31 protein-coding genes, 14 rRNA genes, 1 pseudogene and 2 riboswitches (1 of these 48 running past the window's edge) are annotated in these 57,671 nt (G+C 41.3%); of the genes and pseudogenes, 17 read left to right on the top strand and 29 right to left on the bottom strand.

The features are described 5' to 3' along the window. Both NSQ08_RS00225 and NSQ08_RS00220 read right to left on the bottom strand, forming a co-directional pair. Window positions 1–1,676: ribosomal RNA gene (locus NSQ08_RS00225) — 23S ribosomal RNA — on the bottom strand; it reaches 1,246 nt to the left of the window's first position. 146 nt (window positions 1,677–1,822) lie between these two features. Beyond that, window positions 1,823–3,374: ribosomal RNA gene (locus tag NSQ08_RS00220) — 16S ribosomal RNA — on the bottom strand. The 16S and 23S rRNA genes sit together here, the layout of an rRNA operon. 315 nt (window positions 3,375–3,689) lie before the next feature. On the opposite strand from NSQ08_RS00220, the gene NSQ08_RS00215 reads away from it, so the two are divergent. Further along, complete coding sequence (locus NSQ08_RS00215) at window positions 3,690–4,481, top strand: sulfotransferase family 2 domain-containing protein (RefSeq protein ID WP_340780018.1); 792 nt, start codon at window positions 3,690–3,692, stop codon at window positions 4,479–4,481. A 93-nt stretch (window positions 4,482–4,574) separates the two neighbouring features. Here the strand turns inward: NSQ08_RS00215 and NSQ08_RS00210 are convergent, their stop codons facing one another. From NSQ08_RS00210 to NSQ08_RS00195, 4 genes are all read right to left on the bottom strand, one after another. Next, complete coding sequence (locus tag NSQ08_RS00210) at window positions 4,575–5,495, bottom strand: DMT family transporter (RefSeq protein ID WP_137077080.1); 921 nt, start codon at window positions 5,493–5,495, stop codon at window positions 4,575–4,577. Between the two features lie 359 nt (window positions 5,496–5,854). Next, a 5S ribosomal RNA gene (gene rrf / locus NSQ08_RS00205) occupies window positions 5,855–5,970 on the bottom strand. A gap of 49 nt (window positions 5,971–6,019) precedes the next feature. Then, window positions 6,020–8,941, bottom strand: a 23S ribosomal RNA gene (locus NSQ08_RS00200). Window positions 8,942–9,087: 146 nt separating this feature from the next. After that, window positions 9,088–10,639, bottom strand: a 16S ribosomal RNA gene (locus NSQ08_RS00195). A gap of 558 nt (window positions 10,640–11,197) precedes the next feature. Here NSQ08_RS00195 and NSQ08_RS00190 point away from each other — a divergent pair. From NSQ08_RS00190 to NSQ08_RS00165, 7 genes and pseudogenes are all read left to right on the top strand, one after another. Then, window positions 11,198–11,911 (top strand): response regulator transcription factor, encoded by a 714-nt coding sequence (locus NSQ08_RS00190; RefSeq protein ID WP_137077039.1) that lies wholly within the window; start codon window positions 11,198–11,200, stop codon window positions 11,909–11,911. Beyond that, complete coding sequence (locus tag NSQ08_RS00185) at window positions 11,901–12,914, top strand: sensor histidine kinase (protein WP_137077040.1); 1,014 nt, start codon at window positions 11,901–11,903, stop codon at window positions 12,912–12,914. Before NSQ08_RS00190 ends, NSQ08_RS00185 begins: the two co-directional genes overlap by 11 nt. 68 nt (window positions 12,915–12,982) lie before the next feature. Beyond that, complete coding sequence (locus NSQ08_RS00180; protein WP_137077041.1) at window positions 12,983–13,912, top strand: ABC transporter ATP-binding protein; 930 nt, start codon at window positions 12,983–12,985, stop codon at window positions 13,910–13,912. Continuing rightward, entirely contained in the window at window positions 13,905–14,642 is a 738-nt protein-coding gene (locus tag NSQ08_RS00175) for an ABC transporter permease (RefSeq protein WP_002124852.1), read from the top strand. Before NSQ08_RS00180 ends, NSQ08_RS00175 begins: the two co-directional genes overlap by 8 nt. Before the next feature lie 17 nt (window positions 14,643–14,659). Then, window positions 14,660–15,457, top strand: coding sequence for an undecaprenyl-diphosphate phosphatase (gene bacA / locus NSQ08_RS00170; RefSeq protein ID WP_137077042.1), 798 nt, complete (start codon window positions 14,660–14,662; stop codon window positions 15,455–15,457). 424 nt (window positions 15,458–15,881) lie between these two features. Further along, a pseudogene (locus NSQ08_RS29835) lies at window positions 15,882–16,081 on the top strand (peptidase M20); the annotation flags it as partial. 27 nt (window positions 16,082–16,108) lie between these two features. After that, a complete protein-coding gene (locus tag NSQ08_RS00165) occupies window positions 16,109–16,567 on the top strand; it encodes an ASCH domain-containing protein (protein WP_340770098.1) in 459 nt (152 codons plus the stop codon). 151 nt (window positions 16,568–16,718) lie between these two features. Here NSQ08_RS00165 and rrf (NSQ08_RS00160) read toward each other — a convergent pair. From rrf (NSQ08_RS00160) to NSQ08_RS00150, 3 genes are all read right to left on the bottom strand, one after another. Next, window positions 16,719–16,834, bottom strand: a 5S ribosomal RNA gene (gene rrf / locus NSQ08_RS00160). 49 nt (window positions 16,835–16,883) lie between these two features. Then, a 23S ribosomal RNA gene (locus NSQ08_RS00155) occupies window positions 16,884–19,805 on the bottom strand. Between the two features lie 146 nt (window positions 19,806–19,951). Beyond that, window positions 19,952–21,503 (bottom strand): 16S ribosomal RNA (locus NSQ08_RS00150). A gap of 516 nt (window positions 21,504–22,019) precedes the next feature. Between NSQ08_RS00150 and NSQ08_RS00145 the strand changes: the two genes are divergently transcribed. Together NSQ08_RS00145 and NSQ08_RS00140 are read left to right on the top strand one after the other, a co-directional pair. Next, entirely contained in the window at window positions 22,020–23,951 is a 1,932-nt protein-coding gene (locus NSQ08_RS00145) for a glycosyltransferase (RefSeq protein ID WP_340770095.1), read from the top strand. Between the two features lie 66 nt (window positions 23,952–24,017). After that, window positions 24,018–24,794: a class I SAM-dependent methyltransferase gene (locus tag NSQ08_RS00140; RefSeq protein WP_340770093.1), complete on the top strand. Its 777-nt coding sequence runs from the start codon at window positions 24,018–24,020 to the stop codon at window positions 24,792–24,794. A gap of 40 nt (window positions 24,795–24,834) precedes the next feature. Here NSQ08_RS00140 and NSQ08_RS00135 read toward each other — a convergent pair whose 3' ends face one another. Further along, a complete protein-coding gene (locus NSQ08_RS00135) occupies window positions 24,835–25,779 on the bottom strand; it encodes an NAD-dependent epimerase/dehydratase family protein (protein ID WP_033708635.1) in 945 nt (314 codons plus the stop codon). 302 nt (window positions 25,780–26,081) lie between these two features. Between NSQ08_RS00135 and NSQ08_RS00130 the strand changes: the two genes are divergently transcribed. The 4 genes from NSQ08_RS00130 to NSQ08_RS00115 all read left to right on the top strand — a co-directional run bounded on the left by NSQ08_RS00130 (window position 26,082) and on the right by NSQ08_RS00115 (window position 29,994). Continuing rightward, complete coding sequence (locus NSQ08_RS00130; protein ID WP_113710488.1) at window positions 26,082–26,876, top strand: sulfotransferase family 2 domain-containing protein; 795 nt, start codon at window positions 26,082–26,084, stop codon at window positions 26,874–26,876. Between the two features lie 204 nt (window positions 26,877–27,080). Continuing rightward, window positions 27,081–27,803, top strand: a complete 723-nt coding sequence (locus NSQ08_RS00125) for a class I SAM-dependent methyltransferase (RefSeq protein ID WP_012260218.1) — start codon at window positions 27,081–27,083, stop codon at window positions 27,801–27,803. A gap of 26 nt (window positions 27,804–27,829) precedes the next feature. Further along, the gene (locus NSQ08_RS00120; protein WP_088038215.1) at window positions 27,830–28,702 is read left to right on the top strand and encodes a class I SAM-dependent methyltransferase; all 873 of its coding nucleotides are present in this window, start codon (window positions 27,830–27,832) and stop codon (window positions 28,700–28,702) included. Between the two features lie 215 nt (window positions 28,703–28,917). Then, window positions 28,918–29,994, top strand: coding sequence for a glycosyltransferase WbsX family protein (locus tag NSQ08_RS00115; protein ID WP_002140175.1), 1,077 nt, complete (start codon window positions 28,918–28,920; stop codon window positions 29,992–29,994). 14 nt (window positions 29,995–30,008) lie between these two features. Here NSQ08_RS00115 and rrf (NSQ08_RS00110) read toward each other — a convergent pair. The 14 genes from rrf (NSQ08_RS00110) to groES form a co-directional block, all read right to left on the bottom strand. Continuing rightward, window positions 30,009–30,124, bottom strand: a 5S ribosomal RNA gene (rrf, locus tag NSQ08_RS00110). 49 nt (window positions 30,125–30,173) lie between these two features. Continuing rightward, a 23S ribosomal RNA gene (locus NSQ08_RS00105) occupies window positions 30,174–33,095 on the bottom strand. A gap of 146 nt (window positions 33,096–33,241) precedes the next feature. Further along, a 16S ribosomal RNA gene (locus tag NSQ08_RS00100) occupies window positions 33,242–34,793 on the bottom strand. A gap of 350 nt (window positions 34,794–35,143) precedes the next feature. After that, window positions 35,144–35,875, bottom strand: a complete 732-nt coding sequence (locus tag NSQ08_RS00095) for a DsbA family oxidoreductase (protein WP_002035454.1) — start codon at window positions 35,873–35,875, stop codon at window positions 35,144–35,146. A gap of 191 nt (window positions 35,876–36,066) precedes the next feature. Continuing rightward, entirely contained in the window at window positions 36,067–37,026 is a 960-nt protein-coding gene (locus NSQ08_RS00090) for an alpha/beta hydrolase (RefSeq protein ID WP_033709745.1), read from the bottom strand. Window positions 37,027–37,267: 241 nt separating this feature from the next. Next, window positions 37,268–37,383 (bottom strand): 5S ribosomal RNA (gene rrf, locus NSQ08_RS00085). Window positions 37,384–37,432: 49 nt separating this feature from the next. Further along, window positions 37,433–40,354 (bottom strand): 23S ribosomal RNA (locus NSQ08_RS00080). A 146-nt stretch (window positions 40,355–40,500) separates the two neighbouring features. After that, window positions 40,501–42,052: ribosomal RNA gene (locus tag NSQ08_RS00075) — 16S ribosomal RNA — on the bottom strand. A gap of 295 nt (window positions 42,053–42,347) precedes the next feature. Then, complete coding sequence (locus NSQ08_RS00070) at window positions 42,348–43,853, bottom strand: sensor histidine kinase (RefSeq protein WP_002140173.1); 1,506 nt, start codon at window positions 43,851–43,853, stop codon at window positions 42,348–42,350. Further along, window positions 43,837–44,538 carry a response regulator transcription factor gene (locus NSQ08_RS00065; RefSeq protein ID WP_002029454.1) on the bottom strand — a complete coding sequence of 234 codons (702 nt, stop codon included), beginning with the start codon at window positions 44,536–44,538 and terminating at the stop codon, window positions 43,837–43,839. Before NSQ08_RS00065 ends, NSQ08_RS00070 begins: the two co-directional genes overlap by 17 nt. Before the next feature lie 145 nt (window positions 44,539–44,683). Then, the gene (locus tag NSQ08_RS00060) at window positions 44,684–46,009 is read right to left on the bottom strand and encodes an NCS2 family permease (protein WP_002029453.1); all 1,326 of its coding nucleotides are present in this window, start codon (window positions 46,007–46,009) and stop codon (window positions 44,684–44,686) included. A gap of 128 nt (window positions 46,010–46,137) precedes the next feature. Beyond that, a riboswitch (purine riboswitch) is annotated at window positions 46,138–46,239 on the bottom strand. A 155-nt stretch (window positions 46,240–46,394) separates the two neighbouring features. After that, a complete protein-coding gene (guaA, locus tag NSQ08_RS00055; protein ID WP_445685251.1) occupies window positions 46,395–47,933 on the bottom strand; it encodes a glutamine-hydrolyzing GMP synthase in 1,539 nt (512 codons plus the stop codon). Window positions 47,934–48,098: 165 nt separating this feature from the next. Then, a riboswitch (purine riboswitch) is annotated at window positions 48,099–48,200 on the bottom strand. Between the two features lie 139 nt (window positions 48,201–48,339). Further along, entirely contained in the window at window positions 48,340–49,974 is a 1,635-nt protein-coding gene (groL, locus tag NSQ08_RS00050) for a chaperonin GroEL (RefSeq protein ID WP_002029451.1), read from the bottom strand. Between the two features lie 37 nt (window positions 49,975–50,011). Further along, on the bottom strand, window positions 50,012–50,296 hold the full coding sequence (groES, locus tag NSQ08_RS00045; RefSeq protein WP_002009985.1) for a co-chaperone GroES: 285 nt from the start codon (window positions 50,294–50,296) through the stop codon (window positions 50,012–50,014). Window positions 50,297–50,698: 402 nt separating this feature from the next. Here groES and NSQ08_RS00040 point away from each other — a divergent pair, with 402 nt between their 5' ends. Together NSQ08_RS00040 and NSQ08_RS00035 are read left to right on the top strand one after the other, a co-directional pair. Further along, entirely contained in the window at window positions 50,699–51,448 is a 750-nt protein-coding gene (locus NSQ08_RS00040; protein WP_002063533.1) for a CPBP family intramembrane glutamic endopeptidase, read from the top strand. Beyond that, window positions 51,445–51,636 (top strand): YdiK family protein, encoded by a 192-nt coding sequence (locus tag NSQ08_RS00035; protein ID WP_001246201.1) that lies wholly within the window; start codon window positions 51,445–51,447, stop codon window positions 51,634–51,636. The genes NSQ08_RS00040 and NSQ08_RS00035 overlap by 4 nt, the downstream gene beginning before the upstream one ends. 29 nt (window positions 51,637–51,665) lie before the next feature. On the opposite strand, the gene NSQ08_RS00030 is transcribed toward NSQ08_RS00035, so the two are convergent. Beyond that, on the bottom strand, window positions 51,666–52,295 hold the full coding sequence (locus NSQ08_RS00030) for a redox-sensing transcriptional repressor Rex (protein ID WP_000372704.1): 630 nt from the start codon (window positions 52,293–52,295) through the stop codon (window positions 51,666–51,668). 187 nt (window positions 52,296–52,482) lie between these two features. On the opposite strand from NSQ08_RS00030, the gene NSQ08_RS00025 reads away from it, so the two are divergent. After that, window positions 52,483–54,405 (top strand): ABC-F family ATP-binding cassette domain-containing protein, encoded by a 1,923-nt coding sequence (locus tag NSQ08_RS00025; protein WP_106389216.1) that lies wholly within the window; start codon window positions 52,483–52,485, stop codon window positions 54,403–54,405. Window positions 54,406–54,818: 413 nt separating this feature from the next. On the opposite strand, the gene tsaD is transcribed toward NSQ08_RS00025, so the two are convergent. The 4 genes from tsaD to tsaE are packed head-to-tail and all read right to left on the bottom strand — an operon-like array spanning window position 54,819 to window position 57,438. Beyond that, a complete protein-coding gene (tsaD, locus tag NSQ08_RS00020) occupies window positions 54,819–55,835 on the bottom strand; it encodes a tRNA (adenosine(37)-N6)-threonylcarbamoyltransferase complex transferase subunit TsaD (protein ID WP_340770041.1) in 1,017 nt (338 codons plus the stop codon). Further along, window positions 55,835–56,278, bottom strand: coding sequence for a ribosomal protein S18-alanine N-acetyltransferase (rimI, locus tag NSQ08_RS00015; RefSeq protein ID WP_002063534.1), 444 nt, complete (start codon window positions 56,276–56,278; stop codon window positions 55,835–55,837). Before rimI ends, tsaD begins: the two co-directional genes overlap by 1 nt. A gap of 13 nt (window positions 56,279–56,291) precedes the next feature. Further along, complete coding sequence (gene tsaB / locus NSQ08_RS00010; RefSeq protein ID WP_002091610.1) at window positions 56,292–56,984, bottom strand: tRNA (adenosine(37)-N6)-threonylcarbamoyltransferase complex dimerization subunit type 1 TsaB; 693 nt, start codon at window positions 56,982–56,984, stop codon at window positions 56,292–56,294. Continuing rightward, window positions 56,965–57,438 carry a tRNA (adenosine(37)-N6)-threonylcarbamoyltransferase complex ATPase subunit type 1 TsaE gene (gene tsaE, locus NSQ08_RS00005; protein WP_002009995.1) on the bottom strand — a complete coding sequence of 158 codons (474 nt, stop codon included), beginning with the start codon at window positions 57,436–57,438 and terminating at the stop codon, window positions 56,965–56,967. Before tsaE ends, tsaB begins: the two co-directional genes overlap by 20 nt. Window positions 57,439–57,671 lie beyond the last annotated feature (233 nt).

The following is a 57,671-nucleotide window of genomic DNA, read 5'->3' as shown; positions in this document are numbered from 1 at the left end:
CGCCTACCTGTGTCGGTTTGCGGTACAGGCACCTTTTATCTCGCTAGAAGCTTTTCTTGGCAGCGGGGAATCAAAGACTTCGCTCCATAAGGAGCTTCCCCATCACAGCTCAGCCTTCACGATAAGCGGATTTGCCTACTTATCAGCCTAACTGCTTGGACGTGCACAACCAATCGCACGCTTCTTCTATCCTTCTGCGTCCCTCCATTGCTCAAACGATAAAGAGGTGGTACAGGAATATCAACCTGTTGTCCATCGCCTACGCCTGTCGGCCTCGGCTTAGGTCCTGACTAACCCTGAGCGGACGAGCCTTCCTCAGGAAACCTTAGGCATTCGGTGGACGGGATTCTCACCCGTCTTTCGCTACTCATACCGGCATTCTCACTTCTAAGCGCTCCACCAGTCCTTCCGGTCTGACTTCACTGCACTTAGAACGCTCCCCTACCACTGATACCATTGGTATCAATTCGCAGCTTCGGTGGTGTATTTAGCCCCGGTACATTTTCGGCGCAGAGTCACTCGACTAGTGAGCTATTACGCACTCTTTAAATGGTGGCTGCTTCTGAGCCAACATCCTAGTTGTCTAAGCAACTCCACATCCTTTTCCACTTAATACACACTTTGGGACCTTAGCTGGCGATCTGGGCTGTTTCCCTCTTGACTACGGATCTTATCACTCGCAGTCTGACTCCTAAGGATAAGTCATTGGCATTCGGAGTTTGACTGAATTCGGTAATCCGATGAGGACCCCTAGTTCAATCAGTGCTCTACCTCCAAGACTCTTACACTTAAGGCTAGCCCTAAAGCTATTTCGGGGAGAACCAGCTATCTCCAGGTTCGATTGGAATTTCTCCGCTACCCACACCTCATCCCCGCACTTTTCAACGTGCGTGGGTTCGGGCCTCCATTCAGTGTTACCTGAACTTCACCCTGGACATGGGTAGATCACCTGGTTTCGGGTCTACGACCACGTACTAAACGCCCTATTCAGACTCGCTTTCGCTGCGGCTCCGCCTCTTCAGCTTAACCTCGCACGGGATCGTAACTCGCCGGTTCATTCTACAAAAGGCACGCCATCACCCATTAACGGGCTCTGACTATTTGTAGGCACACGGTTTCAGGATCTCTTTCACTCCCCTTCCGGGGTGCTTTTCACCTTTCCCTCACGGTACTGGTTCACTATCGATCACTAGGGAGTATTTAGCCTTGGGAGATGGTCCTCCCAGATTCCGACGGAATTTCACGTGTTCCGCCGTACTCAGGATACATTCAAGAGAGAACGAAGTTTCGACTACGGGGTTATTACCCTCTGTGACGGACCTTTCCAGGTCGCTTCGTCTACCTCGTTCCTTTGTAACTCCGTATAGAATGTCCTACAACCCCAAGAGGCAAGCCTCTTGGTTTGGGCTAGATTCCGTTTCGCTCGCCGCTACTCAGGAAATCGCATTTGCTTTCTCTTCCTCCAGGTACTTAGATGTTTCAGTTCCCTGGGTCTGTCTTCCATACCCTATGTATTCAGGTAAGGATACCATACCATTACGTATAGTGGGTTTCCCCATTCGGAAATCTTCGGATCAAAGCTTACTTACAGCTCCCCGAAGCATATCGGCGTTAGTCCCGTCCTTCATCGACTCCTAGTGTCAAGGCATCCACCGTGCGCCCTTTCTAACTTAACCAAACTAAAATTAAAAAAATATGAGCTACACTGTTATCTAGTTTTCAAAGAACATACATTTAAACTTGAGAGATAGTTCTCTCAAAACTGAACGAAACAAAACAAGTCAACGTTTATTGATGAACTGCGTTCATCAATTCTCCATAGAAAGGAGGTGATCCAGCCGCACCTTCCGATACGGCTACCTTGTTACGACTTCACCCCAATCATCTGTCCCACCTTAGGCGGCTGGCTCCATAAAGGTTACCCCACCGACTTCGGGTGTTACAAACTCTCGTGGTGTGACGGGCGGTGTGTACAAGGCCCGGGAACGTATTCACCGCGGCATGCTGATCCGCGATTACTAGCGATTCCAGCTTCATGTAGGCGAGTTGCAGCCTACAATCCGAACTGAGAACGGTTTTATGAGATTAGCTCCACCTCGCGGTCTTGCAGCTCTTTGTACCGTCCATTGTAGCACGTGTGTAGCCCAGGTCATAAGGGGCATGATGATTTGACGTCATCCCCACCTTCCTCCGGTTTGTCACCGGCAGTCACCTTAGAGTGCCCAACTTAATGATGGCAACTAAGATCAAGGGTTGCGCTCGTTGCGGGACTTAACCCAACATCTCACGACACGAGCTGACGACAACCATGCACCACCTGTCACTCTGCTCCCGAAGGAGAAGCTCTATCTCTAGAGTTTTCAGAGGATGTCAAGACCTGGTAAGGTTCTTCGCGTTGCTTCGAATTAAACCACATGCTCCACCGCTTGTGCGGGCCCCCGTCAATTCCTTTGAGTTTCAGCCTTGCGGCCGTACTCCCCAGGCGGAGTGCTTAATGCGTTAACTTCAGCACTAAAGGGCGGAAACCCTCTAACACTTAGCACTCATCGTTTACGGCGTGGACTACCAGGGTATCTAATCCTGTTTGCTCCCCACGCTTTCGCGCCTCAGTGTCAGTTACAGACCAGAAAGTCGCCTTCGCCACTGGTGTTCCTCCATATCTCTACGCATTTCACCGCTACACATGGAATTCCACTTTCCTCTTCTGCACTCAAGTCTCCCAGTTTCCAATGACCCTCCACGGTTGAGCCGTGGGCTTTCACATCAGACTTAAGAAACCACCTGCGCGCGCTTTACGCCCAATAATTCCGGATAACGCTTGCCACCTACGTATTACCGCGGCTGCTGGCACGTAGTTAGCCGTGGCTTTCTGGTTAGGTACCGTCAAGGTGCCAGCTTATTCAACTAGCACTTGTTCTTCCCTAACAACAGAGTTTTACGACCCGAAAGCCTTCATCACTCACGCGGCGTTGCTCCGTCAGACTTTCGTCCATTGCGGAAGATTCCCTACTGCTGCCTCCCGTAGGAGTCTGGGCCGTGTCTCAGTCCCAGTGTGGCCGATCACCCTCTCAGGTCGGCTACGCATCGTCGCCTTGGTGAGCCGTTACCTCACCAACTAGCTAATGCGACGCGGGTCCATCCATAAGTGACAGCCGAAGCCGCCTTTCAATTTCGAACTATGCAGTTCAAAATATTATCCGGTATTAGCCCCGGTTTCCCGGAGTTATCCCAGTCTTATGGGTAGGTTACCCACGTGTTACTCACCCGTCCGCCGCTAACTTCATAAGAGCAAGCTCTTAATCCATTCGCTCGACTTGCATGTATTAGGCACGCCGCCAGCGTTCATCCTGAGCCAGGATCAAACTCTCCAATAAAGTTAGTTTGTCTAGCATCTAAAAATAAAAATTGACGTTCACGTTGTTTGTTTCGTTCAGTTTTCAAAGAACTTGTTTGCCGCTCATTTGCGACTCCCTTATGTTAACATTTTCATATTTCAATGTCAACCAAGTTTTTTTATTTCTTTTGTCGCTTTCTGCGTTGTTGCTATCGGCGACTTGTCCTATATTACACCTCTATATAATAATAGTCAACACTTCTTTTTCATTTTCTACAAAAAAAAATTCCACACACTCATACCTCATCTTTATTTTACATATATATAATCAAGATACATGAAAGGAGTGCATCAATTGTTGGATCCTTCCTTGTTACACATCATTAGTACTAATGCAAGAAGCCCACACTATCATAGAAACTTTCCTCTCATTCTATTTTGGAGTCAAAAAAGTGGTTGTACTTCCCTTGCTAAGTGGTTTTTTTACCAGGTTGATTTATTACAAACAGCTTTAAACTATCACCCCTTCATCCATAATTTCGAATATGAAATATACAAAAGTACACCGGCCTATAATATACGGCTAAGTGTAGCACTACGAGATAAACAAAAGGAAACTTTCAAACTGGTTCGCAATCCGTTTAGAAGAGCAGTCAGTTCTTTCGTGTCCTTAATTGCACCTCCTTATGTAGAAAATGAAGAATGGAAACCCATTCGAAAGTTTTTATATCAAAATGAAAATTCTCCTAAAGGAATCTCATTCAAACAATTTTTATACTACCTATTTACTAAAGGTGCTCATGCAAATGATATTAACGCTCACTTTACACAACAATATATAGCAGGTGAAGAAGAGTATGTAACCAATTATATATACTTAGAAAATTTCGATCAGGAAATGAAAGAATTAGAAAAACGTTTCGAATTAAAACCTGCACCGATAAATGAGTTTTTAACATCATGGCATCATCAAACCCCTGCCATGATTTATAAAGGGAATTTCAGCGATGCCGATATTACTGATCCTTTATTCCCTCGTCACCCGACTTTTGAAAGCTTTTATGATGATGAATGTATACAGCTCGTCAAAACAATATTTCAAAAAGATTTCGATACATATAGATATAACAAAGAATATCCCTACTAATTTAAGTCCATTATCTTCGCTAAATATAAAAAGATACCTTATACATATATATGAGGTATCTTTTTAACATTTAAACTATATAAAACGTACAATTTAACAGTCCCTACTATCCATTTTATTACCCTTTAATAGATTACGTAACTTTTGCTTATCCGCCCATCCTACTCCAATTAAAACTAGACTCCCTCCCATTATTATCTTCCATGTCAGAGATTCATTTAATAGGATAATTGAAGTAATGATACTTATTAACGGCAATCCATTTAAGTACAGTCCACTTATTGATGCTGAGACCGTCTCTAGCGCTTTATTCCAGAACCAATATGCTAAAATTGTTGCCCCGATAACAAGATATACTACACTAAATCCAATCTTCCATGTTTCGATTTTTGGGAAACCGTAGTAAAAAATTTCTATCATTGCAAATGGCAACACAATAGCTGCACCTATCATTAGTGTTACTGTAGTGAAAACTTTATTAGATAAACGTCGTTCTTGTTTTGGCTGTTTTAACAAAACTGTGTAGAACGCAAATAAAAAGGTACTTAATAAAATAAGTATATCTCCTATTAAAGACACCTCTTGATTAGTATCGCTAGATGGAATTGTAATAAAGAGCACTCCTATAGCGCCCAACATAATTCCGATCCAATAATCCATCTGAATTTTCTCTTTCAGAAAGAACGCTGAAAAAAGAATTGTAACTAATGGCAATGCAGCATCAATAATACTAACATGTAATCCACTTGTTAAAGAAATACCATAGGATGTGAACATAAAGTACCCAGCTACACCAGTAAAAGACAGTAAACTCATTCTTTTCCACGGAATATGTTTATGTATAACTGCTTTTTGTAGTTCGTTAAATGAGAAAAACATACAAATTCCACCCGCAAAGAAAAGACGAATAAATAACAAAGTAAACGGTTGAATGGATTCTAATGCCCATTTCGTTGGTGCAATGGCTGTTCCCCATAATATAACAGCCACTAATAACATGCATATTTCTTTCATAATCCCCCACACCCATCAAAAAATATATGTTAACTACCTTAATTATAGATTTTTTCTTAGGTAAAATCCTTTAAAACCACAAAAAGGTTATGCGAAAAATAGCCATCCAGCTCTTTTTTACATAACCTTTTCATATTAAATCAAAACATTATTGTTCATTCGACAACTAAATTAACATAAAAAGGAAATCCTTACCTTCAATTTATATTTAAACGTATTACTTTATCATCCAAATTTTATTTTATACCGTTTCTATTTCATTCTTTTTTCGTCTTTAGGGTTATTAAATTTATGGATTTTAACCTTCGGTAAATAAAAATAAACACAAAAAAACCTAAGTCGAAACGACTTAGGTTTTTGCTTGGCGACGTCCTACTCTCACAGGGACAAGGTCCCAACTACCATCGGCGCTAGAGAGCTTAACTTCCGTGTTCGGTATGGGAACGGGTGTGACCTCTCTGCCATCATCACCAAACTGATGAAGGTATATTCCTTCAAAACTAGATAACATTGCTTCATATTATATGGTTAAGTCCTCGATCTATTAGTATTCGTCAGCTCCACATGTCACCATGCTTCCACCTCGAACCTATCAACCTGATCATCTTTCAGGGATCTTACTAGCTTACGCTATGGGAAATCTCATCTTGAGGGGGGCTTCATGCTTAGATGCTTTCAGCACTTATCCCTTCCGCACATAGCTACCCAGCTATGCCCTTGGCAGAACAACTGGTACACCAGCGGTGCGTCCATCCCGGTCCTCTCGTACTAAGGACAGCTCCTCTCAAATTTCCTGCGCCCACGACGGATAGGGACCGAACTGTCTCACGACGTTCTGAACCCAGCTCGCGTACCGCTTTAATGGGCGAACAGCCCAACCCTTGGGACCGACTACAGCCCCAGGATGCGATGAGCCGACATCGAGGTGCCAAACCTCCCCGTCGATGTGGACTCTTGGGGGAGATAAGCCTGTTATCCCCGGGGTAGCTTTTATCCGTTGAGCGATGGCCCTTCCATGCGGAACCACCGGATCACTAAGCCCGACTTTCGTCCCTGCTCGACTTGTAGGTCTCGCAGTCAAGCTCCCTTATGCCTTTGCACTCTACGAATGATTTCCAACCATTCTGAGGGAACCTTTGGGCGCCTCCGTTACACTTTAGGAGGCGACCGCCCCAGTCAAACTGCCCACCTGACACTGTCTCCCGGGTCGATAAGACCCGTAGGTTAGAATTTCAATACAGTCAGGGCGGTATCCCACCAGCGCCTCCACCGAAGCTAGCGCTCCGGTTTCAATGGCTCCCGCCTATCCTGTACAAACTGTACCAAAATTCAATATCAGGCTACAGTAAAGCTCCACGGGGTCTTTCCGTCCTGTCGCGGGTAACCTGCATCTTCACAGGTACTATAATTTCACCGAGTCTCTGGTTGAGACAGTGCCCAAATCGTTACACCTTTCGTGCGGGTCGGAACTTACCCGACAAGGAATTTCGCTACCTTAGGACCGTTATAGTTACGGCCGCCGTTTACTGGGGCTTCAGTTCAGAGCTTCGCTTACGCTAACCCCTCTCCTTAACCTTCCAGCACCGGGCAGGTGTCAGCCCCTATACTTCGCCTTACGGCTTCGCAGAGACCTGTGTTTTTGCTAAACAGTCGCTTGGGCCTATTCACTGCGGCTTTCCGTTAAGAAAGCACCCCTTCTCCCGAAGTTACGGGGTCATTTTGCCGAGTTCCTTAACCAGAGTTCTCTCGCACACCTTAGGATTCTCTCCTCGCCTACCTGTGTCGGTTTGCGGTACAGGCACCTTTTATCTCGCTAGAAGCTTTTCTTGGCAGCGGGGAATCAAAGACTTCGCTCCATAAGGAGCTTCCCCATCACAGCTCAGCCTTCACGATAAGCGGATTTGCCTACTTATCAGCCTAACTGCTTGGACGTGCACAACCAATCGCACGCTTCTTCTATCCTTCTGCGTCCCTCCATTGCTCAAACGATAAAGAGGTGGTACAGGAATATCAACCTGTTGTCCATCGCCTACGCCTGTCGGCCTCGGCTTAGGTCCTGACTAACCCTGAGCGGACGAGCCTTCCTCAGGAAACCTTAGGCATTCGGTGGACGGGATTCTCACCCGTCTTTCGCTACTCATACCGGCATTCTCACTTCTAAGCGCTCCACCAGTCCTTCCGGTCTGACTTCACTGCACTTAGAACGCTCCCCTACCACTGATACCATTGGTATCAATTCGCAGCTTCGGTGGTGTATTTAGCCCCGGTACATTTTCGGCGCAGAGTCACTCGACTAGTGAGCTATTACGCACTCTTTAAATGGTGGCTGCTTCTGAGCCAACATCCTAGTTGTCTAAGCAACTCCACATCCTTTTCCACTTAATACACACTTTGGGACCTTAGCTGGCGATCTGGGCTGTTTCCCTCTTGACTACGGATCTTATCACTCGCAGTCTGACTCCTAAGGATAAGTCATTGGCATTCGGAGTTTGACTGAATTCGGTAATCCGATGAGGACCCCTAGTTCAATCAGTGCTCTACCTCCAAGACTCTTACACTTAAGGCTAGCCCTAAAGCTATTTCGGGGAGAACCAGCTATCTCCAGGTTCGATTGGAATTTCTCCGCTACCCACACCTCATCCCCGCACTTTTCAACGTGCGTGGGTTCGGGCCTCCATTCAGTGTTACCTGAACTTCACCCTGGACATGGGTAGATCACCTGGTTTCGGGTCTACGACCACGTACTAAACGCCCTATTCAGACTCGCTTTCGCTGCGGCTCCGCCTCTTCAGCTTAACCTCGCACGGGATCGTAACTCGCCGGTTCATTCTACAAAAGGCACGCCATCACCCATTAACGGGCTCTGACTATTTGTAGGCACACGGTTTCAGGATCTCTTTCACTCCCCTTCCGGGGTGCTTTTCACCTTTCCCTCACGGTACTGGTTCACTATCGATCACTAGGGAGTATTTAGCCTTGGGAGATGGTCCTCCCAGATTCCGACGGAATTTCACGTGTTCCGCCGTACTCAGGATACATTCAAGAGAGAACGAAGTTTCGACTACGGGGTTATTACCCTCTGTGACGGACCTTTCCAGGTCGCTTCGTCTACCTCGTTCCTTTGTAACTCCGTATAGAATGTCCTACAACCCCAAGAGGCAAGCCTCTTGGTTTGGGCTAGATTCCGTTTCGCTCGCCGCTACTCAGGAAATCGCATTTGCTTTCTCTTCCTCCAGGTACTTAGATGTTTCAGTTCCCTGGGTCTGTCTTCCATACCCTATGTATTCAGGTAAGGATACCATACCATTACGTATAGTGGGTTTCCCCATTCGGAAATCTTCGGATCAAAGCTTACTTACAGCTCCCCGAAGCATATCGGCGTTAGTCCCGTCCTTCATCGACTCCTAGTGTCAAGGCATCCACCGTGCGCCCTTTCTAACTTAACCAAACTAAAATTAAAAAAATATGAGCTACACTGTTATCTAGTTTTCAAAGAACATACATTTAAACTTGAGAGATAGTTCTCTCAAAACTGAACGAAACAAAACAAGTCAACGTTTATTGATGAACTGCGTTCATCAATTCTCCATAGAAAGGAGGTGATCCAGCCGCACCTTCCGATACGGCTACCTTGTTACGACTTCACCCCAATCATCTGTCCCACCTTAGGCGGCTGGCTCCATAAAGGTTACCCCACCGACTTCGGGTGTTACAAACTCTCGTGGTGTGACGGGCGGTGTGTACAAGGCCCGGGAACGTATTCACCGCGGCATGCTGATCCGCGATTACTAGCGATTCCAGCTTCATGTAGGCGAGTTGCAGCCTACAATCCGAACTGAGAACGGTTTTATGAGATTAGCTCCACCTCGCGGTCTTGCAGCTCTTTGTACCGTCCATTGTAGCACGTGTGTAGCCCAGGTCATAAGGGGCATGATGATTTGACGTCATCCCCACCTTCCTCCGGTTTGTCACCGGCAGTCACCTTAGAGTGCCCAACTTAATGATGGCAACTAAGATCAAGGGTTGCGCTCGTTGCGGGACTTAACCCAACATCTCACGACACGAGCTGACGACAACCATGCACCACCTGTCACTCTGCTCCCGAAGGAGAAGCTCTATCTCTAGAGTTTTCAGAGGATGTCAAGACCTGGTAAGGTTCTTCGCGTTGCTTCGAATTAAACCACATGCTCCACCGCTTGTGCGGGCCCCCGTCAATTCCTTTGAGTTTCAGCCTTGCGGCCGTACTCCCCAGGCGGAGTGCTTAATGCGTTAACTTCAGCACTAAAGGGCGGAAACCCTCTAACACTTAGCACTCATCGTTTACGGCGTGGACTACCAGGGTATCTAATCCTGTTTGCTCCCCACGCTTTCGCGCCTCAGTGTCAGTTACAGACCAGAAAGTCGCCTTCGCCACTGGTGTTCCTCCATATCTCTACGCATTTCACCGCTACACATGGAATTCCACTTTCCTCTTCTGCACTCAAGTCTCCCAGTTTCCAATGACCCTCCACGGTTGAGCCGTGGGCTTTCACATCAGACTTAAGAAACCACCTGCGCGCGCTTTACGCCCAATAATTCCGGATAACGCTTGCCACCTACGTATTACCGCGGCTGCTGGCACGTAGTTAGCCGTGGCTTTCTGGTTAGGTACCGTCAAGGTGCCAGCTTATTCAACTAGCACTTGTTCTTCCCTAACAACAGAGTTTTACGACCCGAAAGCCTTCATCACTCACGCGGCGTTGCTCCGTCAGACTTTCGTCCATTGCGGAAGATTCCCTACTGCTGCCTCCCGTAGGAGTCTGGGCCGTGTCTCAGTCCCAGTGTGGCCGATCACCCTCTCAGGTCGGCTACGCATCGTCGCCTTGGTGAGCCGTTACCTCACCAACTAGCTAATGCGACGCGGGTCCATCCATAAGTGACAGCCGAAGCCGCCTTTCAATTTCGAACTATGCAGTTCAAAATATTATCCGGTATTAGCCCCGGTTTCCCGGAGTTATCCCAGTCTTATGGGTAGGTTACCCACGTGTTACTCACCCGTCCGCCGCTAACTTCATAAGAGCAAGCTCTTAATCCATTCGCTCGACTTGCATGTATTAGGCACGCCGCCAGCGTTCATCCTGAGCCAGGATCAAACTCTCCAATAAAGTTAGTTTGTCTAGCATCTAAAAATAAAAATTGACGTTCACGTTGTTTGTTTCGTTCAGTTTTCAAAGAACTTGTTTGCCGCTCATTTGCGACTCCCTTATGTTAACATTTTCATATTTCAATGTCAACCAAGTTTTTTTATTTCTTTTGTCGCTTTCTGCGTTGTTGCTATCGGCGACTTGTCCTATATTACACCTCAATACTCTAATCGTCAACACCTTTTTATAAAGAAATTTAATTTAGTACCTTTGCACTCTTTTAACTCTAGATAAGGACCTACAAAGATCTCATTAAAATAGAAACCATCGTCTACTTTTCTTTACCAATCTATCCTTCTAAACACTATTCAATTTAGGCACTTCTCTATTTCAAAGGACTCGCTTCCCCCATCTTACCGAACTCATACAATTGATTCTTTTCAGCTAAACTAGCAACCTTATTTTAACAATTAATAGTATATAATTAGAAAGTTGCTTTATTTTTTATTACCGCTCCCTATCCCCCTTTGTTTATCAAGTTGTAATATCAATAACATTCTATTAGAAACAGGTGACGATATGAAAGATATACGTATTCTTATAGCAGATGACGATAAAGAAATTCGAGACTTATTAAAAAGATATTTAGAACGAGAATTATATATGGTAGATACTGCAATTAATGGAGAAGCAGCGTTGTGCTTATTTAACCAAAATAACTACAACCTCGTTATATTAGATCTTATGATGCCGAAAGTAGATGGTATCGAAGTGTGTAGAAAACTTAGAGATACAACCAACATTCCTATATTAATGCTAACTGCTAAAGATCACGAAGTTGATAAAATTTTGGGCTTAAGCATAGGTGCTGATGATTATATTACGAAACCTTTCAGTATTCACGAAGTGGTTGCAAGAATAAAAGCTCTTATGCGACGTTTTTTAGTTCTTGGAAGTAACACTAACGTACAAGAGAAAACAACTTTAACATTTAAAGGACTAACTATCGATTTAAAAAAATACACAGTCCATACGAACGGAAAAGAAATCAACTTAACTGGAAAAGAACTTGAACTATTAAAATTCTTCGCTTCAAACCCAGAGCAAGTATTTACGAAAACACAACTCTTTCGGAATGTATGGGACGATAATTATATAGAAGATGATAATACAGTTATGGTGCATATTAGAAAGCTTAGAAAGAAAATAGAAATTGATTCTTCCAATCCAAAATTCATTCAGACTGTATGGGGAATCGGTTATAAGTTTGTAGGTGAAAAGGTTGAAAAATGATAAGATCCTCTTTCTTATTTCATTACAACTTATTATTTGCGGACTTTTAAATATAGATATGGGATACCATGTAAAAATATCTTTATTTATTGCTCTTATCATAATCACAATATATCTTTTCTTTTCAAGAGTTCACTTTATTCAAAGCAACGAATCGATGGTTACTAAATTAAGCCGTGCACTTAAAGGGAATTTACAAACGAGGCTATTCACAAATAACGACCGTTCACTAAATAGTATCGTGTTTTCAATAAACGACTTAATAACTGCATTAGAAAAGGGCCAGATCGAAGCAAGGAAATCCCAAGAAGCTAGAAAACAACTTTTATCTAATATCTCACATGATATCCGGACACCACTTACTTCTATTATTGGATATATTGATGCTTTAAAAGATGATGTCGCTGCTTCTGAAGTAGAAAAGCAAGAATATCTTGAGATACTTTATAAGAAATCGAATGACTTAAAACATCTGGTCGATGAAATCTTTAATATGGCCAAGCTAGATGCTGATGAATTTCCATTAAAAGAAGAAGAACTCGATTTTTCTGAGGTTACTAGAGAAGTATTAATCGAATTTTTACCCGAGCTATCAAAACATAACATTGAACTACAAGTTCTCATACCAGAATCTACTTCCCCTATTATTGCAGATCACCTTAGCCTTATACGAATTATAGGTAATCTAATAAAAAACGCTATCCATCACGGAAAAGCTGGGAAAATAGTAGGAGTCGAACTACTAGAAACCAATACAGAATATGAGATTCTTATTTGGGACAAGGGACCCGGTATTCCAAAACATGATTTACAAAACGTATTTAAGCGGATGTACCGCAGCGAACAATCAAGAAATCCTTCTTACGGTGGTAGTGGCCTCGGACTTTCTATTTCTAAAGCCCTCGTTGAAAAAAATGGTGGGCGTATATGGGTTGACAGTATTCCTTGGGAACGAACTACTTTTGGTTTTTCCGTCCCAAAACACACTACTTTTAAGAAATAGTTAAGAAATGATTAATATGCAGTTAAACCTTCCTTTTTATTATGTAATTAAGAACTTATAGAAAGTAGGTGCACCCTATAAATACAATTATAAAAACGACAAACCTTACTAAAGTTTATGGGAACCAAAAGTCAGTAGATAATCTAAATATAAATGTACAGCAAGGAGAGATTTATGGATTCATAGGGCGTAACGGTGCTGGTAAAACAACTACAATCCGTATGCTGCTTAGTCTTATAAAACCTACAAGTGGAAATATAGAAATATTCGGTGAGGATTTACTTCGGAATCCAAAAGACATTTTAAGAAGAATCGGTTCTATCGTTGAAGTCCCAGGATTTTATGAAAACTTAACTGCAAGAGAGAACTTATTAATTAATGCAAAGATAATTGGTGTTCACAAAAGGAATGCAATTGAAGAAGCATTAGAAATTGTAGGCTTGCAGCACGAAACAAAAAAATTAGTAGGAAAATACTCTTTAGGAATGAAGCAACGCTTAGGAATCGCACGTGCTCTTCTCCATTATCCTGAACTACTCATACTAGATGAACCAACTAACGGACTAGATCCAATCGGTATTAAAGAAATGCGAAAACTCATTAAATCTTTAGCTCAAGAAAGAAATATAACGATACTCATTTCTAGTCATATATTAGCTGAGGTGGAACAACTAGTCGATCGTATGGGAATTATTCATGAAGGAAGGTTATTAGAAGAAGTTTCTCTTGATACACTGCGTAAAGCCAATCGTAAGTACATAGAATTCAAAGTAAATAATGATAATAAAGCTGCGATGCTATTAGAAAATCATTTTCAAATTTTTGATTATGAGGTACATGATGAAGGAAATATTCGCGTTTATTCTCACTTTGGACAGCAGGGACACATCAACAGAACATTAGTTCGTAACGATATTGAAGTATTAAAAATTGTGATGAGCGAAGATAGACTAGAAGATTATTTCACCAAACTAGTTGGGGGTGGCACAATTGGTTAATCTTCTTTATACAGAACTATTAAAATTGAAACGATCCAATATGTTTTTGATTAGTATTATCGGAGCAGGTGTCGCGCCATTTTTAGTGGTTGTAGCTTCTTATATACACATGAAGACAAAGCAACCTACTCCAACTATTTTATTTGGTCAACTGTTCACTGAAGTTAACCTATACACTACTTTAATTATAGGATTCCCCTTATATGGAGTTGTGATCGCTTATCTATTTACCCGTGAATACACGGAAGATACATTAAAAAATTTGCTAACTATCCCAGTATCACGTATTAGCTTTATTATAAGTAAGTTTATCCTTCTATTCCTTTGGATCATGATGCTAACTTTAGTTGCTTGGACGCTAACTTTATTATTAGGGCTAATAGGTAGCTTCCCTGGGTTTAGTATCACCTTACTTTTAGGCTCTCTCATAAAATTTTTAATATGTGGTGGACTTCTCTTTCTTTTGTCTTCACCTATTGTACTACTAACTCTTGTAATGAAGACCTATGTACCGCCTATTATATTAACAATCATTATTACAATGACTAACCTTATGATCGTAAATTCAAAACATAAAGACCTATTCCCATGGACCGCTACTCTAGATATAGCAAATAACGAATTACAACCGACTTATCCATCAGAGTATTCTTATATCATCATTGCAGTAACAGCGATTTTCGGATTTATTACAACACTATTCTATTTTAAAAGGGTGGATATTCATTAATTTATAGGAGTGAAACTATGAGCGATCTTATCATTGCCTTCATACTTGGTATTGTAGAAGGGTTAGCTGAATTTTTACCCATCTCTTCTACTGGCCATCTTATATTAGTCGGACATTTATTAGGTTTTGAAGGAGAAAGGGCAAAAACGTTTGAAATTGTCATACAGTTAGGGGCAATTTTAGCTATCGCGATTTTATATCATAAACGCCTTGTTTCTTTATGTAATATTAAACCCCTTCTACGGAAAGAGAAAAAATTCAATGCATTACATGTTTTTCTCGGTGTATTCCCAGCAGTAGTTGTTGGCCTATTATTACATGATGTTATTAAAACATACTTATTTCAGCCGTATACTGTCGTAATCGGACTTGTAGCAGGAGCAATTCTTATGATTTTTGCAGAAGCAAAAAAAGCAAAGGCAACCGCCTTTTCACTAGATGATTTAACATACCGTCAAGCATTAACAATTGGATTATTTCAATGCTTAGCAGTATATCCTGGCTTCTCTAGAGCGGGCTCTACTATTTCTGGAGGGCTATTAGCAAAAGTAAATTATAAGGCTGCATCTGAGTTCTCTTTTCTCATTGCCATTCCTGTAATGGCCGGAGCTACAGGGTTAGACTTATTAAAAAGTTGGAAGTATTTAAGTGTAGATGATATTCCTATGTTTGCGGTAGGATTCATTACCTCTTTTCTTGTAGCAATGCTAGCGGTAGTAACCTTCCTGAAGCTTTTAGAAAAGATAGGTTTAAAACCTTTTGCATATTATCGTATTTTGTTAGCCATTGTATTTACACTTTTCGTATTGCTATAGCTTCATATAAGTCACATATTATTAAACCGATATTCAAGGAATATCGGTTTTTATCTATTTCACCTCTAGTATTACTCACTTCAATATGGCATAGTGGATAATAGATCAATATTAATAACCAGAATATTCTTTACCTCTAAACAACACTTCATTAAAATATGTAACGTTAAAAGCTATATTTGAAATCCGAACCTAGTAATAGCATTTCTTCTTTATACACATATACTGAAGTAAAAATAAGCACCTCAATTGATTGAGTCTACCCATTACACCACGATAGAACTAATGTTCTCACCCCTTTGCTATACATCACTTCTTCCTTGTTTCTATATTTATGGAAGCGAAGTACGTGTAGGTGATCGGGCATTGACCCTAACTTTATTGCAGCCCAAATCACAAATAGACTACATAACAACTATATCCATTACCATACGAAACAATTCGAAAATTGAACATCCCGTCTATTAATATGGGCGTCTACGGGGAAAATGGACATAAATGGACAGAACAAGTTTATAAACCATATTCCTTCACGTATTACTTGTATTAATCCGTAATACAACAACCCAGATTTTATATGACTACAAAACTATTACAAATAAGCAAGTTGCTCAAGGCTTATAAAAAAATTAAAGTGAGGTAAATATACAAATGAATCCATTAGCACAATCATATTGGGATACTTATTGGGGAAACAATAAAAAACCAGAATCTGTTACAGCTTGGCAATTTGGTGATTCTCCTGATTATCTCGCTAAACTAGTCATTGATGGTGTAAAAACCGCAACATGCTCGGGCCATATTTTTTATGAATTAGAAAATGAATCACTACCAACAACTAACGATTATAGTATTGTACTCAATAGTCAGGATGAACCTGTAGCTATTATTAAGACAATAGAAGTAACTATAATACCAATGAATGAAGTGACTGAAGAATTCGCTATCGCTGAAGGCGAAGGCGATCGTACCTATAGTTACTGGAGAGATACCCATATTCAGTTTTTTACAAAGGAACTAAGCGAACTTGGTCTTAGTTTTTCTGAAGATATGCTGCTCGTTTGCGAACGTTTTAAGCTTATCGATGTAAAAAACAAAGTGAAGATATGATAAATAACGATTTTACCGGAAGTCCATATTAGATAAATACATTTATCTTTAAACAAATAAGCTTGTTACCAATGGATTTCTTGAGCCATTAATAACAAGCTTATTTCATTAAACACAAAAAAGACGAGTCATTCTGACTCGTCTTAAAGTTGCTTGGCGACGTCCTACTCTCACAGGGACAAGGTCCCAACTACCATCGGCGCTAGAGAGCTTAACTTCCGTGTTCGGTATGGGAACGGGTGTGACCTCTCTGCCATCATCACCAAACTGATGAAGGTATATTCCTTCAAAACTAGATAACATTGCTTCATATTATATGGTTAAGTCCTCGATCTATTAGTATTCGTCAGCTCCACATGTCACCATGCTTCCACCTCGAACCTATCAACCTGATCATCTTTCAGGGATCTTACTAGCTTACGCTATGGGAAATCTCATCTTGAGGGGGGCTTCATGCTTAGATGCTTTCAGCACTTATCCCTTCCGCACATAGCTACCCAGCTATGCCCTTGGCAGAACAACTGGTACACCAGCGGTGCGTCCATCCCGGTCCTCTCGTACTAAGGACAGCTCCTCTCAAATTTCCTGCGCCCACGACGGATAGGGACCGAACTGTCTCACGACGTTCTGAACCCAGCTCGCGTACCGCTTTAATGGGCGAACAGCCCAACCCTTGGGACCGACTACAGCCCCAGGATGCGATGAGCCGACATCGAGGTGCCAAACCTCCCCGTCGATGTGGACTCTTGGGGGAGATAAGCCTGTTATCCCCGGGGTAGCTTTTATCCGTTGAGCGATGGCCCTTCCATGCGGAACCACCGGATCACTAAGCCCGACTTTCGTCCCTGCTCGACTTGTAGGTCTCGCAGTCAAGCTCCCTTATGCCTTTGCACTCTACGAATGATTTCCAACCATTCTGAGGGAACCTTTGGGCGCCTCCGTTACACTTTAGGAGGCGACCGCCCCAGTCAAACTGCCCACCTGACACTGTCTCCCGGGTCGATGAGACCCGTAGGTTAGAATTTCAATACAGTCAGGGCGGTATCCCACCAGCGCCTCCACCGAAGCTAGCGCTCCGGTTTCAATGGCTCCCGCCTATCCTGTACAAACTGTACCAAAATTCAATATCAGGCTACAGTAAAGCTCCACGGGGTCTTTCCGTCCTGTCGCGGGTAACCTGCATCTTCACAGGTACTATAATTTCACCGAGTCTCTGGTTGAGACAGTGCCCAAATCGTTACACCTTTCGTGCGGGTCGGAACTTACCCGACAAGGAATTTCGCTACCTTAGGACCGTTATAGTTACGGCCGCCGTTTACTGGGGCTTCAGTTCAGAGCTTCGCTTACGCTAACCCCTCTCCTTAACCTTCCAGCACCGGGCAGGTGTCAGCCCCTATACTTCGCCTTACGGCTTCGCAGAGACCTGTGTTTTTGCTAAACAGTCGCTTGGGCCTATTCACTGCGGCTTTCCGTTAAGAAAGCACCCCTTCTCCCGAAGTTACGGGGTCATTTTGCCGAGTTCCTTAACCAGAGTTCTCTCGCACACCTTAGGATTCTCTCCTCGCCTACCTGTGTCGGTTTGCGGTACAGGCACCTTTTATCTCGCTAGAAGCTTTTCTTGGCAGCGGGGAATCAAAGACTTCGCTCCATAAGGAGCTTCCCCATCACAGCTCAGCCTTCACGATAAGCGGATTTGCCTACTTATCAGCCTAACTGCTTGGACGTGCACAACCAATCGCACGCTTCTTCTATCCTTCTGCGTCCCTCCATTGCTCAAACGATAAAGAGGTGGTACAGGAATATCAACCTGTTGTCCATCGCCTACGCCTGTCGGCCTCGGCTTAGGTCCTGACTAACCCTGAGCGGACGAGCCTTCCTCAGGAAACCTTAGGCATTCGGTGGACGGGATTCTCACCCGTCTTTCGCTACTCATACCGGCATTCTCACTTCTAAGCGCTCCACCAGTCCTTCCGGTCTGACTTCACTGCACTTAGAACGCTCCCCTACCACTGATACCATTGGTATCAATTCGCAGCTTCGGTGGTGTATTTAGCCCCGGTACATTTTCGGCGCAGAGTCACTCGACTAGTGAGCTATTACGCACTCTTTAAATGGTGGCTGCTTCTGAGCCAACATCCTAGTTGTCTAAGCAACTCCACATCCTTTTCCACTTAATACACACTTTGGGACCTTAGCTGGCGATCTGGGCTGTTTCCCTCTTGACTACGGATCTTATCACTCGCAGTCTGACTCCTAAGGATAAGTCATTGGCATTCGGAGTTTGACTGAATTCGGTAATCCGATGAGGACCCCTAGTTCAATCAGTGCTCTACCTCCAAGACTCTTACACTTAAGGCTAGCCCTAAAGCTATTTCGGGGAGAACCAGCTATCTCCAGGTTCGATTGGAATTTCTCCGCTACCCACACCTCATCCCCGCACTTTTCAACGTGCGTGGGTTCGGGCCTCCATTCAGTGTTACCTGAACTTCACCCTGGACATGGGTAGATCACCTGGTTTCGGGTCTACGACCACGTACTAAACGCCCTATTCAGACTCGCTTTCGCTGCGGCTCCGCCTCTTCAGCTTAACCTCGCACGGGATCGTAACTCGCCGGTTCATTCTACAAAAGGCACGCCATCACCCATTAACGGGCTCTGACTATTTGTAGGCACACGGTTTCAGGATCTCTTTCACTCCCCTTCCGGGGTGCTTTTCACCTTTCCCTCACGGTACTGGTTCACTATCGATCACTAGGGAGTATTTAGCCTTGGGAGATGGTCCTCCCAGATTCCGACGGAATTTCACGTGTTCCGCCGTACTCAGGATACATTCAAGAGAGAACGAAGTTTCGACTACGGGGTTATTACCCTCTGTGACGGACCTTTCCAGGTCGCTTCGTCTACCTCGTTCCTTTGTAACTCCGTATAGAATGTCCTACAACCCCAAGAGGCAAGCCTCTTGGTTTGGGCTAGATTCCGTTTCGCTCGCCGCTACTCAGGAAATCGCATTTGCTTTCTCTTCCTCCAGGTACTTAGATGTTTCAGTTCCCTGGGTCTGTCTTCCATACCCTATGTATTCAGGTAAGGATACCATACCATTACGTATAGTGGGTTTCCCCATTCGGAAATCTTCGGATCAAAGCTTACTTACAGCTCCCCGAAGCATATCGGCGTTAGTCCCGTCCTTCATCGACTCCTAGTGTCAAGGCATCCACCGTGCGCCCTTTCTAACTTAACCAAACTAAAATTAAAAAAATATGAGCTACACTGTTATCTAGTTTTCAAAGAACATACATTTAAACTTGAGAGATAGTTCTCTCAAAACTGAACGAAACAAAACAAGTCAACGTTTATTGATGAACTGCGTTCATCAATTCTCCATAGAAAGGAGGTGATCCAGCCGCACCTTCCGATACGGCTACCTTGTTACGACTTCACCCCAATCATCTGTCCCACCTTAGGCGGCTGGCTCCATAAAGGTTACCCCACCGACTTCGGGTGTTACAAACTCTCGTGGTGTGACGGGCGGTGTGTACAAGGCCCGGGAACGTATTCACCGCGGCATGCTGATCCGCGATTACTAGCGATTCCAGCTTCATGTAGGCGAGTTGCAGCCTACAATCCGAACTGAGAACGGTTTTATGAGATTAGCTCCACCTCGCGGTCTTGCAGCTCTTTGTACCGTCCATTGTAGCACGTGTGTAGCCCAGGTCATAAGGGGCATGATGATTTGACGTCATCCCCACCTTCCTCCGGTTTGTCACCGGCAGTCACCTTAGAGTGCCCAACTTAATGATGGCAACTAAGATCAAGGGTTGCGCTCGTTGCGGGACTTAACCCAACATCTCACGACACGAGCTGACGACAACCATGCACCACCTGTCACTCTGCTCCCGAAGGAGAAGCTCTATCTCTAGAGTTTTCAGAGGATGTCAAGACCTGGTAAGGTTCTTCGCGTTGCTTCGAATTAAACCACATGCTCCACCGCTTGTGCGGGCCCCCGTCAATTCCTTTGAGTTTCAGCCTTGCGGCCGTACTCCCCAGGCGGAGTGCTTAATGCGTTAACTTCAGCACTAAAGGGCGGAAACCCTCTAACACTTAGCACTCATCGTTTACGGCGTGGACTACCAGGGTATCTAATCCTGTTTGCTCCCCACGCTTTCGCGCCTCAGTGTCAGTTACAGACCAGAAAGTCGCCTTCGCCACTGGTGTTCCTCCATATCTCTACGCATTTCACCGCTACACATGGAATTCCACTTTCCTCTTCTGCACTCAAGTCTCCCAGTTTCCAATGACCCTCCACGGTTGAGCCGTGGGCTTTCACATCAGACTTAAGAAACCACCTGCGCGCGCTTTACGCCCAATAATTCCGGATAACGCTTGCCACCTACGTATTACCGCGGCTGCTGGCACGTAGTTAGCCGTGGCTTTCTGGTTAGGTACCGTCAAGGTGCCAGCTTATTCAACTAGCACTTGTTCTTCCCTAACAACAGAGTTTTACGACCCGAAAGCCTTCATCACTCACGCGGCGTTGCTCCGTCAGACTTTCGTCCATTGCGGAAGATTCCCTACTGCTGCCTCCCGTAGGAGTCTGGGCCGTGTCTCAGTCCCAGTGTGGCCGATCACCCTCTCAGGTCGGCTACGCATCGTCGCCTTGGTGAGCCGTTACCTCACCAACTAGCTAATGCGACGCGGGTCCATCCATAAGTGACAGCCGAAGCCGCCTTTCAATTTCGAACTATGCAGTTCAAAATATTATCCGGTATTAGCCCCGGTTTCCCGGAGTTATCCCAGTCTTATGGGTAGGTTACCCACGTGTTACTCACCCGTCCGCCGCTAACTTCATAAGAGCAAGCTCTTAATCCATTCGCTCGACTTGCATGTATTAGGCACGCCGCCAGCGTTCATCCTGAGCCAGGATCAAACTCTCCAATAAAGTTAGTTTGTCTAGCATCTAAAAATAAAAATTGACGTTCACGTTGTTTGTTTCGTTCAGTTTTCAAAGAACTTGTTTGCCGCTCATTTGCGACTCCCTTATGTTAACATTTTCATATTTCAATGTCAACTAAGTTTTTCATTTTGTTTTGTCGCTTTCTGCGTTGTTGCTATCGGCGACTTGTTCTATATTACACCTCTATATCCTAATCGTCAATACCTTTTATCCTTTTTATTTTATAAATTCTAAAGGGTATTGAACCTTCTTCATTTATACACCGTTCCTAGAGATTAATAGACTGGTGCAATCACTTTCATAATCGACAGTTTATACTTTCTTACTTACACCTTTCTAAAGAATGAATAGCAAGCCAAACAAATATATATTAAAGGTAGCACTTTTTATTTCGAGTACATTCCAGCTGCATTCACAATTATCTCCTACCACTTCTCTCTAGGAATTATACATACACCATGCATTTACTAAAAATCTAATTAACTTAGGAGGCGTTATGAAATGCATGTTAATAAGAAGATCATTTATGTATCCCATGATGCCCATTTCCACGGAGCACAGCTGCTTTCTTTACATACTATTAAAGCTCTTAAAGAAAACTTTCATTACTCCGTCGCAATTATTTCTATTGGAACGGGCATTTTAATCCACGATTTTCAAAAGTATGGTCCTGTTTATTGCCTAGAGGAAGACTACCCAACAGAAAAAAGGGTCGAATTATTAATAAAGAAGTTACTATCACAAGACTATACCACCGCCATATGTAGTACCGTCATAAGTGGTGATATAGTTGCATTACTAGCTAAACACAATATAAAAGTTATTTCATTAATACATGAATTGCCGCATTTAATACAACAGTACTCTGCCGAGGGGAAAGCTAGAAACATTGCCCAGTTCGCTTACAAAATTGTCTTCCCTTCACAGTACGTGTATGAAAAATTCCGTACAATCACCCAATTAGATCATCAAAAATGTCACATCCTCCCTCAAGGCTTGTTTAACCACAATCCTTATAAGAACAATATTGCAAAAGCTAGAAGCGAATTACGAAAAAAACACAACCTGCCTCTAGATAGCAAAATCATTTTAGGAGTAGGTTTCGCTGATCATCGGAAAGGGATAGATTTATTCTCACTTATTGCTTACTCAGTAAGAAAGGTTCATACGAATATTCATTTTATCTGGGTCGGGAGAACAGATGTTCATTTCTTTAACACGCTATCCCCAAGATATACAGCACATTTCACATTAGTTGAGCCTACTCCAGATATCGGTTTATATAATGCCGGGGCTGATTTATATTTATTAACTTCAAGAGAAGATCCTTTTCCAAACGTTGTTTTAGAGGCATTAGATACAAAAGTCCCTGTTATAGGGTTTAAAAACGCTGGAGGTTTTGAAGATGTTGTTACGGAACAAACTGGCGCCTTAGTAGACTTTTTAAATTTACCGCAGATGCTGGAAAGAATATATGAATTTATTGGAGATGAAGACTTACGATTACAAAATGGGCGCTTTGGCCAAGAGCTTATTGAAAAAGATTTCAACTTTCTTCATTACATTTATCAACTGTTAAACCTACTTGATCATAATTACAAAAAAATAAGCGTAATCATACCGAACTATAATTACGAAAAATACTTATCTGACCGAGTTAAATCCATATTAAACCAAACCTATCCCCTTTACGAACTAATTTTCCTAGACGATGCCTCTACTGACAATAGCGTATCTATATTTGAACAACTGCTCTCAAACGAAAATAAGCCCCACCTAAAAGTTCAGCAGATTATTAATGATAAAAACTCTGGTTCTGTATTTAAACAATGGATAAAAGGCATCTCTGCAGCAACCGGTGATTATATTTGGATTGCAGAGGCTGATGACTTATGTGATCAGACATTTTTAGAAGAAGTAATACAAGGGTTTCATATAAATGGTGATGTTACCTTAAGCTACACACAATCAAAACAAATAGATGAACAAGGAAATATCCTAGCCAATCATTATTTAGATTACACAAATGATATTGATAAAGAAAAATGGAAAAGTTCTTATTTCCGAAAAGGGATAGATGAAATACAAGATACATTACTTATTAAAAACACCATACCTAATGTCTCAAGTGTAGTTTTTAAAAACATAGATATAAAAACAACAGAAAAACAATTAGAAAAGTTTAAAGTAGCTGGTGATTGGTTTTTCTATGTTTCTATTCTTAAAGAGGGGAACATTTATTTCAATCCAAAACCGCTAAACTATCATAGACGACATACAAATAGCGTAACGAGAACAGAAGATTCATATGCCCATTACAGTGAAGTTGTACAAATGCAGAATTTCATTAAAGAAACCTTTACTATCGACGATATTTCAAAAAAGAAAATGTACACATATAGAAAGTACCTTAAAGCATATTTGAAGATTTAATGATATATTTTCTTCGCCATCAGTATCTCTTGTAAAACGTTACTATCATTTAAGGGGGGTTACTCTTTGAAAGAATTTATAGAAGCAAATAAAGATTTGCTTTCTCAATTTGCACACAAATACAATGTAAATGCAAGTATCCATCCAGAGGATCATATCTTTCAATTCCTTGTCACTAATCCAGTCTTCCCATCTAAAAAAGAAGCGATAGATTATTATTTTCAAGATGGGAGAAAATCCGCAGAAACACTTTTAGATTTAATTACTTCCTTTTATCCCCCTATAGACACTCCCATTAAAGTATTAGAATTCGCATCCGGATATGGCTGCGTAACACGTCATTTATTAAACCCACAAACGAACTTAAGTATAACTACCTGTGATATACATGAAGAGGCTATTACTTTTATTGAAAACACATTAAATACTTCTTCTATCTTATCTCACCCTGAACCTGAACAAGTAAAATTAGCCTCGTCTACGTATGATATCGTCTTTTGTCTATCCTTTTTTTCTCATATGCCTGATACAACTTGGTTTCGTTGGCTTCAAACATTGTATAATGCTGTTTCTCCTGAAGGCTTACTCATTTTCACAACTCATGGTTATCAAAGTAAAAAGTACTTCAGCTTTCCAGATTTAAATAAACAGGGTTATTGGTTTCTCCCTTCTAGTGAACAATTGGATTTGGATGTTCATCAATATGGGCAAACGATCGTTAGTCCCTCTTACGTATGTGACAAAATTAAATTATTACCTTATAACCCTGTCATCAAAAAATACACTGAAGGTTTTTGGTGGGAACATCAAGACCTTTGGGTAATAAAAAAAGAAATAAAATAATAAACCACGCTCTACTGATACAAAAGTAGGGCATGGCTTATTATTTTTTACTATATAAGAACTCTTCAATCCATAGCTTATTTAATCTAATTCCACTTTTGAAATCTATTTTCGGTTCCCAATTACATTCTCGTCTTACTCTATCTATATTTAAAATGATTTTTTGAACATTTTCTTGCCTTTGTTTATAGCAGGTAAAGTCCACTTTTCTTTCCGTTAATTTCTCCAATTCTACTATAATTCGTTTTAAAGAGAGACCCTTGCCGCTCCCTATGTTATACACACAAGATTTCAAACGATTTAATTGCGATAGTTGTATAGTGATTTCAACTAAATCATCGATATAAATATAATCTCGAATAATCTCTTGTGGATTCCCATATATATTAATCTTTTCATTACTGAGATGCTGATACAAAAAACAATTTATTGCCCCAACTTTCTTTAAAGGATTTTGATACTTTCCATATGGATTAGAATATCTACATACAACATAGTCAATTCCGTATTTTTTCTTATAAAAGTACAAGTAATTTTCAAGCGATACTTTTGTTATTCCATAAGGAGAAAGTGGTTTTAATGGATGTTCCTCATCAATAGGTAAATATTCCGGTTCACCATAAACCGTGCCTCCAGAAGATGCTAATACAATTTTTTTAACAGGAAAATTTTTAACACTTTCCATGAAGTTAAGAAAAAAAAAGCTACTGTTTATATCTCCGAAAACATCTTCAATTGAAGTTGCTACATTAGACGTTGCAGCTAAATAAATAATAATATCCACACTCACTAAAGCTTTATATATATCTTTAACATTCGCTAAATCACCTTTAATAAATTCAACCTCACTTATAATATTTTGAGGGAAATTATTTATATGTCTGGAAAATACTTTTACATTTTGACCTTGTTTCAATAAACCTAATGCGAGGTTTATACCAATGAAACTATTTCCACCTACTATTAAATAATTATTCTTCCTCATAATATCCTCTCTAGTAATAAGTTTTTTGCTTATCACACCTAGAAATACAAATAAACGAACTTGGTCACCTCTATTATTCATTCTCTTATAATTGTATGCCCTTTATAAATTTTCATTATCTTTATTTTATATTTTCCTTTTAGAATCGATACCTTATTTAAGATGACCGCAAAAACACTCATAATATTTACTCATTCCCATGAATATATTGGATTAGTAAAAACTTTCCTTCTCATATTCTCGTTTATTCTATTTAAAAACCTTCTCCATAAATAAAACTTTCAAAAAGGAGCACTACATGTATGAAGAGTGTAAATCAAGAGCTTTTAAATCATGTAATCCTACATAAAGATCGAATCCCACATTTCCATAAAGACTTTCCACTTATACTATTTTGGAGCCATAGAAGCGGATGTACTACTTTAGCTAATTGGTTCTTTTTTCAAATTGGATTATTTCCTGAAGCAAAGAAATACCATGACTTTATTCATTACTATGAATTCTGGGTGTATAAAAACAACACCAACTACATACCAGAGTTACAAAATGGGCTTCTAACAGCAAAAAAAGATGTTTGTAAACTTGTACGGAATCCCTATACAAGGGCGGTCAGCTCCTTTTTATTGCTTGCTGACAATCCATATGCTAGCCCTCAATGGGAAAGTATCCGGCATTGTTTTTATAATGACAAATATAGTAATCAAGGAATATCATTTAAACAATTTTTATATTACGTTCAAGCATTCGGTTCCAATTCCCTAGCAATAGATATACATTTTAGTCAGCAATACGTCCCAGGTGAAGAAAACTTCATCCAATACTATATTCCTTTAGAAGATTTTAATACACAAATCACCAAGATAGAACACACGTACGATTTGACTAAATCAAATTTAGCGCTTCTTATAAATTCAGATCATCATCGTGCTCATAAGATGCTTTATACGGGAAGCTATGCAGAACTTAGCATTACAGATGCATCCTTCCCCCGCTTTCCAACATATGAAAGTTTTTATGATAAAGAAACCATGGATTTAGTTACAGAAATATATGCACAAGACTTTGAAATGTATCCGTACACAAAAGGGATATTCTAAGTCGATACATTCTTCAATGAATAAAAGCGAATGTATCGCATAGCATAAAGTGAAACTTTAATTAGCGTGGGGTTCTCTCCCGCTAATTATTCCATTCTACCAATCTCACTTTTATGAGTTCCCTAATTTCCACCCACTCTCTTTGATTTCGCTGATTGTTGACGTGTGTGTCATATGCATTTTTTTACACAGGAGTGATGTCATGTGGAAGGTAATTTGAAGCACAATAATGGATATTGCGTTATTTGTGAGAAGAAAGCTACATTTATAGAGCATAATGATTGGCTTAGAGATCACTACTTATGTTCTACATGCCACTCTATACCAAGGCAGCGCGCTCTAATCCATGTTTTAAATACATTTTTTCCAAAATGGGGTTCCTATCATATCCACGAATCCTCTCCTGGAGGAATTACAACTCAACTACTAATAAAAAACTGCAAAAACTATACATACTCTCAATACTTTAAAAACTACCCTCTCGGTCAATACTTTCAAGGGATTAGATGCGAGAACTTAGAAGACATGACTTTTCAAAATGAATCTTTTGATTTATTCATTACTCAAGATGTCTTTGAACATGTAATGGAGCCAAACAAAGCCTTTAAAGAAATAGAGCGTGTATTAAAGCCTGGCGGCGCTCATGTGTTTACTGTCCCTTGGTATCATACACTCACAAAGACTTTACAAAGAGCAAGAATCAATAAAGAAGGAATCGAATATATTGAGGAGCCAATTTATCATGGTAATCCTATTGATGAGAACGGGTCTTTAGTAACATTTGATTGGGGTCAAGATATGATTGAATATATTTATACACATGCAAATATGTATACCATTGTTTATTTACAAAAGGATAGATCACTGGGGTTAGATGCTGAATTTCTACATGTTTTTATTAGTGAAAAACACGAAAATGATTTTTAGGCACTATATAATTTGGAGGTTAACAAATGAATAACTTTAAGTTAGGAAGTGATTTTGATAACCTTGTTAGCCCGCTTTCTGATGTTGAACTTCTTAATCTATTTATACAAAGTTGCTCACAAACAAAGATAAATGGCATCCCAGTACCTATGTTCCCCTCCGAAGAAATTCAACAACAGTTTGTAGGTGCTTCCTATGAACATGCTCTTTATGAAGCATATTTGTTTTATAGCCTTGTAAAAACATATGCCCAAAATTTAGGCGTTCCCTTGAATAAAGAACGGAAAATTTTAGACTTTGGTTGCGGATGGGGAAGAATCATACGCTTCTTTTTCAAAGATGTTCGCCATAAAAATTTACTTGGTATTGATGTAGATCCTGCAATGATTAACCTTTGCAACGAAACGTTAGGAAGAGGCAGGTATAAAATAGCTCCCCCACAACCTCCTGTAGAATTTATTAATGACAATTCATTAGATATCATATTCGCTTATTCTGTATTCTCACATTTATCCGAAGAAACAGCAGAAAATTGGATAAAGGAGTTCTCAAGAATTCTTCGTCCAGGTGGAATCTTCATCGCAACAACACAAGCACGCTATTTTCTCGATTTCTGTCAACAATTCAAGGAACACCCTGAATTAATTCAAACTGGGTGGCATAAAACTTTATCTCAAGCTTTTCCAGATATAAATCGTGCCATCTCGGATTATGAAAGCGGCAATTTTATCCACAGCCCTACGGGAGCTGGAGACGTTAGAAACAGTAGCTTCTATGGGGAAACCGTTATACCTAGAACTTATATTAAAAACCACTATGAGAAGTATTTAAAGCTACGGGACTTTTTTGATGATACAAACCGGTTACCCCAAGCTCTATTTGTTCTCCAAAAAGATTAACTCTTTTCGCTCATTGTATAATGAAGATCATTTTGTATCTCAGCCGTATATCTTAACTCATCAAAGATTTCCATATCAAGCAAACTGCACAAAAGAATTCATTATGCAGCATAAACACAGTAAGTAAATAACATATCTCATGTTTTAACTAGATTCGAAAAATCAAAAGTAACTTCCCACCACTTGAACTACGAAGAACATAAGGGGGATATATCTTGAAAATAATCGCTTTTTACTTACCACAGTTTCATCAAATAAAAGAAAATGACCGATGGTGGGGGAAAGGGTTTACTGAATGGACAAATACTAAAAGTGCACGACCTTTATTTTCAGGACATTACCAACCTAGAGAACCTTATCAAGATTTTTATTATGACTTAACCACCCCATCCGTAAGAAAATGGCAAGCAGAAATCGCCAAAGCACATGGCATATATGGTTTTTGTTATTACCATTACTGGTTTAAAGGGAAGAGGCTATTGGAGGCACCCTTTAATGAGGTACTTAAGATGAAGGAACCAGATTTTCCATTTTGCCTTTCTTGGGCAAATGAACCGTGGACAAAAACTTGGGATGGTCTTGATAGTCACATATTAATGCCTCAAAATTATGGAGAATTATCGGATTGGAAAGAACACTTTGAGTATTTATTGCAAGCTTTCCAAGATGAGAGATATATCCGTATAGACGATAAACCACTATTCATTATTTATCGTCCCGGGCATATCCCTCATTGTGAACAAATGCTTCATTATTGGAATACACTCGCACAAGAAAATGGTTTGAAAGGTATATACTTTGCAGAAACATTAAACAGCTTTCCACTTCCTAATATAAATGGATTTGATGCTAGCATTCAATTCGAGCCTTTTTATACAATTGCTCATGATAGCTCTTCAGACATAAATAAGACAATATATGAGTCTGGTAAACAAATAAACGCTTGGGATTATGATAAAGTGTGGATGTATATACTAAAGCGATCTCCTCCAGAGAAAAAAACATTTCCTGGTGCCTTTGTTGACTGGGACAATACAGCACGCCGCAAAGACTTAAATAGCAGCATCTTCCTAGGTTCTACCCCTAGGAAGTTCACGATATATTTAAGCAAACAAATCCAGCGTACCTATTCTCTTTACAACAGCGAGTTTTTATTTATTAATGCGTGGAATGAATGGGCAGAAGGTACTTACTTAGAACCAGATAAAAGGCATGGATTCGCCTATTTAGAAGGAGTTAAGCAGGCAATTAACAGAGGTATGAAAGCATACAAAAAAGACGAGTCATTCTGACTCGTCTTAAAGTTGCTTGGCGACGTCCTACTCTCACAGGGACAAGGTCCCAACTACCATCGGCGCTAGAGAGCTTAACTTCCGTGTTCGGTATGGGAACGGGTGTGACCTCTCTGCCATCATCACCAAACTGATGAAGGTATATTCCTTCAAAACTAGATAACATTGCTTCATATTATATGGTTAAGTCCTCGATCTATTAGTATTCGTCAGCTCCACATGTCACCATGCTTCCACCTCGAACCTATCAACCTGATCATCTTTCAGGGATCTTACTAGCTTACGCTATGGGAAATCTCATCTTGAGGGGGGCTTCATGCTTAGATGCTTTCAGCACTTATCCCTTCCGCACATAGCTACCCAGCTATGCCCTTGGCAGAACAACTGGTACACCAGCGGTGCGTCCATCCCGGTCCTCTCGTACTAAGGACAGCTCCTCTCAAATTTCCTGCGCCCACGACGGATAGGGACCGAACTGTCTCACGACGTTCTGAACCCAGCTCGCGTACCGCTTTAATGGGCGAACAGCCCAACCCTTGGGACCGACTACAGCCCCAGGATGCGATGAGCCGACATCGAGGTGCCAAACCTCCCCGTCGATGTGGACTCTTGGGGGAGATAAGCCTGTTATCCCCGGGGTAGCTTTTATCCGTTGAGCGATGGCCCTTCCATGCGGAACCACCGGATCACTAAGCCCGACTTTCGTCCCTGCTCGACTTGTAGGTCTCGCAGTCAAGCTCCCTTATGCCTTTGCACTCTACGAATGATTTCCAACCATTCTGAGGGAACCTTTGGGCGCCTCCGTTACACTTTAGGAGGCGACCGCCCCAGTCAAACTGCCCACCTGACACTGTCTCCCGGGTCGATGAGACCCGTAGGTTAGAATTTCAATACAGTCAGGGCGGTATCCCACCAGCGCCTCCACCGAAGCTAGCGCTCCGGTTTCAATGGCTCCCGCCTATCCTGTACAAACTGTACCAAAATTCAATATCAGGCTACAGTAAAGCTCCACGGGGTCTTTCCGTCCTGTCGCGGGTAACCTGCATCTTCACAGGTACTATAATTTCACCGAGTCTCTGGTTGAGACAGTGCCCAAATCGTTACACCTTTCGTGCGGGTCGGAACTTACCCGACAAGGAATTTCGCTACCTTAGGACCGTTATAGTTACGGCCGCCGTTTACTGGGGCTTCAGTTCAGAGCTTCGCTTACGCTAACCCCTCTCCTTAACCTTCCAGCACCGGGCAGGTGTCAGCCCCTATACTTCGCCTTACGGCTTCGCAGAGACCTGTGTTTTTGCTAAACAGTCGCTTGGGCCTATTCACTGCGGCTTTCCGTTAAGAAAGCACCCCTTCTCCCGAAGTTACGGGGTCATTTTGCCGAGTTCCTTAACCAGAGTTCTCTCGCACACCTTAGGATTCTCTCCTCGCCTACCTGTGTCGGTTTGCGGTACAGGCACCTTTTATCTCGCTAGAAGCTTTTCTTGGCAGCGGGGAATCAAAGACTTCGCTCCATAAGGAGCTTCCCCATCACAGCTCAGCCTTCACGATAAGCGGATTTGCCTACTTATCAGCCTAACTGCTTGGACGTGCACAACCAATCGCACGCTTCTTCTATCCTTCTGCGTCCCTCCATTGCTCAAACGATAAAGAGGTGGTACAGGAATATCAACCTGTTGTCCATCGCCTACGCCTGTCGGCCTCGGCTTAGGTCCTGACTAACCCTGAGCGGACGAGCCTTCCTCAGGAAACCTTAGGCATTCGGTGGACGGGATTCTCACCCGTCTTTCGCTACTCATACCGGCATTCTCACTTCTAAGCGCTCCACCAGTCCTTCCGGTCTGACTTCACTGCACTTAGAACGCTCCCCTACCACTGATACCATTGGTATCAATTCGCAGCTTCGGTGGTGTATTTAGCCCCGGTACATTTTCGGCGCAGAGTCACTCGACTAGTGAGCTATTACGCACTCTTTAAATGGTGGCTGCTTCTGAGCCAACATCCTAGTTGTCTAAGCAACTCCACATCCTTTTCCACTTAATACACACTTTGGGACCTTAGCTGGCGATCTGGGCTGTTTCCCTCTTGACTACGGATCTTATCACTCGCAGTCTGACTCCTAAGGATAAGTCATTGGCATTCGGAGTTTGACTGAATTCGGTAATCCGATGAGGACCCCTAGTTCAATCAGTGCTCTACCTCCAAGACTCTTACACTTAAGGCTAGCCCTAAAGCTATTTCGGGGAGAACCAGCTATCTCCAGGTTCGATTGGAATTTCTCCGCTACCCACACCTCATCCCCGCACTTTTCAACGTGCGTGGGTTCGGGCCTCCATTCAGTGTTACCTGAACTTCACCCTGGACATGGGTAGATCACCTGGTTTCGGGTCTACGACCACGTACTAAACGCCCTATTCAGACTCGCTTTCGCTGCGGCTCCGCCTCTTCAGCTTAACCTCGCACGGGATCGTAACTCGCCGGTTCATTCTACAAAAGGCACGCCATCACCCATTAACGGGCTCTGACTATTTGTAGGCACACGGTTTCAGGATCTCTTTCACTCCCCTTCCGGGGTGCTTTTCACCTTTCCCTCACGGTACTGGTTCACTATCGATCACTAGGGAGTATTTAGCCTTGGGAGATGGTCCTCCCAGATTCCGACGGAATTTCACGTGTTCCGCCGTACTCAGGATACATTCAAGAGAGAACGAAGTTTCGACTACGGGGTTATTACCCTCTGTGACGGACCTTTCCAGGTCGCTTCGTCTACCTCGTTCCTTTGTAACTCCGTATAGAATGTCCTACAACCCCAAGAGGCAAGCCTCTTGGTTTGGGCTAGATTCCGTTTCGCTCGCCGCTACTCAGGAAATCGCATTTGCTTTCTCTTCCTCCAGGTACTTAGATGTTTCAGTTCCCTGGGTCTGTCTTCCATACCCTATGTATTCAGGTAAGGATACCATACCATTACGTATAGTGGGTTTCCCCATTCGGAAATCTTCGGATCAAAGCTTACTTACAGCTCCCCGAAGCATATCGGCGTTAGTCCCGTCCTTCATCGACTCCTAGTGTCAAGGCATCCACCGTGCGCCCTTTCTAACTTAACCAAACTAAAATTAAAAAAATATGAGCTACACTGTTATCTAGTTTTCAAAGAACATACATTTAAACTTGAGAGATAGTTCTCTCAAAACTGAACGAAACAAAACAAGTCAACGTTTATTGATGAACTGCGTTCATCAATTCTCCATAGAAAGGAGGTGATCCAGCCGCACCTTCCGATACGGCTACCTTGTTACGACTTCACCCCAATCATCTGTCCCACCTTAGGCGGCTGGCTCCATAAAGGTTACCCCACCGACTTCGGGTGTTACAAACTCTCGTGGTGTGACGGGCGGTGTGTACAAGGCCCGGGAACGTATTCACCGCGGCATGCTGATCCGCGATTACTAGCGATTCCAGCTTCATGTAGGCGAGTTGCAGCCTACAATCCGAACTGAGAACGGTTTTATGAGATTAGCTCCACCTCGCGGTCTTGCAGCTCTTTGTACCGTCCATTGTAGCACGTGTGTAGCCCAGGTCATAAGGGGCATGATGATTTGACGTCATCCCCACCTTCCTCCGGTTTGTCACCGGCAGTCACCTTAGAGTGCCCAACTTAATGATGGCAACTAAGATCAAGGGTTGCGCTCGTTGCGGGACTTAACCCAACATCTCACGACACGAGCTGACGACAACCATGCACCACCTGTCACTCTGCTCCCGAAGGAGAAGCTCTATCTCTAGAGTTTTCAGAGGATGTCAAGACCTGGTAAGGTTCTTCGCGTTGCTTCGAATTAAACCACATGCTCCACCGCTTGTGCGGGCCCCCGTCAATTCCTTTGAGTTTCAGCCTTGCGGCCGTACTCCCCAGGCGGAGTGCTTAATGCGTTAACTTCAGCACTAAAGGGCGGAAACCCTCTAACACTTAGCACTCATCGTTTACGGCGTGGACTACCAGGGTATCTAATCCTGTTTGCTCCCCACGCTTTCGCGCCTCAGTGTCAGTTACAGACCAGAAAGTCGCCTTCGCCACTGGTGTTCCTCCATATCTCTACGCATTTCACCGCTACACATGGAATTCCACTTTCCTCTTCTGCACTCAAGTCTCCCAGTTTCCAATGACCCTCCACGGTTGAGCCGTGGGCTTTCACATCAGACTTAAGAAACCACCTGCGCGCGCTTTACGCCCAATAATTCCGGATAACGCTTGCCACCTACGTATTACCGCGGCTGCTGGCACGTAGTTAGCCGTGGCTTTCTGGTTAGGTACCGTCAAGGTGCCAGCTTATTCAACTAGCACTTGTTCTTCCCTAACAACAGAGTTTTACGACCCGAAAGCCTTCATCACTCACGCGGCGTTGCTCCGTCAGACTTTCGTCCATTGCGGAAGATTCCCTACTGCTGCCTCCCGTAGGAGTCTGGGCCGTGTCTCAGTCCCAGTGTGGCCGATCACCCTCTCAGGTCGGCTACGCATCGTCGCCTTGGTGAGCCGTTACCTCACCAACTAGCTAATGCGACGCGGGTCCATCCATAAGTGACAGCCGAAGCCGCCTTTCAATTTCGAACTATGCAGTTCAAAATATTATCCGGTATTAGCCCCGGTTTCCCGGAGTTATCCCAGTCTTATGGGTAGGTTACCCACGTGTTACTCACCCGTCCGCCGCTAACTTCATAAGAGCAAGCTCTTAATCCATTCGCTCGACTTGCATGTATTAGGCACGCCGCCAGCGTTCATCCTGAGCCAGGATCAAACTCTCCAATAAAGTTAGTTTGTCTAGCATCTAAAAATAAAAATTGACGTTCACGTTGTTTGTTTCGTTCAGTTTTCAAAGAACTTGTTTGCCGCTCATTTGCGACTCCCTTATGTTAACATTTTCATATTTCAATGTCAACCAAGTTTTTTTATTTCTTTTGTCGCTTTCTGCGTTGTTGCTATCGGCGACTTGTTCTATATTACACCTCTAACCTACAATCGTCAATATGTTTTTATAAAAAACTTCATTTTTTTATAAATCCTATTTACGTTATTAATTTATCTATTTATATACCTCTTCTATAAGAATAGAATAGCAACCCATGAAACACTCTATGGGTTGCTATTCCATCATAAAAACTATTGTTCTTTTGAAGGTACAGAACAACTTTCATCCGTACAAGACATATCGCTTCCACCCTCTGAAGAAAGCTCTTGTAACTTAGGTGCAGGATTCTCTTCTTCCCAAACTTGCTGAAGTGCACCAACAAAAGTTTCAAGTGGTTGCGCACCTGAAATAGCATACTTTTGATTAATAATAAAATAAGGAACTCCCGAAATTTGATATTGCTGAGCAATCGCTTCATCAATTCTAACATCATTTGCATATGCGCTTTTATCATTAATAACATGTAGAGCTTCTTGCTTATCTAAACCTGAAGCTTCAGCAATAGTAGCAAGCGTATCCACATCACTTAAATTTTTCGATTCAGTGAAATATGCACAAAGTAGATTTTCCGTAATCTCTTTTTCTTTCCCTTGATCCTTTGCAAATTTGGCAAGACGATGCGCATCAAAAGTGTTCGTCGGCTTCATCTCTTCAAAATTAAAACTTAACCCCATACTAGCTGCATGATTGCCTAGTTGTATATTATTACGCTTAGCTTCTTCAATACTAATCCCATACTTTGATGCAAGTACTTCATTAATACTTGTTCCAGAATAGATTGGAGCATTTTGGTCTAATTCAAAACTTTTAAACTCAACTTCAACATCTTTCTTATGCGGAAATTGCTCTAAAGCCATTTCTAATCTACGTTTCCCAATATAACAAAATGGGCATACAAAATCTGACCATACTTCAATTTTCATAGAAACACCTCATTAACATGTAGTTTTCAATTATTGTAGCACTGGCAATAAGGAATTCAAAAATTTATGCTTCAAACCTTATATACTACAAACTAAAATGAGTTTTTAAATAGAAAAAACGATAATCAAAAGTATAAAAACATTTCCTTCTGATTATCGTATATACAAAATACAAATCTAAAACAATCTAATTACGCTGGAATGTATCTCCCCACGAACTCCCATATGGTATTCCAATATTTATTCGAATCTACCTTCTCGGCTTCTCCATGTCCAGCACCTGGAACAATTAATTTCTCTTTTTCTACTTTTGCAGCATTATATACTTCATCTAACATTTCATAAGGAACGAATGTATCAGCGTCCCCATGAATAAATAGCATCGGTGTTTTACTTTTCGCTACTTGTTTTACAGCTGAAGCTTCTTCTAAATCATATCCAGCTCTTAATTTTGTAACTGTATTTGCCGCATTCATAACAGGAAACTTCGGCAAGTGGAATAAATCGTTTAATTGATAAGTAAATTCATCAATAACAGTTGAGTATCCACAATCTTCAATAATAACTTTAACGTTAGAGGGTAACTCTTCACCTGAAGTCATCATTACAGTTGCTCCCCCCATTGAAACTCCAAAGAGTGCTATTTCAGCATTAGGGTCTTTCTTTACAATTTGTTGAATCCAAATCAAAATATCTTTACGATCGTGCCAGCCCATCCCTATATAATCACCTTCACTATTTCCATGCCCACGAAGATCTGGCGCTATGACGTTATATCCTTCTTCATAAAAATTCCGGATATATTTCGTCATTTTCGATGCCCTACTATCATATCCATGAACTACAATTGCCCATTTATGGCTAGATTGTTCATTCATATATTCATAACCTGTTAATTTCAACTTATCGAAAGAATTTATGTTTCGTATATTAGGTTTATGATTTGATACAAAGTTCGCATCCTTTTCTTCATTTGTAGCAAACACACCTCCCGATGCATTCACAGTTTCTACTAAGTGAGGATTATCCTCTAAAAACTCTTTCTCTTGTTTCGCATTCAACGCATAATTATAAAAATAATTCCCGACTAACATATAAGTAATTGCTAGAAGGACTAAAACCACTATAGTAATTACACCTATCTTCTTCATATTATCTCCTTAAAAAATTTAAATCTTCCTATATTAAAGTACCTCGAAAAACAACTGTACTATTTTAACACACCGATAGATTGCTTCTACAAAAAATAGAATAGAAAATCTTAAACTACACATCAAAAATGATGAAAGAAAATGAATATGAGAGGATCAAAATAATAAGGATTACTTACTTGAGGCTGATAAGAAGTTTAAAACACAAAAAAGACGAGTCATTCTGACTCGTCTTAAAGTTGCTTGGCGACGTCCTACTCTCACAGGGACAAGGTCCCAACTACCATCGGCGCTAGAGAGCTTAACTTCCGTGTTCGGTATGGGAACGGGTGTGACCTCTCTGCCATCATCACCAAACTGATGAAGGTATATTCCTTCAAAACTAGATAACATTGCTTCATATTATATGGTTAAGTCCTCGATCTATTAGTATTCGTCAGCTCCACATGTCACCATGCTTCCACCTCGAACCTATCAACCTGATCATCTTTCAGGGATCTTACTAGCTTACGCTATGGGAAATCTCATCTTGAGGGGGGCTTCATGCTTAGATGCTTTCAGCACTTATCCCTTCCGCACATAGCTACCCAGCTATGCCCTTGGCAGAACAACTGGTACACCAGCGGTGCGTCCATCCCGGTCCTCTCGTACTAAGGACAGCTCCTCTCAAATTTCCTGCGCCCACGACGGATAGGGACCGAACTGTCTCACGACGTTCTGAACCCAGCTCGCGTACCGCTTTAATGGGCGAACAGCCCAACCCTTGGGACCGACTACAGCCCCAGGATGCGATGAGCCGACATCGAGGTGCCAAACCTCCCCGTCGATGTGGACTCTTGGGGGAGATAAGCCTGTTATCCCCGGGGTAGCTTTTATCCGTTGAGCGATGGCCCTTCCATGCGGAACCACCGGATCACTAAGCCCGACTTTCGTCCCTGCTCGACTTGTAGGTCTCGCAGTCAAGCTCCCTTATGCCTTTGCACTCTACGAATGATTTCCAACCATTCTGAGGGAACCTTTGGGCGCCTCCGTTACACTTTAGGAGGCGACCGCCCCAGTCAAACTGCCCACCTGACACTGTCTCCCGGGTCGATGAGACCCGTAGGTTAGAATTTCAATACAGTCAGGGCGGTATCCCACCAGCGCCTCCACCGAAGCTAGCGCTCCGGTTTCAATGGCTCCCGCCTATCCTGTACAAACTGTACCAAAATTCAATATCAGGCTACAGTAAAGCTCCACGGGGTCTTTCCGTCCTGTCGCGGGTAACCTGCATCTTCACAGGTACTATAATTTCACCGAGTCTCTGGTTGAGACAGTGCCCAAATCGTTACACCTTTCGTGCGGGTCGGAACTTACCCGACAAGGAATTTCGCTACCTTAGGACCGTTATAGTTACGGCCGCCGTTTACTGGGGCTTCAGTTCAGAGCTTCGCTTACGCTAACCCCTCTCCTTAACCTTCCAGCACCGGGCAGGTGTCAGCCCCTATACTTCGCCTTACGGCTTCGCAGAGACCTGTGTTTTTGCTAAACAGTCGCTTGGGCCTATTCACTGCGGCTTTCCGTTAAGAAAGCACCCCTTCTCCCGAAGTTACGGGGTCATTTTGCCGAGTTCCTTAACCAGAGTTCTCTCGCACACCTTAGGATTCTCTCCTCGCCTACCTGTGTCGGTTTGCGGTACAGGCACCTTTTATCTCGCTAGAAGCTTTTCTTGGCAGCGGGGAATCAAAGACTTCGCTCCATAAGGAGCTTCCCCATCACAGCTCAGCCTTCACGATAAGCGGATTTGCCTACTTATCAGCCTAACTGCTTGGACGTGCACAACCAATCGCACGCTTCTTCTATCCTTCTGCGTCCCTCCATTGCTCAAACGATAAAGAGGTGGTACAGGAATATCAACCTGTTGTCCATCGCCTACGCCTGTCGGCCTCGGCTTAGGTCCTGACTAACCCTGAGCGGACGAGCCTTCCTCAGGAAACCTTAGGCATTCGGTGGACGGGATTCTCACCCGTCTTTCGCTACTCATACCGGCATTCTCACTTCTAAGCGCTCCACCAGTCCTTCCGGTCTGACTTCACTGCACTTAGAACGCTCCCCTACCACTGATACCATTGGTATCAATTCGCAGCTTCGGTGGTGTATTTAGCCCCGGTACATTTTCGGCGCAGAGTCACTCGACTAGTGAGCTATTACGCACTCTTTAAATGGTGGCTGCTTCTGAGCCAACATCCTAGTTGTCTAAGCAACTCCACATCCTTTTCCACTTAATACACACTTTGGGACCTTAGCTGGCGATCTGGGCTGTTTCCCTCTTGACTACGGATCTTATCACTCGCAGTCTGACTCCTAAGGATAAGTCATTGGCATTCGGAGTTTGACTGAATTCGGTAATCCGATGAGGACCCCTAGTTCAATCAGTGCTCTACCTCCAAGACTCTTACACTTAAGGCTAGCCCTAAAGCTATTTCGGGGAGAACCAGCTATCTCCAGGTTCGATTGGAATTTCTCCGCTACCCACACCTCATCCCCGCACTTTTCAACGTGCGTGGGTTCGGGCCTCCATTCAGTGTTACCTGAACTTCACCCTGGACATGGGTAGATCACCTGGTTTCGGGTCTACGACCACGTACTAAACGCCCTATTCAGACTCGCTTTCGCTGCGGCTCCGCCTCTTCAGCTTAACCTCGCACGGGATCGTAACTCGCCGGTTCATTCTACAAAAGGCACGCCATCACCCATTAACGGGCTCTGACTATTTGTAGGCACACGGTTTCAGGATCTCTTTCACTCCCCTTCCGGGGTGCTTTTCACCTTTCCCTCACGGTACTGGTTCACTATCGATCACTAGGGAGTATTTAGCCTTGGGAGATGGTCCTCCCAGATTCCGACGGAATTTCACGTGTTCCGCCGTACTCAGGATACATTCAAGAGAGAACGAAGTTTCGACTACGGGGTTATTACCCTCTGTGACGGACCTTTCCAGGTCGCTTCGTCTACCTCGTTCCTTTGTAACTCCGTATAGAATGTCCTACAACCCCAAGAGGCAAGCCTCTTGGTTTGGGCTAGATTCCGTTTCGCTCGCCGCTACTCAGGAAATCGCATTTGCTTTCTCTTCCTCCAGGTACTTAGATGTTTCAGTTCCCTGGGTCTGTCTTCCATACCCTATGTATTCAGGTAAGGATACCATACCATTACGTATAGTGGGTTTCCCCATTCGGAAATCTTCGGATCAAAGCTTACTTACAGCTCCCCGAAGCATATCGGCGTTAGTCCCGTCCTTCATCGACTCCTAGTGTCAAGGCATCCACCGTGCGCCCTTTCTAACTTAACCAAACTAAAATTAAAAAAATATGAGCTACACTGTTATCTAGTTTTCAAAGAACATACATTTAAACTTGAGAGATAGTTCTCTCAAAACTGAACGAAACAAAACAAGTCAACGTTTATTGATGAACTGCGTTCATCAATTCTCCATAGAAAGGAGGTGATCCAGCCGCACCTTCCGATACGGCTACCTTGTTACGACTTCACCCCAATCATCTGTCCCACCTTAGGCGGCTGGCTCCATAAAGGTTACCCCACCGACTTCGGGTGTTACAAACTCTCGTGGTGTGACGGGCGGTGTGTACAAGGCCCGGGAACGTATTCACCGCGGCATGCTGATCCGCGATTACTAGCGATTCCAGCTTCATGTAGGCGAGTTGCAGCCTACAATCCGAACTGAGAACGGTTTTATGAGATTAGCTCCACCTCGCGGTCTTGCAGCTCTTTGTACCGTCCATTGTAGCACGTGTGTAGCCCAGGTCATAAGGGGCATGATGATTTGACGTCATCCCCACCTTCCTCCGGTTTGTCACCGGCAGTCACCTTAGAGTGCCCAACTTAATGATGGCAACTAAGATCAAGGGTTGCGCTCGTTGCGGGACTTAACCCAACATCTCACGACACGAGCTGACGACAACCATGCACCACCTGTCACTCTGCTCCCGAAGGAGAAGCTCTATCTCTAGAGTTTTCAGAGGATGTCAAGACCTGGTAAGGTTCTTCGCGTTGCTTCGAATTAAACCACATGCTCCACCGCTTGTGCGGGCCCCCGTCAATTCCTTTGAGTTTCAGCCTTGCGGCCGTACTCCCCAGGCGGAGTGCTTAATGCGTTAACTTCAGCACTAAAGGGCGGAAACCCTCTAACACTTAGCACTCATCGTTTACGGCGTGGACTACCAGGGTATCTAATCCTGTTTGCTCCCCACGCTTTCGCGCCTCAGTGTCAGTTACAGACCAGAAAGTCGCCTTCGCCACTGGTGTTCCTCCATATCTCTACGCATTTCACCGCTACACATGGAATTCCACTTTCCTCTTCTGCACTCAAGTCTCCCAGTTTCCAATGACCCTCCACGGTTGAGCCGTGGGCTTTCACATCAGACTTAAGAAACCACCTGCGCGCGCTTTACGCCCAATAATTCCGGATAACGCTTGCCACCTACGTATTACCGCGGCTGCTGGCACGTAGTTAGCCGTGGCTTTCTGGTTAGGTACCGTCAAGGTGCCAGCTTATTCAACTAGCACTTGTTCTTCCCTAACAACAGAGTTTTACGACCCGAAAGCCTTCATCACTCACGCGGCGTTGCTCCGTCAGACTTTCGTCCATTGCGGAAGATTCCCTACTGCTGCCTCCCGTAGGAGTCTGGGCCGTGTCTCAGTCCCAGTGTGGCCGATCACCCTCTCAGGTCGGCTACGCATCGTCGCCTTGGTGAGCCGTTACCTCACCAACTAGCTAATGCGACGCGGGTCCATCCATAAGTGACAGCCGAAGCCGCCTTTCAATTTCGAACTATGCAGTTCAAAATATTATCCGGTATTAGCCCCGGTTTCCCGGAGTTATCCCAGTCTTATGGGTAGGTTACCCACGTGTTACTCACCCGTCCGCCGCTAACTTCATAAGAGCAAGCTCTTAATCCATTCGCTCGACTTGCATGTATTAGGCACGCCGCCAGCGTTCATCCTGAGCCAGGATCAAACTCTCCAATAAAGTTAGTTTGTCTAGCATCTAAAAATAAAAATTGACGTTCACGTTGTTTGTTTCGTTCAGTTTTCAAAGAACTTGTTTGCCGCTCATTTGCGACTCCCTTATGTTAACATTTTCATATTTCAATGTCAACTAAGTTTTTCATTTTGTTTTGTCGCTTTCTGCGTTGTTGCTATTGGCGACTTGTTTTATATTACACCTCTAAACTCTAATCGTCAATATGTTTTTCTAAAAAAATATAAAAAGGCTTATTCCTTTTAAAATAAGCCTTTTTATCCTATAACATTCTATTCATTTATTATTTTTCTATAATTGGTAATGAAACGATGAACTGAACGATCCCGTCCTCATACTCAGCTCGAATACTACCACCTTGCAACTCAACAATACTTTTCGCAATAGCTAATCCGAGCCCCGAACCTTCTGTTACTCTACTTCTAGATTGATCTTTCTTATAAAACCGTTCAAACAAGTTCCCTAACTCTTCTCTCGTAAACTCTTCACTATGATTCGCAATAACAATTTGTATATTCCTGCGCTGCCTTTGAAGAGAAACTTTTATCTCTCCGTCATCTTTACTATACTTAATTGCATTCATTAGTAAGTTGTCGAATACACGAACCATCTTTTCCGAATCAATCATCGCATATGCACGTTCCTCAGGAAACTTCTTAACAAACATAAGCCCATGCTCTTCCGCTTGTGGTACTAACTCTTCTATTAATTGATCAAGTAACTCATTTACACACACTTCCTGTTTTTCTAATACAACTTGTTCATTCGTTAACTTCGTATACTCAAATAAATCTTCTATTAAATTCTTTAACTGCTCCGACTTTGCAAAAGCAATTCTCGTATACTCATCATGTTGTTCTTTATTTTCATATTTAGAATCTCGAAGTAATCGCAAGTAACCCATTATAGAAGTCAGTGGTGTACGTAAATCGTGAGATACATTCGTAATAAGCTCATTCTTTTGCTTCTCTAATTTACGTTCCTTTTCTATATTATTCATAAGCTCTTCCGCCATATTATTAATATTCTCAGTTAAAGACGCAATCTCATCTTCACCTTTTTTCTCAATACGGTACGCTAAGTTTCCTTTTTCTATTTCCTTTACACCTTGTGCCATCGCTTCAATTTGCTTCATCTTTCTCTTTGTTATATAGAAGAAAGAGAAAATAAATACAAGTACACCTATGAAAAACGGAAACGGTCCTTCTTGCGTATCATATATTACTTCACCTTCTGGAATCCCACTAACAAACATGTATAAATTCTTATCTTCTATTGTAATAGGTGCAAAAGCTATAAATTCTTTTCTCGTACTTTCAAATTCTTTTCTACCATTCATATAATTAATCGCAAACGACGATGCATTACGAATTGTATTATGCAAATCAATTTGCTCTTCTTGCGCCTGCTTCGTTTTATATAAAACTTTACCGCTCTCGTCAGCGACCAACACTTTTAAAGCTCTAGAGTTTTGTTCTAAATTTTGATTCTCTATTTCAATCATAGTTGATATAGCTTCTAATTTATTTTCATGAACTGAACTATTTGCCACACTTTGAGCTTGTTGATTAATTTGTTCCATACCAACCCGATAATCGATCGTCGCCTCTCGATTCGCATTCTCAAAAAACGGTGCTGCTGCCTTCGCTGACAAAATCCCTAACAACGCACAAGCAGTAAACGCAGTAATAAGTTGAATTCGTATACTCCGTTTCACACTCTTCACTATCTTTCCAATTAATTCTCGAATTTTCCTAACATAAGTAAATGGATTAAATATCTTTTTCAATCTTATACCCCACTCCCCATACTGTTTTTATATATATTGGCTTCCTTGGATTCTCCTCAATCTTTTCACGCACTTTCCGAATATGAACCATTACCGTGTTATCCGACTGGAAAGATCTTTCGTTCCAAACCTTTTCATAAATTTGTTCCGCACTAAAGACCATCCCCGGATTACGGACTAGTAATTCTAAAATTGAAAATTCCCTCGGGGTCAGTTTCACTTCTTCTCCATCCACAATGACTGTATGAGTGGAGATGTTTATTTTCATCTCTCCAATTTCTAACTCGTCCTCATTTTGAATAGCAAAGCCATTCATTTTCATATAACGACGTAGCTGCGATTTAATTCTTGCGATTAACTCTAACGGATTAAACGGTTTTGCTACATAATCATCTGCACCTGTTGTTAATCCTAAAATTTTATCCATATCTTGCGTTTTTGCCGAAAGCATAATAATCGGCATTTCCTTCGCTTCCCTTACTTTCATACACATATGAATACCATCTACTTTCGGCATCATAATATCTAATACGACTAAGTGCACTTCATTTTCTTCTAATATACGTAACCCTTCTTCTCCGTCCCCTGCTTGCAGTACTTTATATCCTTCGTTCTTTAAATAAATTGTAATAAGGTTCCTAATTTCTTTTTCATCATCTACGACAAGTATTGTTTCCCCAGCCATACTATCTCCCCCATCACTTTTTTAATCCCTAACTTCTATTATAAGAAAACTTCTGAAGAAAAACGCTCGGAAATCCTTAAGATTTTCTGAAGACGCAAAAAAGGTCTAGACTCCCCTCAAGTCTAGACCTTTCAAAAAACCCCTTTTATTTACGAACGTAGATGAAATATAGTACGAATAAAACTCCCATAACATACATAATTGGATGAATCTCTTTACGACGACCACTCACAACCATTGTAATTGGATAGAAGATAAACCCGATTGCAATTCCTGTTGCGATACTATACGTAAGTGGCATTGAAATGATAGTAAAGAATGCTGGTACTGCAATCTCGAATTTCTTCCAATCAATTTCGCCTAAAGATGAAACCATCAAGATCCCTACAATAATTAATGCTGGCGCTGTTACAGCTGGTGTCACAACACTTAATAGTGGTGAGAAGAATAGCGCTAGCAAGAAGAACCCTGCTGTTACAACTGCTGTAAATCCAGAACGTCCACCCGCTGCTACCCCTGCAGAAGATTCAATATAAGACGTTGTTGTTGATGTACCTAGAATTGCACCAATTACAGTTGCAATCGCATCTGCAAATAATGCTTTTCCTGCACGTGGTAATTTATTGTTCTTCATTAATCCCGCTTGATTTGCAACGGCTACAAGCGTACCTGCTGTATCAAAGAAATCGATAAAGAAGAACGTTATAATAACAATCGCCATTTGAACAGTAAAAATGTCTCCAAAGTGAGTTAACGCCATACCGAACGTCGGTTCTAGACTCGGTATTGCTCCCACCACAGCTTTCGGAGTATCAATTAATCCTGTTGCTACTCCTAAAATTGCCGTAAGAATCATGCCGTAGAAAACAGCACCATTTATTTTCTTAATCATGAAGATGATTGTAATAACAACTCCGAAAATTGCTAATAACGTTGTGCCCTTCGTTAAATCCCCCAATCCAACAAGGACAGCATCATTCTTTACGATAATTCCGGCATTTTGGAATCCAAGGAAGGCAATGAATAATCCGATACCCGCCGCTACTGCAAACTTTAACTCTACTGGAATTGCATTAATAATTTTTTCACGAATACCTGAAGCAGTAAGAATAATAAAGATAATACCTGACATTAATGTTCCAGCAATCGCCGTTTGCCACGGAATTCCCATCGTTAACACCGCTGTATAAGCAAAGAACGCGTTTATTCCCATACCTGGCGCTAAAGCAATCGGATACTTCGCAAATATCCCCATAATTAACGAACCAATCGCCGCTGCTAATGCTGTAGCAACGAATACTGCACCTGGATCCATTCCTGTACCTGCCGGTAATCCTTTAACATTTCCAAGCGACAGCGTAGCAGGATTGACAAATAGTACGTAAGCCATAGATAGAAATGTCGTTAAACCTGCTATGAACTCTGTTTTATAATTTGTGCCGAGTTCATCAAACTGAAAATAGCGTTTCATCTTACGTTTCCCCCGTTATATGATTACTCGCCGTATTTCACCCTAGCCCTCTTTTATCTATAAAAATAAAAAAGGCTTCCATTGCATATACATGGAAGCGTTCTATGAATAAAGACAAGTTTCCCCTCATCTTTATCAAAACGCCTCGTAGTCAAGCCATTTACGGTAGCTAGGTAGAAACTTTCGGGCCATATCCCCGATATTATACGACGGCATAATATTCACTTTTCGTTTGAATTACATACTCATATTAACTCGAGGAGGTGGTTTTGTCAATTTAAAAACGAACATTTTTATAAACTTTTATATTTTCGTTCGTATTAAGGGTAAAAACAAAAAGATCCATCTATACATGAACGATAGATGGATCTTTTTTATTACAATACTATTCCCACTCAATAGTTGCTGGTGGCTTACTCGTTATATCATACACGATACGGTTAACGTGTTTTACTTCGTTTACGATACGTACAGAGATTTTCTCTAATACGTCCCAAGGGATACGTGCCCAGTCAGCTGTCATACCATCGATAGATGTTACTGCACGGATACCTACTGTGTAATCGTAAGTACGCTCGTCACCCATAACACCTACGCTACGCATACCAGGAAGCGCAGTGAAGTATTGCCAAACTTCGCGGTCTAATCCTGCTTTTATAATTTCTTCACGTAAAATTGCATCAGATTCACGAACGATTTCTAATTTCTCTTCTGTAATTTCACCTAATACACGAATACCAAGTCCTGGACCTGGGAACGGTTGACGCCATACGATTTCATCAGGAATTCCTAGTTCTGATCCTAATACACGTACTTCGTCTTTAAATAAAGTATTTAAAGGCTCAATTAATTTGAACTGCATGTCTTCTGGAAGTCCACCAACGTTATGGTGAGATTTAATTGTTTGTGCAGTTGCTGTACCACTTTCAACGATGTCCGTGTAAAGTGTACCTTGCGCTAGGAAGTCCATTCCTTGTAATTTAGAAGCTTCATCATCAAATACGTAAATGAATTCATTACCGATGATTTTACGTTTTTTCTCTGGATCTTCTACACCTTTTAACTTGTTCATGAAGCGCTCTTGTGCATCCACTTTAATAACGTTCATATGGAAGCCTTCGCTAAATGTTTTCATAACACCTTCTGCTTCATCTTTACGAAGTAAACCGTGGTCCACGAAAATACATGTTAATTGGTCACCAATCGCTTTATGAATTAATACTGCTACAACAGAAGAGTCTACACCGCCACTAAGTGCGCATAATACTTTTTTGTCTCCAACAGTTTCACGGATCTTCTCTAATTCTACTTCGATAAAGTTCTCCATGTTCCATCCTTCAGAACAACCACATACGCCGAATACGAAGTTTTTAATTAAATCGTTTCCGTGCTCAGAGTGACGTACTTCTGGGTGGAATTGTACACCGTATAAGTTTTCCCCTTCATTGCTCATACCAGCAATTGGACAAGACTCACTTGTTGCATCTACTACGAATCCTTCAGGTAAACCAGTTACTAAGTCACCATGGCTCATCCATACAACTTGCTCTTCTGGAAGGTTCGCATATAATTTTGATTCGTTCTCTACTTTAAGAACAGCTTTTCCATACTCACGGTGGTTTGCACGTTCTACTTTACCACCGAAGTGTTGTGTCATAAGCTGCATACCGTAACAAATACCGAAGATCGGTAATCCTAGTTCAAAGATTTTTTCATCACAATGTAATGCGCCTTCACCGTATACACTATTTGGTCCACCAGAGAAGATAATCCCTTTTGGATTCATTGCTTTAATTTCTTCTGCAGTAATTGTATGTGGATGAAGTTCACTGTATACACCGAACTCACGAATTCGACGTGCTATTAACTGATTGTACTGACTCCCAAAATCTAAAACGATAATTGTATCATGCTGCTTCTTCAAAATAATCACCCCAACGTTAGTTCTCGTATATAAATATTTTCACCAATTTGGCGAAAAGCATTACTAATATAATAAAAAAAGCCAGTCCTCCGCCTCTAGTCTCATGACAAAGAAAAGGCAGGGGTCTGGCTTTATAAAGAAAGATAGTCTTCCGCTCTTTATAAATATAAGACGCACTGCCTTCATAGTCAGGTTGTTTACGGTAACCCGGTAGAGACTCTCAAACCATATCATCGAGGATATATGAAGGATTGTTTTATATTATCTTCCTAGATTCTAACAATGAAGTATCGATATGGTCAAGAGAGAAAGCGACAAAATTCTACAGAAATTATTTTCCTGCGCTCAAAAACATAAAAAAACATCCACTTCTATATAGAAGTGGATGTTTTTCGGGAGAACGGAATTACATCATTCCGCCCATACCACCCATGCCCATGCCGCCCATGTCAGGCATTGCTGGTGCATTTGGTTCTGGCTTGTCAGCAACTACAGCTTCAGTTGTTAAGAACATAGCTGCAACAGATGCTGCGTTTTGAAGTGCAGAACGAGTTACTTTAGCTGGATCTACGATACCAGACTCAAGCATGTTAACCCATTCGCCAGTAGCTGCGTTGAAACCAACGCCTACTTTTTCGCCTTTTAGACGCTCTACAACTACAGATCCTTCTAGACCAGCGTTGATTGCGATTTGACGAACTGGCTCTTCTAGTGCACGAAGTACGATGTTGATACCTGTTGCTTCGTCGCCTTCAGCTACGATAGAAGCTACTTTTGTGTATACGTTCATAAGTGAAGTACCACCACCTGCAACGATACCTTCTTCTACTGCTGCACGAGTTGAGTTAAGTGCATCTTCAATGCGAAGTTTGCGCTCTTTTAACTCAGTTTCAGTTGCTGCACCTACTTTAATTACTGCTACACCGCCCGCAAGTTTAGCAAGACGCTCTTGTAATTTTTCACGATCGAATTCAGAAGTAGTTTCTTCTAATTGCGCGCGGATTTGACCGATGCGAGCTTCGATTTGTTGTGAATTTCCAATACCTTCAACTACAGTTGTGTTTTCTTTCGTTACAACAATTTTACCAGCACGTCCTAAAGATTCAACTGTAGCAGATTTTAAGTCACGTCCTAATTCTTCAGTGATTACTTCGCCACCAGTTAAGATTGCGATATCTTCTAGCATTGCTTTACGACGGTCACCAAATCCAGGAGCTTTAACAGCAACTACATTGAATGTACCACGAAGTTTGTTCACTACTAATGTAGCTAACGCTTCGCCTTCTACATCTTCAGCAATGATAAGAAGTGGTTTACCTTGTTGTACCACTTGCTCTAATACTGGTAAGATTTCTTGGATGTTAGAAATCTTTTTGTCAGTAATTAAAATGTATGGGTTATCAAGAACTGCTTCCATTTTGTCAGAATCAGTAATCATGTAAGGAGATGCATATCCACGATCAAATTGCATACCTTCTACTACGTCTAATTCTGTTGTGAATCCTTTAGATTCTTCTAAAGTAATAACGCCGTCGTTACCAACGCGCTCCATTGCTTCAGCGATTAATTGACCTACTTCTTCGTCAGCCGAAGAAATAGCAGCTACTTGTGCGATAGAAGATTTACCTTCGATTGGTTTAGAAATCGCTTTTAATTCTTCAATTGCAGCAGTAACAGCTTTTTCGATACCTTTACGAAGACCCATTGGGTTTGCACCAGCTGTTACGTTTTTAAGACCTTCACGAATCATAGCTTGCGCTAATACAGTTGCAGTTGTCGTTCCGTCACCAGCTACATCGTTTGTTTTGCTAGCAACTTCTGCTACTAATTTCGCACCCATGTTTTCGAATGCATCTTCTAATTCGATTTCTTTTGCGATTGTTACACCGTCATTTGTAATAAGTGGTGAACCGAATTTTTTCTCAAGTACAACGTTACGACCTTTTGGTCCAAGCGTTACTTTTACTGCGTTTGCAAGAGTGTCGACACCGCGAAGCATCGAACGACGTGCTTCTTCACTAAATTTAATATCTTTTGCCATAATAATTGACCCCCTTGGATTTTTAAAATGTATATAATTAACCGATAATTGCTAAAATGTCACTTTCACGTAAAATCAAGTAGTCTGTACCTTCGTATTTCACTTCAGTACCTGCATATTTTGAGAAGATGATAAGATCACCTGCTGCTACCTCTAAAGCAACACGCTCACCATTTTCAAGCACTCGGCCTGTACCTACTGCAATAACTTTACCCTCTTGTGGTTTTTCTTTTGCAGTTTCTGGTAATACAATACCACTTGCTGTTTTTTCTTCTGCTTGAACAAGTTCAATTACAACGCGATCACCTAATGGCTTTAGCATGAACAATAACCTCCTCATTTTGTTATGTAAATTTTATTTATTAGCACTCAAGTCACACGAGTGCTAACACACTTCTAATAATAAATAATCTCAATTTCTTTTGCAAGTAAAAAAATCATAATTTTTTCGCAAATTACTTTATGCACTTTCCTATATATCATTACTTCTTCTACTGCCTTTACTATATGAATCGTTGTTCCCACTTCTTGTATGTTACAATATGAAAGACACCCTAAGTTGTTTTCGCTAAACGTACAACTTTTTCCTGTCTCCTATTTTATTTTCAAATACTTATTTACAAAAAAAATATAATTCAAATGAAAGTTTATATCGTAGGTAGCATATTTACATGTTATCCTACCTTATCTCATACACTAGAGTTAGAAAGGATGGTTAAACCATTTGAAGAAACAATATTGGTGGATTATCGTTACATACATTTTAATGCAGTTATCTGGAATTGTTGGCTTACCACTACTCCTAAAAACAGGGCTCTATGATAATAGAGGATTTACCATGGAGGAAAAAGGTCAAATCATAACGGGACATTGGGCAATCATTAGCTTCTTTGTTGCATTATGTATCGTGCTTTGGTTACTTAGAATAGATATTCGTGACAGGCATTTAGATAAAATGCGTGTTACGATCCCAGCTACAGTTGGTTGGATTATAATCGGTATTCTCTTAGCTTTCTCTTCCCAAATAATTGCCGGTATGATCGAAATGCGTCTACTAGGAATTAAACAAGGTTCGGAAAATACAATGAAGCTGATGGAAATTGCAAGAACGACACCTTGGTTCCTCATTGTTGTATCTATAATCGGACCTATCTTAGAGGAAATCGTATTTAGAAAAATTTTATTTGGCACACTTTATAAGAGATTTAATTTCTTTGTTGCTGCTATCATTAGTTCACTTGTATTCGCGGCGATTCATTTTGATTTTACTCACTTATTGGTATACACTTCTATGGGGCTCGTATTCGCCTTTTTATATGTACAAACGAAACGCATTATCGTTCCTATAGCAGCCCATGTGGCAATGAATACATTAGTCGCTATTGGACAAATTTTTATGAGCAATGAGCAAATTCAAGAAATGATTAAAGAAGCTGAAAAAATGCAAGGCTTTATCGGAGGATTTTTAGTATGAGAAACTCACCATTGTTCATGGCTGCATTGTACTTTCTTCTTGGATGTATCTTTACACGCTTCGCCATTACGAACGTAACAGATACAATCTGGAATATGTGGACAATACTATTTGCAGTTATGGCAACAATTGATTTTAATTTGGCACTTCGCCTTATCTTAGTTAAATTCACAAAGAAAAAACAATAATAAAACGCAGAGGTCATCTCCTCTGCGTTTTATTGTGGATAATTCTTCAAAAAGTAAACAAGAGTTTGTAACTCTACAGCTAAATCAATGTGATGAATCCTTATATTCTCTGACACATTTAAGCGTGCTGGTGTGAAATTTAAAATACCATGCACGTTCGTTTCTGCCAATCTATCTGCCACAGATTGCGCTACTGTAGCGGGTACCGTTAATATTGCCACTTGTATATCAGTTGATAAACGTTCTTCTAGTTCATCCAAATGATATACAGGAATGCCTCCGATTTCTGTCCCAACTTTCTCTTCACTAACATCAAACGCCATTTCAATTTTTGTATTATTGTTTTTCGTGAAATTATAATGTAAGAAAGCGGTCCCTAAATTACCTACTCCAATAAGTGCCACGCGTGTTATATCATCTTGGTCGAGTGTTTCACGGAAAAATGATAATAAATAATTTACGTTATATCCATATCCTTTTTTCCCTAACGCTCCAAAATATGAAAAATCTCTTCGAATAGTTGCGGAATCAACCTTTACCGCTTCACTCAATTCGGCTGATGAAACACGTTGCTTACCAGAAAGAGATAAGTTTTGGATAAATCGATAGTATAGAGGCAATCGTTTGGCAGTGGCCTGTGGAATTTTTTGCTGATCCATATAACCTCTCCTCTCTTCCTATCTTTATTCTTATACTTGAATCAAATACAGAAGTTTAGTACTCATGAATTTCCTTGTATAATAAAGAGAAGAAGTATTCTCTCTTTATTTTAAACTATACACTATTTTTAGTATGATTGAGAAATATAAACATGGCAAAGTTAAGAAATTATTTGAGGTGAAAACATTGATATTATTACAAGTGAATGGGCTTTCGAAATTATACGGTGCAGAAACGATTCTTGCAAACATAAAATTGGAAGTACAAACAAAAGATCGTATCGCATTAGTCGGACGAAATGGAGCTGGAAAATCTACATTATTAAAAATAATAGCTGGCGAGTTATCTCATGATGGTGGTGAAATTATAAAACCGAAAGATGTCTCAATGGGGTATTTAGCTCAAAATACCGGATTAGAAACGTCTTTAACAATTTGGGATGAAATGTTAACCGTCTTTACACACTTGCAGCAGATGGAGACAAAACTTCGAAGGCTAGAGCAAGAGATGGGAAAAGAAGAAAACTTTTCAAATGCGGCTATATATGAGAAATTATTAGCTGATTATGACCAATTACAATTAGATTATAAAGATCAAGGCGGCTATCAGTACGAAGCGGATATACGCTCAATTTTAAGCGGTCTTGGCTTCCTAGTTGAAACGCATCAGACGAAAATTTCCACATTAAGTGGTGGACAAAAGACTCGATTAGCTCTCGGGAAATTATTATTAACTAGACCAGACTTACTTATTTTAGACGAACCTACAAACCATTTGGATATTGAGACACTAACATGGCTTGAACAATATTTACAAGGCTATCCTGGCGCGATTTTAATCGTTTCCCATGACCGTTATTTCTTAGATAAACTTGTTACACAAGTATACGAAATTTCTAATAAGGAAAGCCGACGATTTGTTGGTAACTACAGTAAATATTTAGACTCAAAATCAGCTCTATACGAGCAAGAAATGAAGCGTTATGAAAAACAACAAGATGAAATTTCTAAACTGGAAGACTTTGTACAAAAAAATATAGCTCGTGCATCTACGACAAAACGCGCTCAAAGTCGCCGTAAACAATTAGACAGAATGGAAGTATTAACTAGACCATTAGGCGATTCTAAATCAGCTTCCTTCCACTTCGATATTGAAAAACAAAGTGGAAATGATGTTTTACAAGTGAAAGATGCAACTATTGGCTATTATCAGGAACCGATTATTGAACATGTAAATATGCGCTTAACTCGCGGTGACAGTGTTGCCTTAGTTGGGCCAAACGGAATTGGAAAATCTACATTATTAAAATCCATTGTGAATAAGTTACAGCTATTACATGGAAACGTTGCTTTCGGCTCAAGTGTATCTGTTGGTTATTATGATCAAGAACAAGCCAACTTAACATCTTCGAAGCGAGTTTTAAATGAATTATGGGATGAATATCCCCTGCAGCCTGAAAAAGAAATTCGCACTATACTAGGCAACTTTTTATTCACAGGGGATGATGTACTCAAACCAGTATCTTCTCTTAGTGGTGGACAAAAGGCTCGACTAGCTCTTGCAAAACTTATGATGCAAAAATCCAATTTATTAATTCTCGATGAGCCAACAAACCATCTTGATTTAAATAGTAAAGAGATTTTGGAGAATGCTTTAATTGATTACCCAGGTACTCTTCTATTCGTCTCTCATGACCGCTATTTTATTAATCGCGTAACGACAACCGTTGTTGAGTTATCAACAGAAGGTGCACAAGAATATTTAGGTGATTACGATTATTACGTTGAAAAGAAAAATGAAATGATTGAACGTGCGGAACTAGAGCAAGAAGATGAAGTACCTGTTCAAAAAGTGGTGGCACAAGAAAAATTAAATTATCTCGAAGAAAAAGAACGTAAACAGCTAGAGCGTCAACGTACTCGAAAGATTGAAGAACTGGAACAAAATATCGTAGGCTTAGAAGAAGAAATTGCTACGTTAGAAGATCAGCTTTGCTTACCAGAAATATATGCAGATTATGAAAAGGCTAGTGAAATTACAACTAAAAAGCAAACACTGCAAGAACAGCTTGAAGCTTGTATGGCAGAATGGGAAGAACTGCATATATAAGAGAATTTAAAAGAGGAGGATGTCTCATAAGTCGGGCTTTTTGACGAGATGACCTCCTTTTTATTTTCTTTTTTGGAATCAATACCATAGTAAATAAAATTATATAACCGATTCGACAAGGATTGACAATAGTAGCACCTTATATAATAAGAGGAGGATGTTTCAAAATGTTTTTTGGACATCTCTTTGTTTTTTATTTCCCAAAAAAGAATTTCTTCAAAGGTCAGACTTCCTCCATGTTATCCACAAGGTTATACACATATCCACCTTTATAATATAAACTTTCAAATAACTTTTCCACATTATCCACAACTACATAAAAAGTTATACACATTTTATGTACACAAAAAAACCCAAATTATCAACAGATAATTCGGGTTTTATCCACAAGCTGTGGTTAATTTTGTGTATAACTATGCTTCAATATCTAATCCTGGATTTGCATTTAAAGCTAATGTAGCGCGTTTTCCTTGTTCGTATGCAATTGTACCTGCAGCCGCAATCATCGCTGCATTATCTGTGCATAAAGATAGAGGAGGAATAATTAGCTCTATATTTTCTTTTTGTGCAAATTCTGCTGCTAAAAGTGCACGAAGCCCTTTATTAGCAGCTACTCCACCAGCAAGAAGCACTTGTTTTACATTGTAAGCATCTGCTGCACGAGACGCTTTCGTTACAAGTACATCTATTACACTTTCTTGGAAACTTGCTGCTAAATCTTCTGGTGCAATTTCTATACCGCGCTGTTTTGCGTTATGCACAGTGTTGATAACTGCTGATTTCAATCCACTAAAGCTGAAATCATACGAATCAGGTTCTAGCCACGCACGAGGCAAATCAATTGTTGGTTTTCCTTCATGTGCAAGGCGATCAATATGAGGACCACCTGGATAAGGCATTGATAATGTACGAGCTACTTTATCGTAAGCTTCTCCTGCCGCATCATCTCGCGTTTCACCAATCACTTCAAATGAACCATGTTCTTTCATATAAACAAGCTCCGTATGTCCACCGGATACAACAAGCGATAGTAACGGGAATTGTACTTCTTTTACTAAACGATTCGCATAAATATGACCAGCAATATGATGAACACCAACTAGAGGGATATCATGAGCAAAAGCCACAGCTTTCGCTGCATTTACACCTATTAAAAGTGCTCCGACTAAACCTGGGCCTTCTGTTACAGCAATTGCATCAATATCCTCAAAAGTGATATTCGCTTCTTTTAAAGCTTCTTCTAACACAACTGTGATTTCTTCTACATGATGACGGGATGCAATCTCTGGTACTACTCCGCCAAAACGCTTATGACTTTCAATTTGCGATGCAACGACATTCGCAATGATTTCCGTTCCATTTTTAACAACTGCTACAGCTGTTTCATCACAGCTTGTTTCAATACCAAGTATAATCGTATTTTTTTCCATTATATATTCACCCACATTACAAGACCATCTTCCTGATTGTCTGCATAGTATCGTTTACGAATCCCACCATTTTGAAATCCGTATTTTCTGTATAACTGCTTTGCTACTTCATTTGACATGCGTACTTCAAGTGTCATTGTTTTTACTCCTAAACCTTTCGCTTCGGAAATGACTTCTTTCAATAAGGCATCCCCTAGCTTTTGACCTCTGTATTCCGGCAGGATAGCTATATTTGTTACATGTGATTCATCAATAATTATCCACAATCCACAATATCCAATTACGAGACCATCTTTTTCTAACACGACATAATGTGCATGTTCATTCACCTCTAATTCACGGTGAAAGGCATCCGCAGTCCAAGGGGTTGAAAAAGATGCTTCTTCAATAGCTACAATTTGAGCAATATCATCGAGTGCCATCTTTCTAAATATCATATCCATCTTCTGTAGGCCCCTATTGTTTTTGACTTTCTAACCATTTTGTTTCAGCTTCAGCTAAACGAAGATAGCTAGGAACAAACGTATGCACGTCTTGTTCTTCTTTTTGTAATCCTAAACATGCTAATTCACTTGGTCTCGGGTTATTCTTAGTGAACGGAGCAAATACAGCTTGATCACCTAAATATTCTACAATTGTTTCTTTATGCAATTTAACATCGTTACCAATAAATAAAACAGGCTGTTCTTTATCTTTTAACATTTGCAACCAGTCAACAATAAGAATAATTCGGTCTTCTTCTATTGAAGTTATACGCTCTCCTTCATATGTATATAACCCCGTGTAAATTTGACCACGTCGGCCATCAAATAAAGGACAAATTAGTCCATTAAAATTAGTACCATTTGCAGCCACCACTTCCAAACTTGATACACCTACAATTGGTATTTGAAGTGACCAAGCTAATGTTTTTGCCGCTGTCACACCTATACGAACACCTGTATATGATCCCGGTCCAGCTGCTACAACAATTTTAGTCAATTCTTTCGGTTTTACACCGCATTCTTTTAACAGTTTCTCTACAGCTGGCATAAGACGTACAGAATGGTTTTTTGTTAAATTTGTAATGATTTCCCCAATCACGTTCCCTTCCTCAATAAGGGATACACCCATTACGTAATTTGAAGTATCAATTGCTAGTACTTTCATCTTGTAATAGCTCCTCACATAATCTAATATAGCGATCTCCAATTGGCTCGAGTACAATTTTTCTTGTATCATCTCCAGCATGGAATAAACTAATTTGCAACTTCTCATTCGGTAAATATGCTTCTATTAAATGAGCCCATTCTACTACTGTGATCCCTTCACCATAGAAATACTCATCAAATCCTAAATCTTCTTCACTTTCCGCTAAACGATACACATCCATATGATATAGCGGTAATCTTCCTTTATATTCTTTAATAATATTGAAGGTAGGACTATTTACGACTCTTTTCACTCCAAGACCTTTTGCTAGTCCTTTCGTAAAAGTCGTTTTGCCAGCTCCAAGATCACCTTCTAAAATAATTACATCTTTTTCTTTTACAAGTCTCCCTAATTTTTCTGATAATCGCTGGGTTTCTTCGGAAGATTTTGTTGTTATTTCATATTTACTCACAGACTTCACCTACTTTACTCACAATGTTCTCTGCTCTTTATTATACAGGTTTTAAATATATAAAAAAGTCCTTAGGAGTTTTCCTAAGGATAGTTTGACTGTCTTTATTAGTTTTTTGTTAAAACAAATAAAAAAATACGAAACAACTTGTTTCGTTCTTTTCTTTATATAAAATGGCGGTCCCGACCGGGGTCGAACCGGCGATCTCCTGCGTGACAGGCAGGCATGTTAAC

It is taken from the genome of Bacillus sp. FSL E2-8887 (assembly GCF_038007205.1).
Classification (GTDB): domain Bacteria; phylum Bacillota; class Bacilli; order Bacillales; family Bacillaceae_G; genus Bacillus_A; species Bacillus_A mycoides.
This window is presented reverse-complemented; position numbering and strand designations above follow the sequence as displayed.

What these genes read in the sequence shown, in the direction of transcription:
- NSQ08_RS00210 (WP_137077080.1), bottom strand. Translation starts at nt 5,495, where the DNA reads ATGAAAGAAATATGCATGTTATTAGTGGCTGTTATATTATGGGGAACA.
- NSQ08_RS00190 (WP_137077039.1), top strand. Translation starts at nt 11,198, where the DNA reads ATGAAAGATATACGTATTCTTATAGCAGATGACGATAAAGAAATTCGA.
- bacA (WP_137077042.1), top strand. Translation starts at nt 14,660, where the DNA reads ATGAGCGATCTTATCATTGCCTTCATACTTGGTATTGTAGAAGGGTTA.
- NSQ08_RS00165 (WP_340770098.1), top strand. Translation starts at nt 16,109, where the DNA reads ATGAATCCATTAGCACAATCATATTGGGATACTTATTGGGGAAACAAT.
- NSQ08_RS00145 (WP_340770095.1), top strand. Translation starts at nt 22,020, where the DNA reads ATGCATGTTAATAAGAAGATCATTTATGTATCCCATGATGCCCATTTC.
- NSQ08_RS00135 (WP_033708635.1), bottom strand. Translation starts at nt 25,779, where the DNA reads ATGAGGAAGAATAATTATTTAATAGTAGGTGGAAATAGTTTCATTGGT.
- NSQ08_RS00130 (WP_113710488.1), top strand. Translation starts at nt 26,082, where the DNA reads ATGAAGAGTGTAAATCAAGAGCTTTTAAATCATGTAATCCTACATAAA.
- NSQ08_RS00120 (WP_088038215.1), top strand. Translation starts at nt 27,830, where the DNA reads ATGAATAACTTTAAGTTAGGAAGTGATTTTGATAACCTTGTTAGCCCG.
- NSQ08_RS00095 (WP_002035454.1), bottom strand. Translation starts at nt 35,875, where the DNA reads ATGAAAATTGAAGTATGGTCAGATTTTGTATGCCCATTTTGTTATATT.
- NSQ08_RS00090 (WP_033709745.1), bottom strand. Translation starts at nt 37,026, where the DNA reads ATGAAGAAGATAGGTGTAATTACTATAGTGGTTTTAGTCCTTCTAGCA.
- NSQ08_RS00065 (WP_002029454.1), bottom strand. Translation starts at nt 44,538, where the DNA reads ATGGCTGGGGAAACAATACTTGTCGTAGATGATGAAAAAGAAATTAGG.
- NSQ08_RS00060 (WP_002029453.1), bottom strand. Translation starts at nt 46,009, where the DNA reads ATGAAACGCTATTTTCAGTTTGATGAACTCGGCACAAATTATAAAACA.
- groL (WP_002029451.1), bottom strand. Translation starts at nt 49,974, where the DNA reads ATGGCAAAAGATATTAAATTTAGTGAAGAAGCACGTCGTTCGATGCTT.
- groES (WP_002009985.1), bottom strand. Translation starts at nt 50,296, where the DNA reads ATGCTAAAGCCATTAGGTGATCGCGTTGTAATTGAACTTGTTCAAGCA.
- NSQ08_RS00035 (WP_001246201.1), top strand. Translation starts at nt 51,445, where the DNA reads ATGAGAAACTCACCATTGTTCATGGCTGCATTGTACTTTCTTCTTGGA.
- NSQ08_RS00030 (WP_000372704.1), bottom strand. Translation starts at nt 52,295, where the DNA reads ATGGATCAGCAAAAAATTCCACAGGCCACTGCCAAACGATTGCCTCTA.
- tsaD (WP_340770041.1), bottom strand. Translation starts at nt 55,835, where the DNA reads ATGGAAAAAAATACGATTATACTTGGTATTGAAACAAGCTGTGATGAA.
- rimI (WP_002063534.1), bottom strand. Translation starts at nt 56,278, where the DNA reads ATGGATATGATATTTAGAAAGATGGCACTCGATGATATTGCTCAAATT.
- tsaB (WP_002091610.1), bottom strand. Translation starts at nt 56,984, where the DNA reads ATGAAAGTACTAGCAATTGATACTTCAAATTACGTAATGGGTGTATCC.